46 protein-coding genes and 1 pseudogene (1 of these 47 only partly in view) are annotated in these 57,671 nt (G+C 61.4%); 20 read left to right on the forward strand and 27 right to left on the reverse strand.

Annotated features, from left to right (window positions below; all coding sequences use genetic code 11):
• Positions 1 to 38 precede the first annotated feature (38 nt).
• From BT204_RS08190 to BT204_RS08220, 7 genes are all read right to left on the reverse strand, one after another.
• Positions 39 to 1,679: a BatD family protein gene (locus BT204_RS08190; protein ID WP_072446308.1), complete on the reverse strand. Its 1,641-nt coding sequence runs from the start codon at positions 1,677 to 1,679 to the stop codon at positions 39 to 41.
• A complete protein-coding gene (locus tag BT204_RS08195; RefSeq protein ID WP_072446310.1) occupies positions 1,676 to 3,415 on the reverse strand; it encodes a tetratricopeptide repeat protein in 1,740 nt (579 codons plus the stop codon). Before BT204_RS08195 ends, BT204_RS08190 begins: the two co-directional genes overlap by 4 nt.
• Complete coding sequence (locus BT204_RS08200) at positions 3,412 to 4,500, reverse strand: vWA domain-containing protein (RefSeq protein ID WP_072446312.1); 1,089 nt, start codon at positions 4,498 to 4,500, stop codon at positions 3,412 to 3,414. Before BT204_RS08200 ends, BT204_RS08195 begins: the two co-directional genes overlap by 4 nt.
• Positions 4,493 to 4,987: a DUF4381 domain-containing protein gene (locus BT204_RS08205; protein WP_003190798.1), complete on the reverse strand. Its 495-nt coding sequence runs from the start codon at positions 4,985 to 4,987 to the stop codon at positions 4,493 to 4,495. The genes BT204_RS08200 and BT204_RS08205 overlap by 8 nt, the downstream gene beginning before the upstream one ends.
• Complete coding sequence (locus BT204_RS08210) at positions 4,984 to 5,916, reverse strand: DUF58 domain-containing protein (protein WP_044273431.1); 933 nt, start codon at positions 5,914 to 5,916, stop codon at positions 4,984 to 4,986. Before BT204_RS08210 ends, BT204_RS08205 begins: the two co-directional genes overlap by 4 nt.
• A 5-nt stretch (positions 5,917 to 5,921) precedes the next feature.
• Entirely contained in the window at positions 5,922 to 6,881 is a 960-nt protein-coding gene (locus BT204_RS08215; protein WP_020301524.1) for an AAA family ATPase, read from the reverse strand.
• 766 nt (positions 6,882 to 7,647) lie between these two features.
• Positions 7,648 to 8,001, reverse strand: a complete 354-nt coding sequence (locus BT204_RS08220; RefSeq protein ID WP_054897966.1) for a hypothetical protein — start codon at positions 7,999 to 8,001, stop codon at positions 7,648 to 7,650.
• Positions 8,002 to 8,483: 482 nt separating this feature from the next.
• Here BT204_RS08220 and BT204_RS08225 point away from each other — a divergent pair, with 482 nt between their 5' ends.
• A complete protein-coding gene (locus tag BT204_RS08225; RefSeq protein ID WP_072446314.1) occupies positions 8,484 to 13,352 on the forward strand; it encodes an NAD-glutamate dehydrogenase in 4,869 nt (1,622 codons plus the stop codon).
• 247 nt (positions 13,353 to 13,599) lie between these two features.
• Here the strand turns inward: BT204_RS08225 and BT204_RS08235 are convergent, their stop codons facing one another.
• Positions 13,600 to 14,286: a GntR family transcriptional regulator gene (locus tag BT204_RS08235; protein ID WP_072446316.1), complete on the reverse strand. Its 687-nt coding sequence runs from the start codon at positions 14,284 to 14,286 to the stop codon at positions 13,600 to 13,602.
• Between the two features lie 16 nt (positions 14,287 to 14,302).
• Positions 14,303 to 15,004, reverse strand: a complete 702-nt coding sequence (locus BT204_RS08240; RefSeq protein WP_014718317.1) for a FadR/GntR family transcriptional regulator — start codon at positions 15,002 to 15,004, stop codon at positions 14,303 to 14,305.
• 25 nt (positions 15,005 to 15,029) lie between these two features.
• Here BT204_RS08240 and BT204_RS28085 point away from each other — a divergent pair.
• Positions 15,030 to 15,140, forward strand: a pseudogene (locus BT204_RS28085) (outer membrane lipoprotein carrier protein LolA); the annotation flags it as partial.
• Positions 15,141 to 15,159: 19 nt separating this feature from the next.
• Here the strand turns inward: BT204_RS28085 and BT204_RS08245 are convergent.
• The gene (locus tag BT204_RS08245) at positions 15,160 to 16,485 is read right to left on the reverse strand and encodes a C4-dicarboxylate transporter DctA (RefSeq protein WP_169855370.1); all 1,326 of its coding nucleotides are present in this window, start codon (positions 16,483 to 16,485) and stop codon (positions 15,160 to 15,162) included.
• Positions 16,486 to 16,700: 215 nt separating this feature from the next.
• Between BT204_RS08245 and BT204_RS08250 the strand changes: the two genes are divergently transcribed.
• Positions 16,701 to 17,330: a DNA-3-methyladenine glycosylase I gene (locus tag BT204_RS08250; RefSeq protein WP_072446318.1), complete on the forward strand. Its 630-nt coding sequence runs from the start codon at positions 16,701 to 16,703 to the stop codon at positions 17,328 to 17,330.
• A 66-nt stretch (positions 17,331 to 17,396) separates the two neighbouring features.
• Here BT204_RS08250 and BT204_RS08255 read toward each other — a convergent pair whose 3' ends face one another.
• Positions 17,397 to 17,798 (reverse strand): cupin domain-containing protein, encoded by a 402-nt coding sequence (locus BT204_RS08255; RefSeq protein ID WP_019820196.1) that lies wholly within the window; start codon positions 17,796 to 17,798, stop codon positions 17,397 to 17,399.
• Positions 17,799 to 17,882: 84 nt separating this feature from the next.
• The gene (locus tag BT204_RS08260; RefSeq protein ID WP_072446320.1) at positions 17,883 to 19,316 is read right to left on the reverse strand and encodes a MocR-like pyridoxine biosynthesis transcription factor PdxR; all 1,434 of its coding nucleotides are present in this window, start codon (positions 19,314 to 19,316) and stop codon (positions 17,883 to 17,885) included.
• 197 nt (positions 19,317 to 19,513) lie between these two features.
• Between BT204_RS08260 and BT204_RS08265 the strand changes: the two genes are divergently transcribed.
• Both BT204_RS08265 and BT204_RS08270 read left to right on the forward strand, forming a co-directional pair.
• Complete coding sequence (locus BT204_RS08265) at positions 19,514 to 22,882, forward strand: ABC transporter ATP-binding protein (RefSeq protein ID WP_072446322.1); 3,369 nt, start codon at positions 19,514 to 19,516, stop codon at positions 22,880 to 22,882.
• Between the two features lie 291 nt (positions 22,883 to 23,173).
• Positions 23,174 to 24,655, forward strand: a complete 1,482-nt coding sequence (locus tag BT204_RS08270) for a hypothetical protein (protein ID WP_239695910.1) — start codon at positions 23,174 to 23,176, stop codon at positions 24,653 to 24,655.
• 41 nt (positions 24,656 to 24,696) lie between these two features.
• Here BT204_RS08270 and BT204_RS08275 read toward each other — a convergent pair whose 3' ends face one another.
• The 5 genes from BT204_RS08275 to BT204_RS08295 all read right to left on the reverse strand — a co-directional run bounded on the left by BT204_RS08275 (position 24,697) and on the right by BT204_RS08295 (position 28,769).
• Complete coding sequence (locus BT204_RS08275; protein ID WP_072446323.1) at positions 24,697 to 25,464, reverse strand: SDR family oxidoreductase; 768 nt, start codon at positions 25,462 to 25,464, stop codon at positions 24,697 to 24,699.
• 21 nt (positions 25,465 to 25,485) lie between these two features.
• Positions 25,486 to 26,553 carry a phosphotransferase family protein gene (locus tag BT204_RS08280; RefSeq protein WP_034126012.1) on the reverse strand — a complete coding sequence of 356 codons (1,068 nt, stop codon included), beginning with the start codon at positions 26,551 to 26,553 and terminating at the stop codon, positions 25,486 to 25,488.
• Positions 26,554 to 26,682: 129 nt separating this feature from the next.
• Complete coding sequence (locus tag BT204_RS08285) at positions 26,683 to 27,636, reverse strand: 2-hydroxyacid dehydrogenase (protein WP_034126011.1); 954 nt, start codon at positions 27,634 to 27,636, stop codon at positions 26,683 to 26,685.
• A gap of 144 nt (positions 27,637 to 27,780) precedes the next feature.
• Entirely contained in the window at positions 27,781 to 28,215 is a 435-nt protein-coding gene (locus tag BT204_RS08290) for a hypothetical protein (RefSeq protein ID WP_054921314.1), read from the reverse strand.
• 53 nt (positions 28,216 to 28,268) lie between these two features.
• A complete protein-coding gene (locus BT204_RS08295; protein ID WP_034126009.1) occupies positions 28,269 to 28,769 on the reverse strand; it encodes a DUF4822 domain-containing protein in 501 nt (166 codons plus the stop codon).
• A 550-nt stretch (positions 28,770 to 29,319) separates the two neighbouring features.
• Here BT204_RS08295 and BT204_RS08300 point away from each other — a divergent pair.
• Complete coding sequence (locus BT204_RS08300) at positions 29,320 to 30,597, forward strand: serine/threonine transporter (protein WP_057975748.1); 1,278 nt, start codon at positions 29,320 to 29,322, stop codon at positions 30,595 to 30,597.
• A 212-nt stretch (positions 30,598 to 30,809) separates the two neighbouring features.
• On the opposite strand, the gene acnB is transcribed toward BT204_RS08300, so the two are convergent.
• Positions 30,810 to 33,419, reverse strand: a complete 2,610-nt coding sequence (acnB, locus tag BT204_RS08305; protein ID WP_003190828.1) for a bifunctional aconitate hydratase 2/2-methylisocitrate dehydratase — start codon at positions 33,417 to 33,419, stop codon at positions 30,810 to 30,812.
• 395 nt (positions 33,420 to 33,814) lie between these two features.
• Here acnB and BT204_RS08310 point away from each other — a divergent pair, with 395 nt between their 5' ends.
• Entirely contained in the window at positions 33,815 to 34,285 is a 471-nt protein-coding gene (locus BT204_RS08310; protein ID WP_032892118.1) for a DUF1289 domain-containing protein, read from the forward strand.
• A 130-nt stretch (positions 34,286 to 34,415) separates the two neighbouring features.
• Here the strand turns inward: BT204_RS08310 and BT204_RS08315 are convergent, their stop codons facing one another.
• The gene (locus BT204_RS08315) at positions 34,416 to 35,279 is read right to left on the reverse strand and encodes a universal stress protein (protein WP_034126007.1); all 864 of its coding nucleotides are present in this window, start codon (positions 35,277 to 35,279) and stop codon (positions 34,416 to 34,418) included.
• 149 nt (positions 35,280 to 35,428) lie between these two features.
• Here BT204_RS08315 and miaE point away from each other — a divergent pair, with 149 nt between their 5' ends.
• Positions 35,429 to 36,031, forward strand: coding sequence for a MiaE family protein (gene miaE, locus BT204_RS08320; protein WP_032892116.1), 603 nt, complete (start codon positions 35,429 to 35,431; stop codon positions 36,029 to 36,031).
• Here the strand turns inward: miaE and BT204_RS08325 are convergent.
• On the reverse strand, positions 35,987 to 37,186 hold the full coding sequence (locus BT204_RS08325) for an MFS transporter (RefSeq protein ID WP_034126006.1): 1,200 nt from the start codon (positions 37,184 to 37,186) through the stop codon (positions 35,987 to 35,989). The two genes, miaE and BT204_RS08325, sit on opposite strands and share 45 nt — an antisense overlap.
• Positions 37,187 to 37,343: 157 nt before the next feature.
• Here BT204_RS08325 and BT204_RS08330 point away from each other — a divergent pair, with 157 nt between their 5' ends.
• On the forward strand, positions 37,344 to 38,051 hold the full coding sequence (locus BT204_RS08330; RefSeq protein WP_014718339.1) for a response regulator: 708 nt from the start codon (positions 37,344 to 37,346) through the stop codon (positions 38,049 to 38,051).
• Positions 38,052 to 39,329, forward strand: coding sequence for an ATP-binding protein (locus BT204_RS08335; RefSeq protein WP_034126004.1), 1,278 nt, complete (start codon positions 38,052 to 38,054; stop codon positions 39,327 to 39,329).
• A gap of 137 nt (positions 39,330 to 39,466) precedes the next feature.
• Here the strand turns inward: BT204_RS08335 and BT204_RS08340 are convergent, their stop codons facing one another.
• The 3 genes from BT204_RS08340 to BT204_RS08350 form a co-directional block, all read right to left on the reverse strand.
• A complete protein-coding gene (locus BT204_RS08340; RefSeq protein WP_072446325.1) occupies positions 39,467 to 40,258 on the reverse strand; it encodes a MipA/OmpV family protein in 792 nt (263 codons plus the stop codon).
• 16 nt (positions 40,259 to 40,274) lie between these two features.
• Complete coding sequence (locus BT204_RS08345) at positions 40,275 to 42,098, reverse strand: serine hydrolase domain-containing protein (protein ID WP_072446327.1); 1,824 nt, start codon at positions 42,096 to 42,098, stop codon at positions 40,275 to 40,277.
• 116 nt (positions 42,099 to 42,214) lie between these two features.
• Positions 42,215 to 43,114, reverse strand: coding sequence for a LysR family transcriptional regulator (locus tag BT204_RS08350; RefSeq protein WP_034126002.1), 900 nt, complete (start codon positions 43,112 to 43,114; stop codon positions 42,215 to 42,217).
• Positions 43,115 to 43,359: 245 nt separating this feature from the next.
• Here BT204_RS08350 and BT204_RS08355 point away from each other — a divergent pair, with 245 nt between their 5' ends.
• The 8 genes from BT204_RS08355 to dctM all read left to right on the forward strand — a co-directional run bounded on the left by BT204_RS08355 (position 43,360) and on the right by dctM (position 52,080).
• On the forward strand, positions 43,360 to 44,178 hold the full coding sequence (locus tag BT204_RS08355) for an HTD2 family dehydratase (protein WP_072446329.1): 819 nt from the start codon (positions 43,360 to 43,362) through the stop codon (positions 44,176 to 44,178).
• A gap of 28 nt (positions 44,179 to 44,206) precedes the next feature.
• On the forward strand, positions 44,207 to 45,370 hold the full coding sequence (locus BT204_RS08360; protein ID WP_072446330.1) for an acyl-CoA dehydrogenase family protein: 1,164 nt from the start codon (positions 44,207 to 44,209) through the stop codon (positions 45,368 to 45,370).
• 11 nt (positions 45,371 to 45,381) lie between these two features.
• The gene (locus BT204_RS08365) at positions 45,382 to 46,731 is read left to right on the forward strand and encodes an MmgE/PrpD family protein (RefSeq protein ID WP_072446332.1); all 1,350 of its coding nucleotides are present in this window, start codon (positions 45,382 to 45,384) and stop codon (positions 46,729 to 46,731) included.
• A gap of 10 nt (positions 46,732 to 46,741) precedes the next feature.
• A complete protein-coding gene (locus BT204_RS08370; RefSeq protein ID WP_072446334.1) occupies positions 46,742 to 47,935 on the forward strand; it encodes a CaiB/BaiF CoA transferase family protein in 1,194 nt (397 codons plus the stop codon).
• A 14-nt stretch (positions 47,936 to 47,949) separates the two neighbouring features.
• On the forward strand, positions 47,950 to 48,768 hold the full coding sequence (locus BT204_RS08375; protein WP_072446336.1) for an HpcH/HpaI aldolase/citrate lyase family protein: 819 nt from the start codon (positions 47,950 to 47,952) through the stop codon (positions 48,766 to 48,768).
• 214 nt (positions 48,769 to 48,982) lie between these two features.
• Positions 48,983 to 49,966, forward strand: a complete 984-nt coding sequence (locus BT204_RS08380; RefSeq protein ID WP_034125997.1) for a TRAP transporter substrate-binding protein — start codon at positions 48,983 to 48,985, stop codon at positions 49,964 to 49,966.
• Positions 49,967 to 50,167: 201 nt separating this feature from the next.
• Complete coding sequence (locus BT204_RS08385; protein WP_060764246.1) at positions 50,168 to 50,800, forward strand: TRAP transporter small permease; 633 nt, start codon at positions 50,168 to 50,170, stop codon at positions 50,798 to 50,800.
• Positions 50,800 to 52,080 carry a C4-dicarboxylate TRAP transporter large permease protein DctM gene (gene dctM, locus BT204_RS08390; RefSeq protein ID WP_014718351.1) on the forward strand — a complete coding sequence of 427 codons (1,281 nt, stop codon included), beginning with the start codon at positions 50,800 to 50,802 and terminating at the stop codon, positions 52,078 to 52,080. Before BT204_RS08385 ends, dctM begins: the two co-directional genes overlap by 1 nt.
• 193 nt (positions 52,081 to 52,273) lie before the next feature.
• On the opposite strand, the gene ampC is transcribed toward dctM, so the two are convergent.
• The gene (ampC, locus tag BT204_RS08395; protein WP_072446339.1) at positions 52,274 to 53,416 is read right to left on the reverse strand and encodes a class C beta-lactamase; all 1,143 of its coding nucleotides are present in this window, start codon (positions 53,414 to 53,416) and stop codon (positions 52,274 to 52,276) included.
• A gap of 129 nt (positions 53,417 to 53,545) precedes the next feature.
• On the opposite strand from ampC, the gene BT204_RS08400 reads away from it, so the two are divergent.
• A complete protein-coding gene (locus BT204_RS08400) occupies positions 53,546 to 54,418 on the forward strand; it encodes a LysR family transcriptional regulator (protein ID WP_072446341.1) in 873 nt (290 codons plus the stop codon).
• A gap of 153 nt (positions 54,419 to 54,571) precedes the next feature.
• Here BT204_RS08400 and yghX read toward each other — a convergent pair whose 3' ends face one another.
• Genes yghX through BT204_RS08415 form a run of 3 tightly spaced genes read right to left on the reverse strand, consistent with a single transcriptional unit; the run spans position 54,572 to position 56,940 of the window.
• Positions 54,572 to 55,459 carry a YghX family hydrolase gene (gene yghX / locus BT204_RS08405; RefSeq protein WP_072446343.1) on the reverse strand — a complete coding sequence of 296 codons (888 nt, stop codon included), beginning with the start codon at positions 55,457 to 55,459 and terminating at the stop codon, positions 54,572 to 54,574.
• A gap of 44 nt (positions 55,460 to 55,503) precedes the next feature.
• Positions 55,504 to 55,998 carry a PaaI family thioesterase gene (locus BT204_RS08410; protein ID WP_054897340.1) on the reverse strand — a complete coding sequence of 165 codons (495 nt, stop codon included), beginning with the start codon at positions 55,996 to 55,998 and terminating at the stop codon, positions 55,504 to 55,506.
• Positions 55,999 to 56,049: 51 nt separating this feature from the next.
• Positions 56,050 to 56,940: a DMT family transporter gene (locus BT204_RS08415; protein ID WP_072446345.1), complete on the reverse strand. Its 891-nt coding sequence runs from the start codon at positions 56,938 to 56,940 to the stop codon at positions 56,050 to 56,052.
• Between the two features lie 89 nt (positions 56,941 to 57,029).
• On the opposite strand from BT204_RS08415, the gene BT204_RS08420 reads away from it, so the two are divergent.
• Positions 57,030 to 57,671, forward strand: partial view of an aminotransferase-like domain-containing protein gene (locus BT204_RS08420; RefSeq protein WP_072446347.1) — the 5' end (the start) only. Its footprint extends 684 nt past the window's final position; only the first 642 of its 1,326 coding nucleotides appear in the window; it begins with the start codon at positions 57,030 to 57,032; its stop codon lies beyond the right edge, outside the window.

Consider the following 57,671-nt stretch of genomic DNA (forward strand, 5'->3'; position numbering starts at 1 on the left):
ATTCCCACGCAGAGCGTGGGAACGAGCAGGCTCGGGGGTTACTTGGGGTAGAGCGGCGGCAAGCTGGTGGTGTCGGTGGCCGGGTCTTGCTCGCGCTCGGCCACGGGGATCGCCTTGATGGCACGCCACAGGTCGTCACCCAGCCAGTACTGGCCGCTTTCGCTATACAACGCGCCATTCAACCCATCCAGGGCATCGGACAGCGGCACAAACCGCGCGGCCATGTCGGCCAGCGTTTCCGGCTGTTGCCGTGCCCAGGCGTCGAGGGCCTGGCGGGTAGCATGAGGGTCGTTGGCCTGGGTGGCGCGCTTGAGGTCGTCGAGCAGCGTGCGTGGGCTGGGACCGGTTTGCGCGGCGCGTTGTACCGCCGGTTGCCGGCGTGCGCGCCACCACAGGCCAAAGCCCAGCAGGGTGGTGCAGGCCAGTATCAGTGTGCTCAGTTGCCACAGCCACAGGCGGTCATCATCGGGGGCGGTGATGATGGTCGGTGTCGCCGGGGTGTCCACCACCAGGCTGGGGTTCACCGCCACGTGCACGGTGCGCGCCGGCAGGCTGGTGCGTTCCAGATGATCTTCGTGGGTGTTCCACCACACCACTTCCACGGCGGGCAGTTCCAGCTCGCCGGCGCGGGTCGGCACCAGGGCTTCGCGGTCTTCACGGCTGCCGGTCAGGCCGCGGTCGCTGGTACGGTTAGCCATCACTGGTTGGTCGGGGTAGCGGCGCAGGCCGTTGACCTCGGTGCCGGGCAGCGCCGGCAGCTGTGCGCTGGACAGGCCTTCGGCCTCCACGGTAAGGCTGCGGGTCAGGGAGTCGCCGACTTGCACGTGGTCCGGCGTGGGGTTCCAGCCTTCGCTCAAGGTCAGGCTGCGCGCGGGCAGCCAGGGGGCGTCGGCGGGGTAGGCGTCCGGTTTGGGTTTGACCGTCAAGGGCAGGGGCGCAGAGCTGACATGAATCATCTTGCCCGGCTTGGTGCCCTGCAGGGTGTTTTCCTGGGGCGGTCGCGATTCCACCAGGGTAGCGCTGAAGGTCTGCGCCGGAATCACCACGGCGCCACTGTGTTGCGGGTAGAGGGCGTAGCGGGTTTCGATCACGCCATGGCGGATGCTGTTGATGACCTTTTCATAGGTGCGTGATTCGCCCAGTTGTTCGACACGTGCATCCGGTATCTGCAAGGGCGTGAGGCTGCTGTCGTCATACAGCGACACCGAGTGGTACACGCGTACGGTCAACAGGGCCTGGGCCTGCACGTACACGCTGGTCTGGTCGAGGCTGGCTTCGATGAACACCGGGGCCAGTTCGGCGCTGGTGTTCTGGCTGGCACTTTCCACCACTTGCAGGGTGATCGGCTGGGTCTTGAGCGCGCCCACCTGCAGCGGCGGGATCACCACGTTGCCGTTCACCTTGGGCAGCAGGGTGATGATCCAGCGGGTGGTGGCGTGGTTGTCGCCGTCCAGCGTGGTGAGTTGGTTGATCTGGCGGGTGCCGCTGACTTCGAACTGCGCGTCCAGGGGTGACAGGTCCGGTTTGCCAAACTGGGTCACATCACTGGATTGCACCGTCAGCTCCACCGTTTCCCCGGAGTTGAGGCGGCTGCGGTCTACGCTGGCGACCAGGTCCGCCGCCTGGGCGTGGCCTGCCGACAACGCGAGCAGGAGCAAAAGGGTGGTGCGGCGGCTCATCGAGTGGTGTCCTGATGTTGTTGCTGTTCGTACCAGAATTTGCGGCGCAACAGCTCGCCGGGGTTGTCCGGGATCTCCTGCAACCATTGCTCCAGTGCTTGGCGGCGCTCGCCTTCCAGGCGTGTGTCGGCGGGGCGCAGTGGCGGCGTGGTGGTCTGCTCGTCACCCAGTTCGCTGCCTGGCACTTCATTACCGCCTGGCTGTGGCGCGGCGCCTGTCTGAGTCTCAGCGGTACCGGCTTCGCCCTGGCCGTGGGACGATTGCTCGCCGCCCTGGGCCGTTTGTGCGCTGGTGCCCGGTTGCGCAGTTTGGCCGGGTTGGGCGGTTTCGTCATCTGCGTTTTTTGCAGGCGGGTCCGGCTCGGGCTGCGTTTGCTCCTGCATCAGCGCTTCAACCAAGGCTTTGTTTTTCAGCGCGGGCTGCAAATCGGGCTGGGCTTCCAGGGCTTGTTCATACGCATCAAGGGCCGCTTCAAATTCACCGGCCTTGGCCAGGGCATTGCCGCGGTTGTAGTGGGAATAGGCGTCGCTGCCTTGGGCAAACCGCTTGATGGCCTCGGCGTAATTGCCGGCTTCATACAGCGCCACGCCTTGCCATTGCGGGTCCTGGAAGTGTTCGGCGGCTTCGGCCGGGCGTTTGTGCTTGAGCAGGTACTGGCCTTGTTGGTCGGGGCGCAGCCACAGGTCCTGCAGCCCAAAGGCATAGCTGGGTTGCGGCGCGCCCATCAACAGCAAGGGCAGGCAGAACAGCCAGCCGCGACGCCCGGCGCACGCGGCCAGCAGCAACAACGGCAAGAGCAGCCAGTAACCCTGGTCGGCCCACGTGTCCAGGCGCAGCCGTTGGCCGTCGTCGCGCAGGGCTTGGGCGCTGTCGAGCATGCCGAGTTGGCGCAGGTCCTTGTCATCCAGGCGCGCCGCACGGTAGCGGCCGCCCATTTCGCTGGCGAACGCCTTGAGGGTCGGGCTGTCGAGACGCGGCACCAAGATCGCGCCCTGGTCGTCCTTGAGGAATTCGCCGCTCTCCTGAGTCACCGGCGTACCTTCGCGACTGCCGATGCCGAGGATCGACAACGTTGGAGCCTGGGCACTTTGCAGTTGCAGGCGGATGCCTTGGCGCTCTTGTTTGGACAATGAGGAACCGATCAGCAGCAGGCGCCCCTGGCCGAGACCGCCTTGCTTGAGCAGGCCCAGGGCTTTTTCCACGGCAAGATCGGCACGATGGCCGGGCTCGGGCATGATCGACGGGCGCAGGGCTTCCAACAGGTTGCGGCTGGTGGCCAGGTCATCGGACAGCGGCACCAGGGTATGGGCGCTGCCGGCATACACGATGATGGCTGTTTGCGCATCAGTGCGCGCTTGCAGTAAGTCATACAGCTTGCGCCGTGCCTGTTCCAGGCGGTTGGGCGGGCTGTCGGTGGCGAGCATTTCCGGGGTCAGTTCCAGCAGCACCACCAAGGGGTCGGAAGGTTTCTGGCTGGCCTGTTCAACCCGTTGCCAACTGGGGCCCAATAACGCGAGCACGGCCAACAGCCAGGCGATGCCGAGCACCACCCACGGCGATTTACTCTCGCGGCCATTGCCACCACTGAGCAACTCGGCATGGAACGCCGGCGGCAGGATCATCTGCCAGCGCCCGGCGCGCTTTTGCCGGTGCCACAACTGCCACAGCAACCAGCCAAGCAGGGGCAGCAACAACAGCCACCAGGGGTGCAACCAGTGCGGCCACAGCGCGATCATCGACGCCTCCGCAAACGCAGGCGCTGCAGACGCTGGCGCCATTCAGGGTGTTGCTGCAAAAAAATGCCCCTGCTCGATAGCCTATTGAAGCCGCGTTGCAAAGCGTTGTTCGGCCAGCGTTCCTGGATCACCAGCAACAGGCTCAACACCAACGCCAAGGCCAATGGGCCGCTGTACAGCGCCTGGGCCGGGCGGGCCTGGGTGGGTTGTTGTTCCACGGGCTCGAGGGTGTCGAGGGTGTCCTTGATCTTCAGCAGTTCCTCGCCGTCTCGGGCGCGGAAATACTGGCCGCCGGTGGTCTCGGCCAGTGCCTTGAGCGCCGGTTCGTCGAGGTCCAGGCTCGGGTTTACGCCTAGGATGCCCAGGGAGCCGGTTTGCTCGGGGTCGGCGCCGATGCCGATGGGGTAGATTTTCACGCCTTCCTCGGCCGCCAGGCGCGCGGCGGTCAACGGGTCGATCTGCCCGGCATTGTTGGCGCCGTCGGTGACCAGGATCAGCACACGGCTTTGCGCCGGGCGCTGGCGCAGGCGTTTTATGGCCAGGCCGATGGCGTCGCCGATGGCGGTGTTCTTGCCAGCAATGCCGATGCGCGCTTCATCCAGCCAGGTGCGCACGGTGCGGCGGTCAAAGGTCAGAGGCGCTTGCAGGTAGGCTTGGCTACCGAACAGGATCAGGCCCACGCGATCACCTTCACGCTCCTCCAGAAAGTCTCCCAGCAGGTGCTTGACCAGGGCCAGGCGGCTGACGTCTTCGTCCTGCCAATGCATATCGGGAAAATCCATGGAGCCGGACACATCCACCGCCACCAGCAAATCCCGACCGCTGGCAGCAATCGGCAAGGGTTCGCCCAGCCATTGCGGGCGGGCGGCGGCGGTCAACAGCAGCAACCACAGCACCACGAATGGGGCTTGCTGGCGCCAGCCGGGCAGGTTGACGCGGGCACGGCGGCGGGCCAGGCCTTCGAGGTCGCTGAGGTAGCTGACTTTCAGCGCCGGTTCGCCGCTGTCGGCCACGGGCAGCACCAGGCGCATGACCCAGGGCAGTGGCAACAAGGCAAAGATCCACGGCCAGGCGAACTCAAACATGTTTGCGAATCCAGGTGTCGACGGCTTGGGTGAGGCCGGCGATGGCTTTGTCGTCGAGCTTGCATTCGGGTTTGTAGGCGCCCTCCACCAACACCATCCAGCGCGTCAGGCCGGCGGCAGGGCAGCGGTTGTCCAGGAAGGCCAGCCATTTGCGCCCGTTGAGGGTATGGCTCTGGCTATAAGGGTAGTCGTTACGGCACAGGCGCTTGAGCAGGCCGTTGAGTTGCTGCAGCCAGGCGCCCGCAGGCGCACCGTCGTAGGGCTTGGGCATCAAAGCCAGCTCGGCCAGGGCGGCGATACGCAACGGGTCTAGCGGTTGTTCGGCGCGGGCCACAGGGCGGCGGGCCGGCAGGAAACGGCGCAGCCACCACAAGCCCCAACCGAGCAGTGGGATCACCAGCAGCAACAGCCACCAGCCCGGTGCCGGTGGCCAGAAGCCAATGGCGGGCGGGGCGATCAGCGGTTGCAGTTGGTCCAGGCTGCTCATGGTTTTTTAACCGGGCGTTGCGGGTTGAGGTATTCGCGCAGTTGCTCGACCATTTCACTCTGGGTGCTCAAGGGCATCAACAACAGCCGCAGCTTCTGCGCGAGCAGTTCCCAGCGGGCGATACGCGCTTCGGCCTGAGCCTTGTAGGCCTGGCGCAGGTCGATGTTCAGTGTGTCCAGTTCCAGTTGCGCACCTCTTTGTGCGAAACGCAGCAGCCCGGCGGCGGGCAGGGCGTGGTCCAGCGGGTCGGAGATCGGTAATAACAGCAGGTCGCAATGGCGCGCCAACAGGCTCAGCTGTTGCTCGGCGCCTTCGGTGAGGGCGCGCTCATCACAGATCACCACCACCAGGCTGCCGGGGCGCAGCACCTCGCGGCCACGGCGCAAGGCCATGCCCAGGGCATCCGCTTCCGGTTGACGCTCGGTGTTCAGGCTCTGGTTGACCCGCACCAGCCGGTTGAGCAGTTGCAACAGGCTCTGCTTGCTGCGCCGTGGCTTGATCTCGTAGTGCTCGCTGTCGCCGAACACCAGCCCGCCCACCCGGTCGTTATGGCCCAGGGCGGCCCAACCGATCAGGCTGGCGGCCTGGGCGGCAAGCACCGACTTGAACATTTGCCCCGAGCCGAAAAACAGCCGGCAACTTTGCTCGACCATGATGAAAATCGGTCGCTCGCGCTCTTCGTGGAACAGCTTGGTGTGCGGCTCCTGGGTACGCGCCGTCACGCGCCAGTCGATGGTGCGCACATCGTCGCCGGCCTGGTACACGCGCACCTGGTCGAAATCGACGCCACGCCCGCGCAGCTTGGAGTGATGCAGGCCCACCAGCGGGCTACGCTGGCCGGGCGTGGAGAACAACTGCACCTCACGCACGCGGTGGCGCATCTCAATCAATTCACTGAGGGTTACGCGGATGCCATCGCTTGCGTTCATCGACTTCAAGCGACGGCAACGACGTCGAGAATGCGTTGCACCACGCGGTCCTGATCGACACCGGCGGCCTCGGCCTCGAACGACAGGATGATGCGGTGACGCAGCACGTCGAACAAGACCGCCTGGATATCTTCCGGGCTGACAAAATCGCGACCGGCCAGCCAGGCATGGGCGCGGGCGCAGCGGTCCAGGGCGATGGAACCACGCGGGCTGGCGCCATAGGCGATCCACTCGGCCATTTCCGGGTCGAACTTCGCAGGGGTGCGCGTGGCCATCACCAGTTGCACCAGGTATTCCTCCACGGCATCGGCCATGTACAGGCCGAGGATTTCCTTGCGGGCGGCAAAGATCGCCTGTTGGCTGACGCGCCGCTCGGGCTTGGTTTCGCCATTCAATGCTTCGCCACGAGCTTGCTGCAGGATGCGGCGCTCGACGGCGGCGTCCGGGAAGCCGATCTTGACGTGCATCAGGAACCGGTCGAGTTGGGCTTCGGGCAGCGGGTAGGTGCCTTCCTGCTCGATGGGGTTTTGCGTGGCCATCACCAGGAACAGCGGCGACAGCTCGTAGGTGCTGCGGCCCACGCTGACCTGGCGCTCGGCCATGGCTTCGAGCAAGGCCGACTGCACCTTGGCCGGGGCACGGTTGATTTCGTCTGCGAGCACCAGGTTATGGAAGATCGGCCCCTGCTGGAATACGAAGCTGCCGGTTTCCGGACGATAGATCTCGGTGCCGGTGATATCGGCGGGCAACAGGTCGGGGGTGAACTGGATACGATGGAACTGCGCTTCGATCCCTTCGGCCAACTCCTTGATCGCCTTGGTCTTGGCCAGCCCCGGTGCGCCTTCGACCAGCATATGGCCGTCAGCGAGCAGGGCGATCAACAGGCGATCGATGAGTTTTTCCTGGCCGAGAATCTGCGTAGAAAGAAAGGTTCGCAGCGCAAGCAGCGCTTCACGATGTTCCATCGATGACGGTTCCTGGAAAGATGAGCCTGGGTGTCGTGACAGAACACCGGGCCTGGGGCGTTTACTTTAATGCATCGCGGGGTGCGGCGACTAACGGCTTGATGGGTATTTTTGGCGAAACTTACAGGATTGCGGTGTGAGAGGCATAACAGCTGGGTAAGTAGAGCACGGTCACTGTGGGAGCTGGCTTGCCTGCGATCCAGTCAACTCGGTGATTCAGGCACACCGAGTCGATACCTTCGCAGGCAAGCCAGCTCCCACAGTTGATCGCGCCCGGCCACACACTCCACGATGCGAAGCGAGCCGCTCTTGCTCTTGATCTGCTTTTGATCTTGATCTTAAGCGCCCCGTCAAACCACGCTGGCCGGAATTCGACAGGGATTTGGGGGGTAAACCGGCAGGGATGCCGGTTTAGCCGCCCCGCGCCATGGATGGCGCGTGGCGGCGGCCCCCCAAATCACTGGCGGATTACGGGCACACCGAGCCTAGGCGAGTTGCCGAGTGGTGGGGCAAGAGCGTTTTGCTTACTTTTGCGCTTTTCAAAAGTGAGCCGCTGTCAGAGCGGAACCCTAGGTGGCCGTTACCTAAATAACGGATATGTACCCGGTTCAACTGTGTTGACTGTTAGGCCGTCTTCGCAGGCAAGCCAGCTCCCACATTTGGATCGCCGTGCCTCAGCCAGATCAGCGTCGGCTGTCAGGCCGTCACGGGAGCAAGCTCCCTCGCCACAGATTTAGCGTCGTGCCGAAGTTTCAAGTGACCGGTTTCAAGTCCGAATGAACGTGCCGGTGCCTGTGAGGATGTTCTGCAGGGTTTCCTGCACTTCGGCCATGTCTGACGCGGCGGTGCCGTGGGTGATCTCCAGCTGGTCCTTGCCGCCCAGGGCATCGGCATCGCCGGCCGCCAGTTCGATCAATAAGGTGGTCTCGCCCAACGTCACTTTCAGCCCATCCAGGGTCGAAGGTTCGTAGTCCCAGGTCAGCTCCACTTCGTCTTCATCCGGGTAACGGGTGAGCATGAACATTTCGCCGTTCTTGCCGTGACAGCAAAGCATGGCCATGTTGTCTTCTTCGTCGTCGCACGGGGTGGCCATCAGGGCGTCGGTTTTCAGCTGCAGCATGGGGCAATCCTGTGTAGGGGAGGGTAATTGTGCCACTGCGGCGAATTTTGTGCTTCATCCTGTGTCGGAAGTCAGGCATGACCTGACGGGCCGGATCGGTCATTTCTGGTACTGATAGTGTGCAAAGTAGCAAGATTTTCTACCGAAAATCCTGGGTTGCCCAAGTTGCAACCGACACCCTGCTTACCGATGACCGAATATGTCGCAGCGTTGCAAGCAGCGTTCTTCCTACACTCGTTAAGCTGCGCAACGGATGTGCCCTGTGCCAGGCGCCTGACCTGCCCGTCGTATCGTCATCTGGCCAACGGCATGCCGTATGGAAGTTGTATGTGACCTGACTGTCCTGTCCAGCTTCACCCACCTGTCACCCTGATTCGTTTATGGTGCTTGTCAGCACACCAGCGAACAGAGCTGACGGTCTCCCCGCAAGGGGATAACACGCGACGCTTTCATCAATAACAAGCCCAAGCGGAGTACCACAGATGGCGTTCTTCACCGCAGCCAGCAAGGCCGACTTCCAGCATCAACTGCAAGCGGCACTGGCGCAGCACCTCAGTGAACAGGCACTGCCACAAGTGGCGCTGTTCGCTGAACAATTCTTCGGCATCATTTCTCTGGACGAACTGACCCAGCGTCGCCTTTCCGACCTGGCCGGTTGCACCCTGTCTGCCTGGCGCCTGCTTGAGCGCTTTGATCACACCCAACCGCAAGTGCGGGTCTACAACCCCGATTACGAACGTCATGGCTGGCAATCGACCCACACTGCGGTCGAAGTGCTGCACCATGACCTGCCGTTTCTGGTCGACTCGGTACGCACCGAGCTGAATCGCCGCGGCTACAGCATCCATACCCTGCAAACCACCGTGCTCAGCGTGCGTCGTGGCAACAAGGGCGAGCTGCTGGAAATCCTGCCCAAAGGCACCCAGGGCGAAGGCATCCTGCAAGAATCGCTGATGTACCTGGAGATCGACCGCTGCGCCAACGCCGCCGAACTGAACGTGCTGAGCAAAGAGCTTGAGCAGGTGCTGGGTGAAGTACGCGTGGCTGTGGCCGATTTCGAACCGATGAAAGCCAAGGTCCAGGACCTGCTGGCCGGTATCGACGCCAGCGCGTTCGCCATCGACGGCGAAGAAAAAGCCGAAATCAAGAACTTCCTCGAATGGCTGGTGGGCAACCATTTCACCTTCCTGGGCTACGAAGAGTTCGTGGTACGTGACGAGGCGGACGGCGGTCATATCGAATATGACGCAAGCTCTTTCCTCGGTCTGACCAAGCTGCTGCGCGCCGGCCTTACCGCCGAAGACCTGCGCATCGAAGACTACGCCGTGGCCTACCTGCGCGAGCCGACCGTACTGTCGTTCGCCAAGGCCGCCCACCCAAGCCGCGTGCACCGCCCGGCCTACCCGGACTACGTGTCGATCCGCGAGATCAGCGCCGACGGCAAGGTCATCAAGGAGCACCGTTTCATGGGCCTGTACACCTCCTCGGTGTACGGCGAAAGCGTGCGGGTGATCCCTTACATCCGCCGCAAGGTTGCGGAAATCGAACGTCGTTCGGGTTTCCAGGCCAAGGCGCACCTGGGTAAAGAGCTTGCCCAGGTGGTGGAAGTACTGCCCCGTGACGACCTGTTCCAGACTCCGGTCGACGAGCTGTTCAGCACCGTGATGTCGATCGTGCAGATCCAGGAGCGCAACAAGATCCGCGTGTTCCTGCGCAAAGACCCCTACGGTCGTTTCTGCTACTGCCTGGCGTACGTGCCACGCGACATCTACTCCACCGAAGTGCGCCAGAAGATCCAGCAAGTGCTGATGGACCGTCTGAAGGCCTCGGACTGCGAGTTCTGGACCTTCTTCTCCGAGTCCGTGCTTGCCCGTGTACAACTGATTCTGCGGGTTGACCCGAAGAACCGCCTGGACATCGACCCGCTGCAACTGGAAAAAGAAGTGGTGCAGGCCTGCCGCAGCTGGCAGGACGACTACGCCAGCCTGGTAGTGGAAAGCTTCGGCGAAGCCCAGGGCACCAACGTGCTGGCGGATTTCCCCAAAGGCTTCCCGGCCGGCTACCGCGAGCGTTTCGCCGCGCATTCGGCTGTGGTCGACATGCAGCACCTCAACAGCCTGACCGAAGCCAACCCGCTGGTAATGAGCTTCTATCAGCCGCTGGGCCAGGTCTCCGGCCAGCGCGAGCTGCATTGCAAGCTGTATCACGCCGATACGCCGCTGGCGTTGTCCGACGTGCTGCCGATTCTGGAAAACCTCGGCCTGCGTGTGCTGGGCGAGTTCCCGTATCGCCTGCGCCATGCCAATGGCCGTGAGTTCTGGATCCATGACTTTGCGTTCATCGCCGCCGAAGGCGTGAACCTGGATATCCAGCAGCTCAACGACACCCTGCAGGATGCATTCGTGCACATCGTGCATGGCGATGCCGAGAACGATGCGTTCAACCGCCTGGTCCTCACTGCCGGCCTGCCATGGCGCGACGTGGCGCTGCTGCGTGCCTATGCCCGTTACCTGAAGCAGATTCGCCTGGGCTTCGACCTGGGTTACATCGCCAGCACCCTGAACAACCACACCGACATCGCCCGCGAGTTGACCCGGTTGTTCAAGACCCGCTTCTACTTGGCGCGCAAACTCACTGCCGACGACCTGGAAGACAAGCAGCAACGCCTGGAGCAAGCGATCCTCAGCGCCCTGGACGACGTTCAGGTGCTCAACGAAGACCGCATCCTGCGTCGCTACCTGGACCTGATCAAGGCCACCCTGCGTACCAACTTCTACCAGACCGATGCCAACGGCCAGAACAAGTCGTACTTCAGCTTCAAGTTCGACCCGCGTGCTATCCCCGAGCTGCCCAAGCCAGTGCCGAAGTTTGAAATCTTCGTGTACTCGCCACGGGTCGAAGGCGTGCACCTGCGCTTTGGCAACGTGGCCCGTGGCGGCCTGCGCTGGTCTGACCGTGAAGAAGACTTCCGCACCGAAGTGCTTGGCCTGGTAAAAGCCCAGCAAGTGAAGAACTCGGTAATCGTGCCGGTGGGCGCCAAGGGCGGCTTCCTGCCGCGTCGCCTGCCATTGGGCGGCAGCCGGGACGAGATCGCGGCCGAAGGCATCGCCTGCTACCGCATCTTCATTTCCGGCCTGCTGGACATCACCGACAACCTGAAAGACGGCGCGCTGGTGCCGCCGGCCAACGTCGTGCGTCATGACGACGATGACCCGTACCTGGTGGTAGCGGCGGACAAGGGCACTGCGACCTTCTCCGACATCGCCAACGGCATTGCCATCGACTACGGCTTCTGGCTGGGCGATGCGTTCGCCTCCGGTGGTTCGGCTGGTTACGACCACAAGAAAATGGGCATCACCGCCAAGGGCGCGTGGGTAGGTGTACAGCGTCACTTCCGTGAGCGCGGCATCAACGTGCAGGAAGACAGCATCACAGTGGTAGGCGTCGGCGATATGGCCGGTGACGTGTTCGGTAACGGCTTGTTGATGTCGGACAAACTGCAACTGGTCGCAGCCTTCAACCACCTGCATATCTTCGTCGACCCGAACCCGAACCCGGCCACCAGCTTCGTCGAGCGCAAGCGTTTGTTCGAACTGCCGCGTTCGGCCTGGACCGACTACGACACCAGCATCATGTCTGAAGGTGGCGGTATCTTCTCGCGCAGCGCGAAAAGCATTGCCATCTCGCCACAGATGAAAGAACGCTTCGACATCCAGGCCGACAAGCTGACCCCGACCGAACTGCTCAACGCCTTGCTCAAGGCGCCGGTGGACCTGTTGTGGAACGGCGGTATCGGTACCTACGTCAAGGCCAGCACCGAGAGCCATGCCGATGTGGGCGACAAGGCCAACGACGCACTGCGCGTCAACGGCAACGAGCTGCGCTGCAAGGTAGTGGGCGAGGGCGGTAACCTCGGCATGACCCAGCTGGGGCGTGTGGAATTCGGCCTCAATGGCGGCGGTTCCAACACCGACTTCATCGACAACGCCGGTGGCGTGGATTGCTCCGACCACGAAGTGAACATCAAGATCCTGCTCAACGAAGTGGTGCAGGCCGGTGACATGACCGACAAGCAGCGCAACCAACTGCTGGCGAGCATGACCGACGAAGTCGGCAACCTGGTGTTGGGCAACAACTACAAGCAGACCCAGGCCCTGTCCCTGGCCGCGCGCAAGGCTTACGAGCGTGCTGCCGAGTACAAGCGCCTGATGAGCGACCTGGAAGGCCGTGGCAAGCTGGACCGCGCCATCGAGTACCTGCCGACCGAGGAGCAGCTCACCGAGCGCGCCTCCAGCGGCAAGGGCCTGACCCGTCCGGAACTGTCGGTGCTGATCTCGTACAGCAAGATCGACCTCAAGGAAGCATTGCTCAAGTCGCTGGTACCGGATGACGAGTACCTGACCCGTGACATGGAGACCGCGTTCCCACCGAGCCTGGTGGCCAAGTTCGGCGAAGCCATGCGTCGCCATCGTCTGAAGCGCGAGATCGTCAGCACCCAGATCGCCAACGATCTGGTCAACCACATGGGCATCACCTTCGTTCAGCGACTCAAAGAGTCGACCGGCATGAGCCCGGCGAACGTGGCGGGCGCTTATGTGATCGTGCGGGACATCTTCCATCTCCCGCACTGGTTCCGTCAGATCGAAGCCCTGGACCACCAGGTTTCCGCTGACGTGCAACTGGAGCTGATGGACGAGTTGATGCGCCTGGGCCGTCGCGCTACGCGCTGGTTCCTGCGCAGCCGTCGCAACGAGCAAGACGCCGGGCGCGACACCGCGCACTTCGGTCCGCACCTGGCGGCGCTGGGCCTCAAGCTCGACGAACTGCTGGAAGGCCCGACCCGCGAAGGCTGGCAGAACCGCTACCAGGCCTACACCCAGGCCGGCGTACCGGAGTTGTTGGCGCGCATGGTTGCGGGTACTACCCACCTGTACACCTTGCTGCCGATCATCGAAGCCGCCGACGTGACCGGGCATGACGCCGCCGAAGTGGCCAAGGCCTACTTCGCCGTCGGCAGCGCCCTGGACCTGCCGTGGTACCTGCAGCAGATCAGTGATCTGCCAGTGGCCAACAACTGGCAGGCCCAGGCCCGCGAAGCCTTCCGCGATGACGTGGACTGGCAGCAACGGGCGATCACCATCTCGGTCCTGCAAATGGCCGATGCACCACAAGACATGGAAGCCCGCGTGGCCCTGTGGCTTGAGCAGCATCAAGACATGGCGGATCGCTGGCGCGCCATGATGGTGGAAATTCGTGCCGCAGTGGGCACGGACTACGCCATGTACGCGGTGGCCAACCGTGAGTTGCTGGACCTGGCGCTGAGTGGCCAGTCGGTGTTGCAACCGGCTTGATGCCTCGCTAAACAAAAAGCCCCCGCATCGTGAGATGCGGGGGCTTTTTGTTTGATCTGGAATGCGATCAATGTGGGAGCTGGCTTGCCACCTTACTGTAGGAGCGAGCTTGCTCGCGAAAAACGTCAACGATAACGCGTGCTTGCTGAATGAATGCGGCGCCTGTGAGTTTTTCGCGAGCAAGCTCGCTCCTACAATGGCATTAAGGCAAGCCAGCTCCCACAGGTTGATCTTCATTCACTGGGGATCAGTGATGTTTCAGTAGTCGGGTTTCCAGGTGATCCAGGTGCTGGGTCATCAGGGCGACAGCCGTGTGGGCGTCGCGCTGTTCCACGGCATCCACAATCGCCACATGCTCCTGCCATGCGCAATAGGTGCAGGCCTTTGTTTCAAATTGCGCAATGATCAACGACGTCAACGGCACCAGGCTGTTGAGAAACTGTGCCAGCGGCGCATTGCCTGCCATGTGCGCCAGTTGCAGATGAAACTCTCCCGAAAACCGGATCGCCGGCCCCCGCTGGTCACGCTCAATGGCGTTGCGCTCCTGTGCAATCAGATCGCGCAGTTGGCGAACTTGCATCGCTGTGGCCTGGGCGCAGGCCAGTTGTACCACGGTCATTTCGGTGAGGCGCCGTGCTTCCAGAATCTGCCGTGTGTGCTGGGCATCCGGCGCGGCGACCTGGGCGCGCTGGTTGGGGCGCAGGATGACCACTTGCTGATGGGACAGCTTGGCGAGCACCCGGCGAATCACGCTGCGGCTCACGCCAAAGAGTTCGCCCAGGCCTTCTTCGGTGAAGCGGCTGGCGGGCGCAATGCGTTGCTCAAGAATGGCGTCGAACAAGCGTGGGTAGATATCGTCCACCGAGGGCTTTTTTTCGGGCGTCCAGCGTAGGGAGGTGAGGGTGGAATCGCGTTGCAGGGCGTGAGCGTTCATGGCCGGTCTCCGAAAATCAACTGCCCAGATGGTCGTCCGGGATATTCAAGCGAATGCCCATGCGCAGGCCTTCCTGCAGGATGTGCCGACGCATTTCGGCACTGGCCAGGGCGCTGTTCTTGTTGCGGATGGCGCGTACCACGGCTTCGTTCTCTTGCAAGCGTTCGGCCAGGTGTTCAGGGGAGTTGCGCAGTACCTGGGCGCTTTGTTTGAGCGCGGTGCTGGTTTGCTGCACCACGTTTTGGAAGATCGGGTTGGAGGTCAGGGCGAAGAGTTCTTCATGGAAGTCGATATAGGCGTTCATGCCGGCTTCGGCATCGCCGGCATCCAGGGCTTCGCGCATGTCCATCAGGGTCAGGCGCAGTTGGCCGATTTCCTTGCTGCTGATCGACTGGGCCACCAGGCCGACGATGAAAGGTTCGAGGGTGTAGCGCAGTTGCAGGATGTCCTCGAGGCTGGCGTCGGCCACGGCGTCGCTCGATTGCGGCTCGCTGACGCTGGTTTCCAGCACGACCACGCCTTTGCCCGGCATGGAGCGCACCAGGCCGAGGGTCTCCAGCACGATCACAGCCTCACGCAGGCTCGGGCGGCTGATGCCCAGCTGTTCGGCCAGTTCGCGTTGACCGGGCAGCATTTCACCGCGGCGCCACTGGCCTCGCGCCAAGGCGGCGCGCAGTTTTTCTACCACTGAATTGACGACGGTTGAGGTGCTGATCACGTCGTGCGCTCCTTGATAATGAATAATCCCGCCATCTGTAGGAGCGAGCTTGCTCGCGAAGATCGTCAACGATAGCGCGGGCAGCCTGGATGCTCGCGGTGTCTTGAAGTTTTTCGCGAGCAAGCTCGCTCCTACAGGGGGCAACGGTAACGTTGTTAGAACTCCTGATGTGCCGGTAATACCGGCTTCTTGGCCTGAAAGGCATAGCCTTGCTGGCCGTCGAGCACTTTGTTGGCGCGCTGGATATCAATGTCTTTTTCCCAACGGGCAATCGCCACAGTCGCGACGCAGTTGCCGATCAGGTTGGTCAGCGCACGGCCGATGCCCATGAACCAGTCCACCGCCAGCACCAACACCAGGCCGACCACCGGAATCGCCGGGATTGCCGTGAGCGTTGCCGCCAGGATCACCAGCGCCGAGCCTGGAATGCCATGGGCGCCCTTGGAGGTGATCAACGATACCAGGAGGATGGTCAGCAAGTCGGTCATCGACAGCGGTGTGCCGGTGGCGTTGGCGATAAACACGATAGCCAGGGTCAGGTAGATCGAGAAACCGTCGAGGTTGAACGAGTATCCGGTGGGGATTACCAAACCCACGGTGGAGCTGCCAATGCCCAAATGTTCCAGCTTGCGCATGATCTGCGGCAGCACAGCGTCGGACGAAGCGGTGCCCATCACGATCAGCAGTTCTTCGCGCAGGTACTTGAGCAGCGGCAACATGCGCAGGCCCGACAGGCGCATCACCAGCCCGAGGATCACCGCCACGAAGGCAAAGCAGGTCAGGTAGAAAAGCCCCACCAGGCTGCCCAGGTGTTGCAGTGAGTCCAGGCCATAGGTGCTGGTGGTGAAGGCGATGGCACCGAATACGCCAATCGGCGCCAGGCGCACGATCATGCCCATGATGCGGAAGATCACATGGCTCAATTCGTTGATCAGTCGCGAAATCCCGCTGGCCGCTTCGCCCACCAGGTTCAGCGCGCTGCCGAACAGCACCGAAAACAACAGCACTTGCAGCACGTTATTATCGGCAAAGGCGCCGACTACCGAGTTGGGGATCAACTCCATCAGAAACTGGCTGGTGCCGCGGATGTGCTGGCCCTTGTCGGCCAGTTCATTCAAACCGGCGGAAGAGAGTTGCTCCAGGTGAATATTGGCGCCGCTGCCGATGCCGGTGCTGAAGGCCATGATCAGGCCGAGCACCAGGGCGACGGTGGTCAGCATCTCAAAATAGATCACCGACTTGAGGCCGATGCGTCCGACCTTCTTCAAGTCGCCCGCGCCGGAAATACCGCTGACCACCACGCAGAACACGATCAGGCCGATCAGCATTTTGATCAGCTTGATAAAGCCGTCACCCAAGGGTTTGAGTTGCGAGGAGAATTCGGGAAGGGCCAGGCCGCAGGCGATGCCGAGCATCAGGCCAATCACGACTTGCAGGAAAATCGAACGCGAGCACCATCTGAGCATGGGAGGGATCTCTATTCGGTGCCCTGGTGGTTCCAGGGCTTAATTGTTGTGGTCTTACCGGTAAGTCCAGTGCGGGGCCAGTCTACGCTCGGTTTTTTTCAAATCACAAGTAAATATTTGGCGGTTGGCAGGTCCCGGTCTGACCAGTTGGTCGGTAAGTACGATGCTTGAGCGGTTGGCGGAGATTAATTTTTTTTGCGTATCATCTTCCTCGGCATACGAGGTGATGGATGGACCAATCAGGGCTGACAATCGACGAAGCAGGGCGCATGTACTGCGCCTGGCGCACTGCAGCGCCTGCTTACCTGCATTACCACGACCACGAATGGGGCGTGCCGGTGGCGGATGACATCGCGTTGTACGAGAAGATCTGCCTGGAGGGCTTTCAGGCGGGGATGGCGTGGATCACCATCTTGCGCAAGCGCGAAAACTTTCGACAGGCGTTCGAGGGGTTTGATTTTCGCCGGGTGGCGCACTACGGCGAGGCGGACATCGAGCGGTTGATGAGCGACCCGGGCATCGTGCGCAATCGCGCGAAGATCGTCTCGGCCATCAACAACGCGCGCCGGGCCTGTGAACTGGTGGAGGAAACCGGCTCGCTGGCGCGCTGGCTGTGGGCGTTCGAACCCGACGCGCAAGAGCGGCCGGCAGTGGTGGACATGGCTTACTGGACGGCCAATCCGACCTCAGCGGCTTCGGTGCGCTTGTCCAAAGCCCTGAAGAAACGCGGCTGGACCTTTGTCGGCCCGACCACGATGTATGCGTTGATGCAGGCGATGGGAATGGTCAATGATCATCTGGAGGGTTGTGAGTGCCGCCCGCGCATTGAACACCAGCGCAACCTGTTCAAACGTCCCTGAATCACTGGCAGAGCAGGTTAAAAACTGTGGGAGCCAGCTCCCACATGGGTTTTGTGGTGTTGCTGATTACTTGGGAAGTGGGGTAAGTACCTCAGCCTTGTCATCCAGCACCATCACCACCAGCAGCTTGGCCGGTTGGGTCTGGCTGGCATTGCTTGACTCAAAATGCCGCGAGCCGGCCGGTTCGTAGAACGATTGCCCGGCTTTGTAGGTGATCGCCTTTTCATCATTGACCCGCGAGGTGATCTCGCCTTCGAGCACATAAGCCACGGCGGTGCCGGTGTGGCTGTGGGGCACGGTGGCCTGGCCGGGGGCGTAGTCCACGGTGAGCATGATGGTTTTCTTGCCCGGCACGTTGGTCAAGGCGTGTTCTTGCAGCACCTTGAGCGTTTCCTTGTTGTAGACCGGGTCGTGGGCAAATGCACTGAGGGAGGCGAGCATCAGGGTAGCAGCGAACAAGCGTTTCATGATGAGGGTTCCATCGGGTGAAAGACCGCTTCACCCTACGCCGCCGAGGGCTTGCCACCAATGACCAATGCGCCGGAAAACCGCCTAGCCAATCTGCAGGAGGATATCCCGCACCTTGTCCAGCGCCGGGTCGATATCCAGAGTCTCGATGGCGCCGAACCCCAGAATCAGCCCCGAGCGCACCGGGAGGTCGTGAAAAAACACGTCCAAGGGATATAAACCCACCTCGACCTGACGCGCCCGTTCCATCAGCAATGGAATATTCACCGGCACCTTGCACAGGGCCGCCAGGTGAAAGCCCGCCACCGTCGGTACTGCCTCGAACCACGGCGACAGATCGCCCGCCAGACGCTGCAGGATGCGTTCGCGACGCCCCGCGTAGACCCCGTGACAGCGGCGAATATGCTTGAGCAGGTAGCCTTCGCTGATGAACTTGGCCAGTGCCCACTGCGGCAAGGTAGCGCTGTGCTGGTCGGTCAATTGCTTGGCCTTGAGCACCGCACCATAAATGGCCGGCGGCAGCACCGCGTAGCCCAGGCGCAACTCCGGCGACAGGGTTTTGGAAAAGGTGCCGACGTAGGTGACCACGCCTCGGGTATCCATGCTTTGCAGGGAGTCGGTGGGGCGGCCTTCGTAGCGGAATTCGCTGTCGTAATCGTCTTCGATGATGATCGCGCCGAGCGCAATGGCGCGGTCCAGCAGGGCTTCGCGCCGCGCCTGGCTCATGGGCATGCCGAGGGGGAACTGGTGGGACGGCGTCACATAGATCAGACGGGTGCCATCCGGGATCTGGTCGACCTGCAGGCCCTGTTCGTCGACGGCAACACTGGCGACGCGGGCGCCCATCGCGACGAACAATTGGCGTGCGGGGCTGTAGCCGGGGTCTTCCATCGCGACCAGGCTGCCGGGTTCAAGCACCACGCGGGCAAGCAGGTCCAGCGCCTGCTGTGCCCCATTGGTGACCACGATATTGCTGGCGCGGCATTTGACCCCGCGGGAAAACGCGATATGCCCGGCGATGGCTTCGCGCAGGGCGGGCACGCCTTCTGGCTGGCTGTAAAAGCCACTGTTCTGGGCGATGCGACGCAACGCATCCTGGGTGCAACGCCGCCATTCATCCTGGGGGAATTGGTGGCGTGTCGTCGCGCCGCCGATAAATTCGTAGCGCAGGATCTCCTCGCGGGCGGGGTGGCCCATGGGTGAGGGCAGTGCGGCCCATCTGCCCAGGTTGGCGGCACACGCCAGGTCGGTGGCGGTTTGCACGCGGTCGGGCTGTGGCGCCCACGCATTGACGAAAGTACCGCGGCCGATCTTGCCAACCAGCAGGCCATCGTAGGTCAAGGTGGCGTAGGTGTCCGACACCGTCTTGCGCGAGATGCCCAGTTGTTCGGCGAGCAGTCGGCTGGGGGGCAGTTGTGCGCCTGCCGACAGCCGCCCGGTGGCGATGGCTTCGCGCAACTGCTGGTAGAGCTGTTCGGCCAGGTCCTTGCGGCCATTGATTACCACGTGCAGTTCCATGTTTCATCCCAAGGCTTCACTCCGCGCCAAGATTACTCGCTTGCGGTGCGGGCTCAAAATATCTATGAGTCAGTCGCCCCTGCGTATAAGCATCTACCGTCGCCTGGCTATTACCGGCCGCCATGATTTCCCCTATTGCAGGCACCGATTGCCTGCCGCCCGCGTTATTCAACGTGATGGCATAGGGAGCAGGACTCATGACGACATCGAAAACACATACTAAAAAGAGGCTTGAGACCTTGCTCGCCCTGGACCAGAGCCTGGGACCGCTGGTGGTTGGCGAGTTGACTGTCTCGCGTACAGACCTGGCCGCCATGGGTGCCCAGGTGGCGGGAAAACCGGTCAAGACCCATCGTCTGGCGGTACGCGAGGCAGATCAGACGCTGCTGGATTCAATCCGGTTCTCGGCGTCCAGACTGCAGCGTTATCTTCGTGGGAGTAGTTCTGTCAGCGACAGCAGCGCCGCTGTGCTATTTGAGTTCGCGGCGTTGCGCTCTACACAAGCTGCGCCTTTACTGGCGGTCAAGCCGGGAGACGAAAATCCCGGTGCAGTGGGCAAGCTCGATAGGCTGTTACGTTCAGTGCAGAAAACCAATCTCAACCAAGCGGCGCAGTTGGAGGGAATGCCTGGTTGGGTCGAGCCGAAGAAAAGCCGAAGCTTGGCGGTAATGGGCGCGGGGCTGGAGGTTTACGGGTACTACAGTGCGATCAACGCGTTGGCCGAAGCGATCAAGACCGGCGATATCAATGAGGCGGTAGTCACAGGCGCAGAGTTGTTTGCCAACCTCACGGGCACGGCACTGGAGTTGGCGCTGGAGCACTTGGGCAGACGACTGCTGGAAAACGGGCATAAGGTGTTAGCAGGTTTCAGCGCCAGTTCTCTTGGCCAGACCCTGCGACGGGGCGCCGGCCTGTTCGCTCTGGTGCTGACGTTGCCGTTTGACTATCACAATGCCAAGCAATCGCTGCATAAGGCGGCGAACAGCACTGGCAAGGAAGCGCTTGATCATTACGTCAACGCCGGCTTCAGTATCGTGAGCGCCAGCGTCAGTGTGGCCCTGGGGGTTGCAGCGTTGGCTGGATTCGGCGTGGCCGGCCCGCTGGGTATTGCCGCCGCCGCCGTATTGATGTTTGGCGCGCAACTCTATGCGGCGGTTCGTCAGGTGGATGAAATTGATGACTATATCGAGCTGAGTGTTTTCGAGCGGCTGCACACGGGCTGGTTGGCATTTCAGGGCAAGGAACCGGAGAAAGAAATACGTGAGCGGTTCGCCCTGGCCAGGATGGAAAATTGGTATGCGCAGCACCTGACCAATCAGGCCCAGACCTGGCTCAGGGGGGCGCTCAGAGGCACCGTACAGGCGGTAGTCAATGGTGGGTTTGAGGTGCGGCTGAGCCCGGTCCGGCATTGGAAGCATCGATGGAACGAAGCCGAGGGTGAGGATCCCTACATCGACACCACCGAGCCGATGGTCGTCGACCAGAATGATCAAATAGATGCTTCCAGCGCCTCGGTTGGCCGTCTGCCGGGTGTGGTGCTTGGTCAGGGTGATGCGAATTCCGCGGTGCTTTGGCGGTTGGGGGGCGGCAATGACGATGTCAAAGGCTTCGCTAAGATCCCCAATATTTTTCAGTTCGGTGAAGGCCAAAAGCAGCTGACCGGTGGCGCCAGGGACGACGTATTCAGCTATGACATGCCGACGGGCACACTGGACGAGGCCGACGCACATCGCCCGGCCAGTCAGCTGCGTGGCGAGGCAGGCAGCGATACGCTCTACCTGTCCAACTCGGCAATCTATGAGCACAACACGCAGGGCTATGCCATCGACCTGCAGGCGGGCACCGTCGTGCGGCGCAAAGATATCGACAAACCGTTGCCTCATCACTCGATCAGCCTCGACTCGATAGAAAATATCGCCACGCCAGCCGGGGTTGCCAGCCAAGTCAAGGGTTCGGAACAGGCCAATACGATAATCGCAAACGGCGATGGCGATCGGATCGAGGCCGCGCAGGGCAATGATACGGTGATCGTGCTGGGTTCCAACGCCTGGGTGGACGGCGGAGCGGGCAAGGACCGTTATGTTCTGGCCACCAACCGCGGCACGGTCTCGCTATACGAGCAGGACTGGGCCGAGGGTGCCGTGATCGAGATGCGCTGGCCTCTCTCGGCTATCGCCCATTGGGGCATCCAGGGGTGTGCGTTGGTCATTGTGGTCTGGCGGGGCGTTAATGGCGAACTGCCGCAGCACGTGATCAAGCTTGAGCAGCTGTATACGCAAGGTGATGACCGGCGCTGGTTGAACAAGCACAGCCTGCTGTTTCTCACGGAGGACGGCTACATGCTTGAGCCGATTCTCGAACCGACATTGGTTGGCAACGAGGACGCCGACGTGACCGTCGCCGTGAGAGCAGGTGGCCAGGACGTCAGCCTGGACAGGGTGTTGAACGCCGGAACGTTCGTGGTGCCCCATGGGCGTTCGACCCGCTGTTTCATCGAACGTGGGCCACACAGAAAGGTGGTCGAAGTTCGTCTTAAAAGCGACGCGACTGCTTGCGTGTTGTACGTGGATTATTCGTCGCAGGAGATTCTCCAGGTATTGGCCGGTTACCGTGTGACCCTACGCAGGTTGGTTCACTTCGATTCGCTGACCTATAGCGACGTGAAATTAACCATCAGTTTCACCGACGGCAGTCAGTTGGTGCTCTGCGAATATGCCAGTGATCGATCCTCGATACGCACCAACGTGACGTCAAACATCATCGCGGTCAGCCTCAAACTGGACTGCCAGTTTGTACTGGTCATGAATGATGGCGTCTCATACCGGATACAGGCGGCCCAGCAAACCTATAGCCAGGACCGCGCCTCACCAGGTTTCAACACCTTCGATGGCAGCTCGGCATTGGTAAAAAAGCCAGGGATACACGGTTTTTTTCGACCGCACAGTGCCAAGGGGGTCTGGTTGCAATCGTCGCCGCAGAAAGTCGTTATTCCTGCCCCACCGCATTATCAAAAGTCTTACTCGTTGATGGGGCGGGCGTCGACCTATGAAGTGGTGCCCAGTACCGGCTCAACGATCTACCTGTCCACGCCGGGCGCGCTGGCCAAAAAGTCGGACGCATCGTTCTGGCGGATCAACACGGCCAAGCTTGGTGAGCTGATTGAGCGGGCGCACATCGTCTTGATCGAAAACACGCTGACCCTCGGCAGCGTGAAGGTGCTGCTGCCACCCGTGACAGACCCTTCGGTTCCGCTGGAACAAGTCAGCGTACTCACCAAGCAGGGCGAGCAATACGACATCCGCCAGGACCTGGGGGGCATCTATCTCGCGCAACTGGATGCCTCCCCTTATCAGACTGTAGCCGAGGTCTGGGAAGCGTTGCGGCGTTCTCGCCAGTGGTCAACCTTGATGGCGCGTCAGCTGCGCGTTATCGGCTTGGAGCTGAGCGACGGCACGGTGTCAGGCGTTCATTACGATTCAGGCCGCGATTGCTGGGGGGCGGATGTTGATCCGCTGCGTACCGTAACGTCTGCGGACTTGCGGTTCAGCGGTGTTGACCCAGTCTGATTGATCATTAAAAGGGATTTTTTATTTATGCAGCAAAAACCGCAATCGCCCAGAACTGCCGGCCGACCCTCTGGGCGTGCCGGTGACGGTGCTGACACTGTCATGGTCAGGGACTATGGCCGCCCGACCAGTACCACTCAACCGGCGTATCAAGGCGCGCAGCGCACGCGATACCGCAATGGTGGTTTGCTTGGGGTCCCGCAAATAAGTGCTTTGGATCTGCCTGGGCCGCCACCGCCAACGGCTGTATGGGTGACAGGCGATACGCTTGGAGCCGTCAATGCCGAGGGTATGCATGATGTGAACGGCCGCAGTTACGTCAATCTGGATACCGGGCAAACGGTGCAAGTGGTCCATCAGCCGGCCAGTGGTACTTATCACCCGCGCTTGGCGCATCAACTGGCTGCCGGCTCCGCTGTGGTACAGAGGGTTGGGAATACTTCAACCTGGACAAACGTGACGACCGCAGCGCATTCCAGTGTTCCGATAGCCACGCCAGTGACGATGCCAGCACCCGGGCCGCGAGATCCGCAGTGGGATCTGCAGCTCTACGATGCGCGAGGTGCTGGTGCAGCGACGGGGACTCCTATCCCGGGGAAAAAACAGTACGTCATTGGCGGGCAAAACTACTACGGTGATGAACTGTTTTCGTTGGACCACTACAAGGCAGGCGATAACAGGCTCTACATGCAGAATGCGAATGGTGTGTTGCAGCCTCGCGGCTCCATCAGCGAAGACGGGATGATTCAGCTCTCTGGTGACCCGGCCGTCGCCTATTTGGAGGTGGGGAGCGTGCTGGTTCGCGTCGAGCTTGATAGCACGAGAAATAAATACCAACTGATCCCGAATGGTTCCAACAGCGCGCCGGGTATTTACCTGGATACTGGCGGCAGCCGGGCATCGTGGGTGCCCGAAATGCGCCTGGACAGCATCGGCGCAATCATTAACGCCGCCCGCAAATCGCTGGGCTACACCGGTGTTACCAGTGATATGAGCCAGGGCTTGATGTCGACGGTGGACAAGCAGACGTACTGCTATATGCGCCAATATGCGCGGCAGATGATTGCATTCGATAACCCGCGTATCCGCAACGCGCCCGTGCAGCAGCGAGATCGCATGATTGATGCACACATCTGGACCCATGGCTACCCGTATGAGCGCCTGTTGCTCGGGATGCACGCCAGGGCTGAGGGCGTCGCACTACCACCGGGTGTTGTGCAGTTTGATGCGTTTCAAGGCATGGCCACCGTGGCGGCCCGTCGTGAGGGAACGTTCAATCTAGAGGCCGTTGCCGTCAATGATCAGCTTCATTATCCCTATCGCGGCAGGCGCGGGGATGAACAGGATTTTTTTGATCAATGGAGCGCGTTGGACATTAAGCAGACCAGGCAGCGTGGGGCGGCCAATGAGCAAATGTACCGTGAGTTACTTAAAAATGATGGCTATCGAATCATTCCCGGTGGGACCTACGGCGGCAGCCAGAATGGCTTCGATCTGGTATTCATGGGGCCGGCGGGCGATGTCTATGTGCTTGAAGTCAAACATGCCAAATCCGGCCACGTCAGCATGGCCAGGGTCAATCAGCACTTCCAGATGGAGGATGGCTGGGTCACACGGGTCCTGAGCAAACTGGACAGTCACGATCCGGGTGCCGGGCAGCAGGTTGCGGATGCACTGGCACGTCAACGGCTTTTCAAGGTCATTGGTGCGACCCTGCCAGATGGCAAACTGGTGCTATTTAAGATCGACATGAGCGCTGTACGTGCGCGGTGACAAACAGGCGAGCCCGTTCGCCACCGACAGTGCCGGCGGCTTCAGGACAAGAAGCCACCGTCCACGTTGAGCGAAACGCCCGTGGTGTAGCTCGATGCGTTACTGGCCAGGTACAACACCGCGCCAGCCATTTCGCTGGGGTCGGCCACGCGCTTGAGCGGGATCTGCGCCAGGGCAACTTTCAGGATCGAATCGTTCTTGACCAGTGCCGAGGCGAACTTGGTATCGGTCAGGCCCGGCAGCAGCGCGTTGCAACGGATACCGAACGCCGCGCACTCCTTGGCGAATACCTTGGTCATGTTGATCACGGCGGCCTTGGTCACCGAGTAGATGCCCTGGAACACGCCCGGCGAGATGCCGTTGATCGAGGCCACGTTGATGATGCTGCCGCCGCCGTTCTCGCGCATCAGCTTGCCGGCTTCCACCGACATGAAGAAGTAACCACGGATATTCACGTCAACGGTCTTCTGGAATGCGCCCAGGTCCGTGTCCAGTACGTTGCAGAACTGCGGGTTGGTAGCGGCGTTGTTGACCAGGATATCCAGGCGGCCGAACTGTTCACGAATGCCGGCGAACACCTGGGTGATCTGCTCCATTTCACCAATATGGCAGGCAATGGCCGTGGCTTTGCCGCCCTCGGCGATGATCGCATCGGCCACGTGCTGGCAACCCTCCAGCTTGCGGCTGGAGACGATCACATGGGCGCCTTGCTGGGCCAGCAACTTGGCGATGGCTTCACCGATGCCACGGCTGGCGCCGGAAACAAACGCAATCTTGCCATCGAGGTCGAACAGGTTGGTCTTGGACATGAGGGTTCCTTGTAGTTGCACTCAGAGCGCTGATTTGCCGATGACATTCAGGCTCATCTGCTCCAGCAGTTTGTTCATGTGGATGAACTGCGCGAAGCGTTTGTCCTGGGTCTGGCCATGGAAGAAACGGTAGTAGATCTGCTGCACAATCCCGGCCAGACGGAACAGGCCGTAGGTGTAATAGAAATCGAAATTGTCGATCTGGATGCCGGAACGCTCGGCGTAGTAGTCGACAAACTGGCGGCGGGTGAGCATGCCGGGGGCGTTGCTCGGCTGGCGGCGCATCAATTGCACCGGCGCCGGGTCTGCGGCCTCGATCCAGTAGGCGAGGGTGTTGCCCAGGTCCATCAGCGGGTCGCCCAGGGTGGTCAGCTCCCAGTCCAGCACGCCGATGATCTGCATCGGGTTGTGCGGGTCGAGGATCACGTTGTCGAAGCGGTAGTCGTTGTGCACGATGCTGGAGGTGGGGTGGTCGGCAGGCATCTTGTCGTTGAGCCAGGCGCGTACCGCCTCCCATTTTGGCGCGTCGGGCGTCAGGGCTTTTTCATAGCGCTCGCCCCAGCCGCGAATCTGCCGCGCCACGTAGCCTTCAGGCTTGCCCAAGTCGGCCAGGCCGCAGGCGTGGTAGTCGACCTGGTGCAGTTCGACGAACTTGTCGATAAAGCTCTTGCACAAGGCTTCGGTGCGGGTAGCGTCCAGGCCCAGCTCAGCCGGCAGGTCGGAACGCAGGATGATGCCGTTGACGCGCTCCATCACATAGAACTCGGCGCCGATCACCGATTCATCGGTGCAGTGCACATACGCCTTGGGGCAGTACGGGAAGCCATCTTTGAGCTGGTTGAGAATGCGGTATTCGCGGCCCATGTCGTGGGCAGACTTGGCCTTGTGACCAAACGGCGGGCGACGCAGCACGAATTCCTGGTCGGGGTATTCCAGCAGGTAAGTCAGGTTCGACGCGCCACCAGGGAACTGGCTGATTTTGACGGTACCGCTCAGGCCCGGAATATGAGCTTTGAGGTAGGGATCGATCAGGCTGGCATCAAGTTCTTCGCCTGGGCGAATCTGGGTCGATTGGTCGTTCAGCGCCATGCTTATCCCTTCTGCTTATTCTAAAGGCCTTGGACTATTTCCTAATCTAATGCGCATAGCCGCCCAGCGACAAGGTCGGGGCGGTTTAATAGGTTAGCGTGTTGAAGGGTGATCAGCGTGCCTGATTGGTCATTTTGCGGGCGCTGGCAAGGCCACCGGTGTAAGCACGGGGCGGCCGGCAAAGTATTCCACCAGGTTATCAGCGACGCGCTGCACCGTGTCATGGGCCGCTTCCGGGGACAGGCCGGCCACGTGGGACGTCAGCACGGTATTGCTCAGGCGCTTGAGGGCATCGGGCACTGCAGGCTCATCGTCAAACACGTCCAGCGCGGCACCGCCGATGCGGCGCTGCTCCAGCGCGGCGACCAGGTCGGCGGTCACCACTACGCTGCCGCGCCCGATGTTGACCAGAAAGCCGTGCGGCCCCAGGGCGTCCAGGGCGTGACGGTCGATCAGGTGACGGGTGCTGGCACCGCCGGGCGTAGCCAGCACCAGGAAATCCGAGGTACGCGCCAGCTCGACAGCCGTCGCACAGTAGGTGTAATCCACGTCATCGCGGGGTTGGCGGTTGTGATAACTCACCTCCATGCCGAACCCCAGGGCGGCGCGCCGGGCAATCTCCATCCCCACCGCACCCAGCCCGAGAATCCCCAGGTGTTTACCGCTCAGGGAAGGGCGCATCACTTTCGGCCATTCGCCACGCCGCACCGCTGCATCCGTCTGGGGAACGCCACGCACCAGCGACAGCAGCAGCGCCATGGCATGGTCGGCCACTGACGGCGCATTTACCCCTGCACCGTTGGTCACCACGATCCCACGATTGCTCGCGGCCTGCAGGTCCACGTGTTCGTAGCCGGCACCGATCACGCAGATGATTTCCAACAACGGCAGTGCCGCGATTTCATCGGCGTACAACCCCAGCGGGCCACGGGTCAGCACGGCCTTGATCTGCCCACCGTGCAACTTGATCGCCTGAGCGCGTTCGACGGGCGTCGGCGCCAGAATCACATGAAAGTCATTGCTCTCGATGATTTGCAGGTACTCGTTGATGGTTTCAACCAGGACCAGAACGGTGGTGGGCATGGGGCAGCTCTCCGGTGAGTTCGATGCTCTGAGTATGCTGCATTTTTGTTGCGCGAAATGCCGAGGGCCCGAGAAAGCGCGACTGATTTTGCGAAAGGTGCCAGCGTCTCGGCGAGCGGGAGACGCTGTTTGCACGCGGGCGAATTATTTAGCGGGTGCAGGCTTGCGCACCTTGCTCTGTTCGGCCGCTACGATGTCCATGTAATCGTAGGTAGGAAAGAACTCTGTCCTGAAGGGTCCCCATGCAGAGCGTTCGATGGCGAGATTGACCTCCCGCAGGCGCGAGGCGGGGAAGCGTAGAACGATGACGTGGCCGATCCCCATGGCGATGGTCCAACTGACGATCTCTACCCCTTCAGGAGGGAATACTTTAAAGAGTTCCTGTTCGGTGAGTTTTGTTCTTATTTCGTTCAAGTTGCGAGATTGGTCATGTTTGAGGAAAACGGTCAGCAGCACCGCATTGTCAGCGCTGATGGCGACAGGTTTTCCTGATGTGGAAGCCTGCGCATGAAGGCCGCCTGAAACAAGGGTAGAGAACAATAAAACAGACGCCAATAAAGGCTTTAATAGCGTTTTCATTGAGTGAGGCCTTTTATGAGTATTGTCGCTACTCGTGGGGTGAGTGTTGAGGGTTAGTGGGTGGGGGTGGTTTTTACTGATCCGGTATAGGGCGCATGAACCACATGTATTCGAACAAGAGGGTTGGCGTCGATCATGTCGCGCGGCACTTCACGAGAATAAGTGAATTCCTGATTGTTCAACGTCTCAAGTTTTCTGACGATGGTTCTCGTTGCACCTTTATCGGGTATCAGGATATGGTTTTTCCTGTCCCCTGTTACCATGAAGTAACCGCCGCCGCCGTTGTCATATTTTGATAGCCCGGTATCGGTGTAGAAAAATTCGTAGCGATTACGCTCAGGGTCCCACGCTGATATTCCAACGACACCTGGGTACTTGTCCTTTACATCGATCTCTGGGGCGCCCTCTATATAAACTTTTGTCGTCAGCCAGCGGGGGGATGTGCCCAGGGCACTTGCGTCGGAGTTTTCTACTGCCGGTTGTGCTTGGCTGGCCAATGGGCTGAGCATTCCGGTGGCAAGTATCAGGGAGAAAATAAGGTTGTGTTTTTTCATCAAGTCGCTCCTGGCGAGTGAGGTTTTTAATTCTGCTGTCGTGGGTTTAGAGGACTTTGTTTTTTGAGCTGAGCTGGAATATAGACGTGATAGGAGGGGCTCTCAATGCTGGGGAAAACCCTTGCAACAAAACCCGCAATAATTAGAGTTTCAGTCCAGATGCGCTGATTAACTGTCTGTAAGAACTTTCTTATATGTGAGGGTGCGTAACTTTAACTAATGTTGGATTTCTGTCAGCTGCTTGCCACTGGAGAACTTTGAATGACTGGATTTGTTTAAACATAGCTTCGCCGGCCTTGCGTGATCGACCCTCCCAATGCCACCCGGCAGGGGCACTCGTGAGGTGGGTAAAGGCGGTGCGCATCTAGCGTTGACTCAACTGAGCTGCCCATGGACCGCCTTCCAGGCTTTGCACTGCATTGCCGTTCCTCAGCTAAGTCTTTGCTTATTCACAAGAATCCCGGACAATCGCGCCCCTGTTAAGGTCAGGGCGCTGCCTGTCAGGTTTTTCTGACTCGTCCTGGCCGTGTGAATGCGGAGATCCGACCGGATGAATGATCAGGCCAATAGCGTCGACGAACGCTATGCAACGACACCTGCAACGCTCACAAGCTGGAGCCGCCAGGACACCACCTGGATGCTCGGGCTGTTCGGTACCGCCATTGGCGCCGGTACTTTGTTCTTGCCGATCAACGCGGGCCTGGGGGGCTTCTGGCCGCTGGTGATCCTGGCGTTGCTGGCCTTCCCGATGACGTTCTTTGCCCACCGTGGGCTGACCCGTTTCGTGCTGTCCGGCCGCGAAGGTTCCGACATCACCGACGTGGTGGAAGAGCATTTCGGTATCAAGGCCGGTGCACTGATCACCTTGCTGTACTTCTTTGCGATCTTCCCGATCCTGCTGATCTACAGCGTGGCGCTGACCAATACCGTCAGCAGCTTCATGGAGCACCAACTGCACATCCTGCCGCCGCCCCGGGCGATCCTGTCGTTTGTATTGATCCTCGGCCTGCTCGCCGTTGTGCGCTGCGGTGAACAGGTGATCGTCAAGGCCATGAGCCTGATGGTGTACCCGTTTATTGTGGCCTTGCTGTTCCTGGCGGTGTACCTGGTGCCGCACTGGACCGGCGGCATTCTCAGTACCGCCAGCGAAGTGCCGGCACCGTCGGCGTTGCTCAACACGCTGTGGCTGGCGATTCCGGTGATGGTGTTTTCGTTCAACCATTCGCCGATCATCTCGGCCTTTGCGGTGGACCAGAAGCGCCAGTATGGCGCTCACGCCGAGGAGCGCAGTTCGCAGATCCTGTCCCGCGCGCACTTGCTGATGGTGGCGATGGTGCTGTTCTTCGTGTTCAGTTGCGTGCTGACCCTGTCGCCCGCGCAGTTGGCGGAAGCGAAAGCGCAAAACCTGTCGATCCTGTCGTACCTGGCCAACCACTTCGATAACCCGACGATTGCCTTTGCCGCACCGTTGATTGCGTTCGTGGCGATTGCCAAGTCGTTCCTGGGCCACTACATCGGTGCAAGCGAGGGCCTCAAGGGCCTGGTGGTCAAGACTGGCCGCCGTCCGGCACCCAAGACTCTGGACCGCATGACCGCCGCCTTCATGCTGGTGGTGTGCTGGATCGTCGCCACGCTTAACCCGAGCATCCTTGGCATGATCGAGACCCTGGGTGGGCCGGTGATTGCGTCGATTCTGTTCCTGATGCCGATGTACGCCATCCGCAAGGTGCCGGCCATGGCCAAGTACCGTGGGCAGGCGTCGAATGTGTTTGTGACTGCAGTTGGCTTGGTTGCCATTACGGCGTTGGTGTATTCGCTGGTTGCGTAGGAGCGAGCTTGCTCGCGAAGAACGTCAACGATAACGCGTGCTTCCTGGATGAACGCGGCGCCGGTGAGTTTTTCGCGAGCAAGCTCGCTCCTACACTGGATTAGGGCAGCCAGCTCCCACATTTGTTTTGTGTTGGCAGTAAAGGTTAATTCCAGGCATAAAAAAACGCCGCGTACCTTGCGATACGCGGCGTTCTTCACATCAACACACCGTTAAGCTTGAATCACCGGGATGTTGGCGCTTGCTGCGATCTTGCGGAACTCGGCGATCTGGTCGAAGTTCAGGTAGCGGTAGACGTCACTGGCCATGGTGTCCAGTTTCGCTGCGTAGCCCATGTACTCTTCGACTGTCGGCAGGCGACCCAGAGTGGAGGCGACGGCCGCCAGCTCAGCCGATGCCAGGTAGACGTTTGCACCATCACCCAGGCGGTTCGGGAAGTTACGGGTCGAGGTAGACACGACGGTGGAGTTCGGCTCAACGCGTGCCTGGTTACCCATGCACAGCGAGCAGCCTGGCATTTCCATGCGTGCGCCAGCCTTGCCGTAGATGCCGTAGTAGCCTTCTTCGGTCAGTTGGTGAGCGTCCATCTTGGTCGGCGGCGACAGCCACAGACGGGTTGGCAGCTGGCCCTTGACCTGCTCCAGCAGCTTGCCGGCAGCGCGGAAGTGACCGATGTTGGTCATGCACGAACCGATGAACACTTCGTCGATCTTCTCGCCAGCGACGCTGGACAGCAGACGGGCGTCGTCCGGGTCGTTTGGCGCGCAGAGGATCGGCTCGTTGATTTCCGACAGGTCGATCTCGATGATTTCGGCGTATTCGGCGTCGGCATCGGCTTCCATCAGCTCCGGGTTGGCAACCCAGGCTTCCATCGCTTGGGCGCGACGTTCCAGGGTGCGTGCATCGCCGTAGCCTTCGCCGATCATCCAGCGCAGCAGGGTGATGTTGGAGTTCAGGTACTCGGTGACGGACTCTTTGGACAGCTTGATGGTGCAACCGGCAGCCGAACGTTCAGCCGAGGCGTCGGACAGCTCGAAAGCCTGTTCCAGCGTCAGATCGTTCAGGCCTTCGATTTCCAGGATGCGGCCAGAGAAGGCGTTCTTCTTGCCTTTCTTTTCTACGGTCAGCAGGCCAGCCTGGATCGCGTAGTAAGGAATGGCATGAACCAGGTCACGCAGGGTGATGCCAGGCTTCATCTTGCCTTTGAAGCGCACCAGAATCGATTCCGGCATGTCCAGTGGCATTACGCCAGTGGCTGCGGCGAACGCGACCAGGCCAGAACCGGCCGGGAACGAGATGCCCATCGGGAAACGGGTGTGGGAGTCGCCACCGGTACCGACGGTGTCCGGCAGCAGCATGCGGTTCAGCCAGCTGTGGATGATGCCGTCGCCTGGACGCAGCGATACACCGCCACGGGTCATGATGAAGTCAGGCAGGGTGTGGTGGGTGGTCACGTCGATCGGCTTCGGGTAAGCCGCGGTGTGGCAGAAGGACTGCATCACCAGGTCGGTCGAGAAGCCCAGGCACGCCAAGTCTTTGAGTTCATCACGGGTCATTGGGCCGGTGGTGTCCTGGGACCCCACGGTGGTCATCTTCGGCTCGCAGTAGGTGCCTGGACGAACGCCTTTGCCTTCTGGCAGGCCACAGGCCTTGCCGACCATTTTCTGCGCCAGGGTGAAGCCTTTGCCGGTGTCGACAGGCGCTTCAGGCAGCTTGAACAGGTCAGTCGGGCCCAGGCCCAGCTCAGCGCGTGCCTTGTCGGTCAGGCCGCGGCCGATGATCAGCGGGATACGGCCGCCGGCGCGAACTTCGTCCAACAGCACCGGGGTCTTCATTTCGAAGGTGGTCAGGACTTCGTCGGTGCCGTGCTTGCAGACTTTGCCAGCATGCGGGTACAGGTCGATCACGTCGCCCATGTTCATGTTGGTGACGTCGAATTCGATTGGCAGTGCGCCGGCATCTTCCATGGTGTTGTAGAAGATCGGAGCGATCTTGCTGCCGAAGCAGAAACCGCCGGCACGCTTGTTCGGCACGTAAGGCACGTCGTCACCGAAGAACCACAGTACCGAGTTGGTCGCCGACTTACGCGACGAACCGGTACCGACCACGTCACCCACGTAGGCGATCGGGAAGCCTTGGCCGCGCATTTCTTCGATCTGCTTCATCGGGCCGGTCTTGCCTTGCTCGTCCGGCACGATGCCTTCGCGAGCCATTTTCAGCATGGCCAGGGCGTGAAGCGGGATGTCAGGGCGGGACCAGGCGTCAGGCGCAGGCGACAGGTCGTCGGTGTTGGTTTCGCCGGTGACCTTGAAGACGCGCAGGCTGATTTTGTCGGCCAGGGTAGGGCGGTTGCGGAACCACTCGCCGTCAGCCCAGGACTGGATCACGCCTTTGGCGTGCTCGTTGCCGTTGCGGGCTTTTTCGGCGACGTCGTGGAACGCATCGAACATCAGCAGGGTGTGCTTGAGTTGGGCGGCCGCGACGGGCGCCAGTTCGGCGTCGTCCAGCAGCTCGACCAACGTCACGATGTTGTAGCCGCCCTGCATGGTGCCGAGCAGTTCAACAGCGCGTTTCTTGTCGATCAGGGGGGAAGTGGCTTCGCCCTTGGCCAGGGCAGACAGGAAACCGGCCTTGACGTAAGCGGCTTCGTCAACGCCTGGTGGAATACGGTTGGTGATCAGGTCAACGAGGAATTCTTCTTCGCCAGCCGGAGGATTTTTCAGCAGCTCGACCAGGCCTGCGGTTTGTTCGGCGTTAAGCGGCTGGGGAACGATACCCAGTGCTGCACGCTCTTCGATATGTTTGCGGTAGGCTTCAAGCACAGTTATTACCCTCATCAGTGGTCCCACGGGACGCTCATCCAGAAATGAACGGCACGCATGCGCTCGGGGGCTTTTTGGGCCGCAAAGCCAGCGCTGCCGGCATTCCTTACAGAAGCTGCTTTCAAAGTTTTACGCCTGCAGAACGGAGCTGATGAGGGTTGGCGCGGGCTCTGACCTACCGGGTCGAACCTGCGCCAACACCGTTCTGAAGGAACGACTGTGCTCGTGACGCTTTGAAAACAGCTTCCAGCGGATTATTGGCGCCTTACAAGGCCGGGTGATTCTACGGCAAAAAAAATCTAAAGGTAAGTTGCCTGCTCAAGTTTGCTGGGTGATCAACCTTAGACAAAGGGCTAACATGGCACACTGTTTCGCTGATTTGCGTGTTGCTGCTTATGCCCAACCAAACCATCAAGACCCCCTGCGTCGGCCTGTGCTCCACGGTCTACGGCGATCTCGTGTGCCGTGGATGCAAGCGCTTCCACCATGAAGTGATCCAGTGGAACGGCTATAACGAAGAAGAAAAACGCGCGGTCTGGCTCAGGCTTGAGCAGCTGTTGGTGCAGGTCATGGCCGGTAAAGTGGAGGTTTTCGACCCCAAGACCCTGCGCGGGCAGTTGGAGCAACGCAAGATTCGCTTTGTGCCACACCAGTCCGAGTATTGCTGGGCCTACCAGTTGATCGCCCGTGGGGCCCGGGTGATCAATAACCTGGAGGCCTATGGCATGGTGCTGTTGCCGGAGTTTCGCGACTGGGCGCTGCCTGAACTGCGCGATGCCATTGATCGCGAGTTCTTTATCTTGTCCGAGGCGCATTACCAGCGCTATATCGCGCCGGGGTTCTTGAAAGATGCGCTGGGTAACTGACTGGCGAGGTCAATGTGGGAGCTGGCTTGCCTGCGATAGCGGTGTGTCAGGAGCAAATGCGCCCGCTTACCCACCGCAATCGCAGGCAAGCCAGCTCCCACATTTGGTCCACATTGCCTGAAGGTCGGTGTCAGGGCTTGGTCGCCAGCTCTTCCAGATGGTCCATGAGCGTCTGCGGTTTGAGCACCAGCACATCGCTTTGCACCGCATCCAGCACCACTTCTGCGGTATTGCCGATCAACGCCCCGGAAATCCCCGTGCGCGCCACCGTGCCGATAATGGTCACCGCCGCCTGCAACCGATGGGCGATATGTGGGATCAGCACATCGGCCGGGCCTTCCTCGATATGCAGGTGCCTGTCGTCCACGTCGAACTCGGCCTGGAAGGCCTTGCATTGCTCGCGGTAGCGCGCCTCAATGGTTTCCTTGAGCTGAAAGGTCGGGTCTGCCGCCGACAGCATGGGCGAGGGGTGAGCGCTGATCACATGCAACTGCGCTTTGGCGAGGCTGGCGATATCAAAGCCATGGTCGATGATCGAATTGTGCAGCGAGCGGTGTTCGCCGTCGGCGTTGCCCACGTCGATGGCCGCCAGGATCACGCCGCCCGCCCAGGGGGTGGCGGTCTTGACCAGCAACACCGGCGTTGGGCAGTAGCGCAGCAACTTCCAGTCCGCCGGGGTCAGCAGGGCTTTTTTCAGAGGGTTGTCGGGGAAGTGCTGTTTGATCACCAGGCCACAGCCTTCGGCTTGCTGCACATCGATGATGGTTTCATGCAGGCTGTCGTTCCAGGCCTGCTCGGTGGTGACGCTGTAGCCGTCTTCTTTCAAGCCTTCCTTGAGCAGGCTCAGTAGCGCCGAATGCTCGTGCTTCTTGTCACAGACCAGCAAGTGCAGGTGCGCGTCGGTGACTTTGGCAATCAGCTTGGCACGCTTGAGGGCCAGGCTTTCCGAATGCTCGGGCTCGATGACCACCAGGATGCTGCGGATGGCTTGCATGGTCGGGATCTCCAAAAGGGCAGGCGTTGGATAACTATAGTTGCTGCTACGCAGCCGTCATGTTGATACACATCAAGGCCGGTGGCTGGTGGTCTGCGACGGGGTCGGTATAATCGGCGCCCTTTTGTGATCCTTTGCCCGTGAGCCCGATGAACCTGCCCGAAATCCATGAATTCCTCGGCTGCCGCACCCCCGATGCCTGGGTCCAGGCCGCGTTGGCCGATCAGGAAACCCTGCTGATCGACCACAAGAACTGCGAATTCAAAGCCGCCAGCACCGCCTTGAGCCTGATGGCCAAGTACTACGGCCACGTTGACCTGATCAACATGATGTCGCGCCTGGCCCGCGAAGAGTTGGTGCACCACGAGCAGGTCATGCGCCTGATGAAAAAGCGCAAGGTCGAACTGCGTCAACTGCACGCCGGCCGTTACGCCTCGGGTTTGCGCAAGGTGGTGCGCAGCCATGAGCCGGTCAAGCTGGTGGATACCCTGGTGGTGGGGGCCTTTATCGAAGCGCGCAGTTGCGAGCGGTTCGAAGCGCTGGTGCCGCATTTGGACGAAGAACTCGGCAAGTTCTATTTCGGCTTGCTCAAAAGCGAGGCGCGGCACTTCCAGGGCTACTTGAAGCTGGCATACCAGTACGGCGACGCCAAGGATATCGCCCAGGTGATCGAGCGGGTACGGGCCACCGAGCAGGACCTGATCGAATCACCCGACGTCGAGTTCCGCTTTCACAGTGGCGTGCCAGCCTGAGGCCACGGCCACACCGATCAAGGCGGTGATCCCGGTCAGCAGCAGGATCACCGTTGGCGTGCCCAAAGGCGCTGCCAACACGGCAATCATCAAGCCCGCCAAGGGCTGGGCCAGGTTGTTGAGCAAGGTCATCACGCCAACGGTCTTGCCGAAGTCCTGCACCGGAATCACCCGTTGGCGGGTGCTGCGCAGGTACACGTTGAACATCTTGTCGAAGCCGGTCAGCAGCAGGAACCCCACCGTGTAGGCCCACACGCCGGGGCTGAGCGCGGTGATCAGCGCGCCGACGGTGATCATCGAGTACGACAACCCGCCCAGTACCTTCAGCTTCAGTGATGAATGCGCCAGGTAGAACAGAATCGCGATTGTCACCAGCGCCCCGGCGGCTTGCAGCAGGGCATAGGCGTCTTTGCCCGCTGCGTAGTGGCCGGTGACCATGGCAGCCGAGGTAGCCAGCGTCACGCCGACCATCAGGTTCACACCGACCGCCAGGACGATGATGCGTTTCAACTCCACCCGGTTGAGGATGTGGCCAAAAGCGGTGCGCAGGGGTTGCAGCCAGTTACCCGGCTGTTGTTCATGGATGTGCAGGTCCACCGTGGTGTTGCGCTGCCAGATCAGCATCGCCAGGTCTGCCAGCACAAACAGCGCGGCGACGCCCAGCACTACCCATGGCCACGCCCAGACTTCCAGCATCAGCGCCGCCACCAATGGCCCGAGCACCAGTCCGCCCTGGTCGGCGATCTGCGAATAGGACAAGGTCTTGGCGTAGGTGTACTGCCCGAAGATATGCGGCATCACCACTTCCCGCGCCATGATGCCCTGGGTGGTCAACACGCCGCACAGCGCGGACAGCATCACCAGCCAATGGATACCGTCGAACAGCCCATACAGCGCCATCGCCACCACGCAGGCCAAGGCCCGATACACCTGGCTGATATGCAGGATACGCACCGGTGAAAACCTGTCGCACAACGCGCCGCACACCGGAAACGCCAGGTAGCGCGGCAGTGACTCGATAAAAAACGCCAACCCCGCCCACGACACGCTTTGCGTGGTCTGGAACACGATCAGTGGCACGATAAACAGCAGAACCTGGTCGGCCAGCCGTGAAAGGAACAGCGAAATGAAGAACGCCAGGTAATCCTTGCGCATGGAACTCCCTGTCAATGGCGTTAAAAACTGCAGGCTATTTGTTAAAAACTCTTAAAAGCATGAAGCTTCTTCGCTGGGGACTGTTCAGCCACCTCTGTCGGCCAGCTTGCCACCTATAATGGCCCCATTTCAATCCGCGCATCCACACTGAGAACTTATGGAAAACCTGGGTCTGGGCAAGGTCCTGCTCGTTGAGGACGATGAAAAGCTGGCAGGGCTGGTCTCGCATTTTCTGTCGCAGCATGGTTTCGAGGTACGGGTGGTGTACCGGGGCGATGAAGCCCTGGCGGCGTTCCTGGATTTCAAGCCGAAGATCGTCGTGCTCGATCTGATGCTGCCGGGTCAGAGCGGGCTGCATGTCTGCCGCGAGATTCGCAACGTGTCGGACACGCCCATCGTGATCCTCACCGCCAAGGAAGATGACCTGGACCATATCCTTGGCCTTGAGTCCGGTGCTGACGACTACGTGATCAAGCCGATCAAACCGCCGGTGTTGTTGGCGCGCCTGCGTGCGCTGCAGCGCCGCCAGGTGCCCGAGCCCACCGTGCGCGGTGCCCTGGAATTTGGCCGCTTGTCGATTGATCGCAGTTGCCGGGTGGTCCGCCTGGGCGGCGAGACCATTGACCTCACAACCATGGAGTTCGAGTTGCTGTGGTTGCTGGCCAGCAGCGCGGGCAAGATCCTCTCTCGCGACGACATCCTCAATCGCATGCGCGGCATTGCCTTTGACGGGCTGAACCGCAGCGTAGACGTGTACATCAGCAAACTGCGCGGCAAGCTCAATGACAACCCCCGCGAGCCGGTGTGCATCAAGACCATCTGGGGCAAGGGCTACCTGTTCAATCCGTTCGCGTGGGAGGTGTAGATGCTGCGCTTGTACCTGCGCCTCTATTTGATTCTCGCGCTCGGTCTGGCCGGGTCGATCTGGTTGGTCAACTTCGGCCTGGACGCTTACATGCCCGAGTCCAACGAAACCTATAACCGTGAAGCCCTGCGCGGCCCGGCCTGGGCCCTGGTGGAACAGTTGCGCCCCGTGCAGGCAGAGGCGCGCCAGGCACGCCTGGACGAACTGCAACCGCATTACGGCTTGCGGCTCGAACTGGTGCAGCGCGACACCCAGGATTTGAGCGAACGGGAACAGAAACTCCTGGCGGCTGGCCAGGTGGTGGTGCGCGAGGACTTCATGAAATTTCTTGCGCCTATCGACGACGGCCCGCAACTGCTCGAAATCAGATTGCCGGAGGAACCCAAGTGGTTGTACCTCTGGGCCTACGCTTTCCTGGGCGTGAGCCTGGCCATCGTCCTGTATTTCTGGGTGCGTCCACACTGGCGCGACCTGGAGCACATCCGCCTGGCAGCGCAACGTTTCGGTGACAATGACCTGGGCTCGCGCATCTTGTTGCCGACTCGCTCCACCGTGCGTTCACTGGCCGGGCACTTCAACCAGATGGCCGAGCGCATCGAAGGTTTGATCGCCAACCAGCGCGAACTCACCAACGCGGTCTCCCACGAATTGCGTACGCCGATTGCGCGGCTGTCATTCGAGCTGGACCAGCTCAGGCAGCAGAGCGACCCACGGCAAAGCCGAGCATTGATCAACGACATGTACGCCGACCTCGGTGAGCTGGAAGAAATGGTCTCCGAGCTGTTGACCTATGCCAGCCTTGAGCCAGGCGCGACCCAGGTCACTCGCGAGCAAATCGAGGCCCACAGTTGGCTCGACAGTGTGATCGGCAGCGTGGCCCTGGAGGCCGAAGCGGAAGGGGTGCAGTTGTCGTTGCGCACCTGCGAGGTGGACGTTATCCAGATCGAGCCACGCTTTATGGCGCGGGCCGTGATCAACCTGCTGCGCAACGCGATTCGTTATGCTGATCGTCGCGTGGAAGTGTCGCTGGTCAAGTTTGGCAGCGGTTACGAAGTGCGGGTCAACGACGATGGGCCGGGAGTACCGCTGGAGGGTCGCACCAAGATATTCGAACCCTTCCTGCGCCTTGACGCCAGCCGCGACCGCCGCACAGGCGGATTTGGTCTGGGCCTGGCGCTGGTCAAGCGTGTCAGCCAGTGGCATGGCGGGCAGGTGGAAGTGCAGGATTCGGAGTGGGGCGGGGCGTCGTTTCGAATGACGTGGGCCTATGCAGAGTAAGGGGGCTTGCCCCAATGCCATCCTGTAGGAGCGAGCTTGCTCGCGAAAAGCCTCAACGATAACGCGTGTTCTCTGGATAAACGCGGCGCCTGCGAGTTTTTCGCGAGCAAGCTCGCTCCTACAGAGGGCAAGTCAGATCAGAAGGTGTACTGCAGCTCCCCCAACACCGATGCCTGCAGCCGCTGCTCCACGATCGGGCTCTTGCCTGCTTCATCCGCCAGGTATTGCACATCCAGCAAGGTCGAGAACTGCGTGTGTTCGTTGATCGGCACGCTCCATGAGAGGTTCATGCCATTGCTGATATTGCCGGCCCTTGCCTTGTATTCCTTGAAGCGGCTGCGGGTGGCCTGGTCGGCAGTCACGCCGTACCAGGTTTGCAGGTAGTTGCGGTCACCGAAGTGGCTGTTGATGGCGGCATCGACGGAGCCGTAGCGGCCTTCATAGAGATTGGTACCCAGGCTCAACTCCAGGTGGGTAAAAGCTTTGCCGGTTTCCTTGTGTTTATCTTCTTCAAGCGCATGTTCCAGGGTGGCGCCGATGATCACACCTCCGAGGTTGTAGGCGGCACTCACCCCCAATTGCGGACGTGACTTGATCTCGCCCATGCCTTTGAGGCGTTTGGAGCCGGCATGCATGCTTTCATTTTTATCCTTGCGCGAATCGCTTGCGCCAACGTATGCGCTGAAGCTCAGGGCATTGCCTTCGTAACCCCAGCCCAAGCCCGTATCAGTGTCGAGGAAGACGCCCCAGGGGCTGATGATTCTGCCGCCGAGCACAGGCGCCGTCATACGTTCGTCGCTGCCACTGTAGCGGGGGGCGTTGGCCATGCCGGCCTCGAGACTGTATTGCCAGTCTTCGGCAAGCGCCGTATCGGCGGCGGCGAGCAGGCACAGTGAGGTCAATGACAGGCACAGGTTTTTTGAGTGCATCAGGGTGTTTTCCTGGTTAGAGGTTCAAGGGTGTGTGGGGTGAATGGGTGCGTTTGAACGAGTAGCCCGAAGCACTCAGGCCGTTGACCTGGCGGCTGACGGTATCGCCCAGGCCGTAGCCGTTGCCGGCCAGCACCGCATGGGCGTTGTCGATGGGCAGCAGGATGTAGTCGGTCAGCGGCTCGCCGTGCAATTGGCCGCGAATCACCAGGAAACCGTCCTCCTGGCGCACGCTGATGCCACTCAATGGCGCGTCGGGTTCATGGCTGCTGAGCACCTGGTAGGTGCCGACCGTGTTGGCCCACGCGGCGGACAAGGGCGGCGGCTCGATGCGCTCGCCGATGGCAATGCGTTGGCCGTGGCTGCGGGCGGTGAGCATTTGGCGGCCTTGTACCGTGAGCACATCCAGCTGCACGCGGCCCAACTCGCCGAGGTCCTTGCGCCAGAACCCCAGTATCTTTTTCTGCGCCCGCAGCCAGCCTTGCTCATCACGCAATAGCTGGAAATTGTAGCCGGCCAGTTCACCGCTCAAGCGCGCATGCTCATCCCTGATGCGGAACACGCCCCAGGCGGTGGCGTAGAAGCCTGCCAGACGCTTGCGATCCACCGCCGCCGGTACATGGCGCAGCTTGAGGCCGTGGCTGGGGGCCTGGCAGTCATCGGCGCATACGGGCTTGCCGGTCTGAGCCTGGAGCATCAGGCGCAGGCTGTCGGTGGTCAGCGACACCACCATGTCTTCGGCGTTGCTGTCGTTGGCCATGATGACCACGGCCAGTTGCTGATCCGGCAGCAGGGTCAACTGGGCCACGAAGTCGTCGCCGCCACCGCTGTGCTGGTAGGTGCGCACACCGGGGCCGATGGGCTCGTCACCACAGGGCGCCAAGAACCAGCCCAAGCCCATCTGGCAGTCGAAATCCAAGGCATTGCCGGTGTTTTGCTGGGTAAACATGGCGTCGATAGACGTGCTACCGAGGATCTGGCTGCCCTTGTAGGTGCCCTTGGCAAACAGCATGCGTACGTAGCGGCTGAGGTCTTTGGGGCTGGTCCACAGGCCGCCGGCGGCGAGGTCACGCACCTGTGGGTCGGTGCTGGCCTTGCCATCCTCGTAGCCGTGGGCGCGATAGCTCATTTGCGCACCGGTGCCCAGGAAACTGGACTGGTTCATTCTCAAGGGTGTGAGCAGGCTGCTTTGTAACTGGGCTTCGAAGCTTTTGCCGCTGCTGCGCTCAATGGCGGCGCCCACCAAGGCATAGCCAAGGTTGGAATACGCCACCTGGGAACCCGGCAGGCTGCTCAGCCACACACCCGACACACGCATCGGCATCTGCCCCATGGCATAGGTGCTGCGCAGGTCGCGCAGGTGCTCGCTGGGCAAGCCGGATTGATGGCTGAGCAAGCGCCGCAAGGTGATCGCTCGATCCGCCTCGGCCTGGTCGCTGTGAAAGCGGGAGCGTACGTAGAACTCACGCAGGGTCTGCTGGATCGGCGCATCCAGCGCCAGGTGTTGCTGCTCCACCAGTTGCAGCGCTGCCGTGGCGCTCAGCAGCTTGGAGATGCCACCTGCGCGAAACGCGGTATTGGGCGTGACCGGCACCCCCAGGTCTTTGTCAGCCAGGCCAAAGCCGCGGGCCCAGATCAGCTCCTGGCCATTGACCAGGGCAATCGACAATCCCGCCACATTGTCCCGCGCCATCTCCTGGGGAATGCGGGTTTGCAGGTAGCGGATGATTGCGCCGTAATCACCTTTTTGAATCGGCGGCGGGGCAGGCGGTTGCGAGTGGCAACCGATACTGCCCAACAGGCAACCCAATAGCGGAATACCGCGCAGTCTGCGAAACATCAAGAGCACCCGAATGATGATTTGGATGCTGGAATGCTAGGGCGGCGGGTACTGAGAATCTTTGAGTGCTTTGTCGGGAAACTGTCAAAGACTGTTAACGGCCGCTTATAAAAACATCAGGATTTGCCCAGGGGGGCAGGCATCAACGTGGCGATCAGGGCGCGTATGGTCCCCGGCAGCGCTTCCAGCTCGCGTACCAGGATGCTGCGCTCGCGAATCGCCCAGGGCTCGTCCAGTTTTACCGTCACCAGCTGCATGGTGCGGCTGTGACGCAGGGCGGCGGACTCTGGAATGATGCCAATGCCCACGCCGGCCTCGACCATCCGGCAGATCGCCTCGAAGCTCGAGACCTGGATACGCAGCGACAATTGCTTGCCCAGACGCTCGACGTGTTCGCGCAGGAAACTCAACAGCGTGCTGCCTTCATGCAGGCCGATATGCTGATACGCCAGGGTCTGCTCAAGGGTCACCGAAGGCTGGTCGGCCAACGGATGCCCGACGGGTACCATCAGCACCAGTTCGTCGGTGCTGAAATGCAACACTTGCAGGCCGGAGGCTTCCACGGGGCCGGCGATGATGCCCATGTCACTGGTGCCATCGAGCACCCCACGCACGATGTCCCGCGACAGGCGCTCCTGCAGGTCGACGGTGACGCCCGGGCGCTGTGACAGAAAGCCTGCCAAGACCTCCGGCAAAAACTCGGTGACCGCCGTGGTGTTGGCGAAGATACGGATATGCCCGGCCGAATCCACGCCGTATTGGGTGAACTCGCTTTTGAGGTAATCCACCTGGCGCATGATCAACCGCGCATGGTGTAACAGGCGCTCGCCTGCCGGGGTGATCTCCACGCCTCGGCTGTCGCGGTACAACAGGCGCGTGTCGAGCTGACCTTCCAGGGCCTTGATCCGCGCACTGGCGGCAGCCGGCGACAGGAAGGCGCGCTTGGCACCCTGGGTGAGGCTGGGGGATTCGGCGATATGGATAAACAGGCGCAGGTCGGCGAGATCGAAGTGCATGCAAAACTCCAGGCTTGTGATCACCCGTGGCGAGGGAGCTTGCTCCCGCTGGACTGCGAAGCAGACCTGTTTTTTGGGGCCGCTTCGCGCCCCAACGGGAGCAAGCTCCCTCGCCACAAGAGGTACGCATAGGAATGGTGCGTTCAGCTTAACCGAACGCTGGTTTATTGAAATGCAAATTCTCAGAACGGGCAGGCCCTTGCATGATCCACGGCAGACACCCACTGCCTGAGGACCTGCACCCGATGAGCGCCACTGATTGGATCGGCCGAAGTGAGACCGCCCACGACCACCTGAGTCATAACCTGCTCAAGCGCATCGCCGCGACGTTAGGTGAAGAGGTGCCTGCCGACGGCGACGCTGTGCCTGCGTTGTGGCAATGGTGCTTTTTCCAGGACCCGCTGCCGGAGGTGGCGTTGGGCAGCGACGGCCACCCGGCACGCGGCGGGTTCCTGCCGCCGGCCGATAACCGCAATCGCATGTGGGCCGGTGGGCGTCTTGAATTTCTGCAGCCACTGCGGGCTGGCGAGGCGGCTACGCGCGTGTCGACCATCACCCAGGTCGAAGAAAAGACCGGGCGCACCGGCTCACTGCTATTTGTCACTGTGCGCCATGACTACTCCCAGGAAGGGCGGCTGGCCATCCGCGAGGAACAGGACATCGTCTACCGCGAACCCACGCCACCCAAGCCTGGCAGCGGCGACGCGCTGGCCCGGGGCGAATGGACAGAGGCCGTCGAGCCGACGCCGACCCTGTTGTTCCGCTACAGCGCCGTCACGTTCAACGGCCACCGCATCCACTACGACTACCCCTATGTCACCGGCACCGAAGGCTATGCCGGCCTGGTGGTGCATGGCCCGCTGATCGCCACTTTGAACCTGCGTGCGTTCTGCCGGGCGCACCCTGAGGCGACCCTGCGCCGCTTTGCCTATCGCGGCGTGCGCCCACTGATTGCGCCACAGCCTTTTGAGGTCGGCGGGCGCATCACCGCAACCGGCGTCGCAGAACTCTGGGCTGGCAACACTGAAGGCCTGGCACAGACCGCCCAAGTGCATTTCGAATAACCCGATAACAACAGGCGGAGAGCCGTTAATGAATGCCCATGACAACGAAGAACTCAAGGCCATCCGCGAAGGCGTGCGCGCCTTGTGCGCCGAGTTCGATGCCGCTTACTGGCGCAAGATCGATGAAAAAAAAGGCTTCCCTGAAGCCTTCGTCAAGGCCCTGACCGACGCCGGTTGGCTGTCGGCCATGATCCCCGAGGAATACGGCGGTTCCGGCCTGGGCCTGGCCGAAGCCTCGGTGATCCTTGAGGAAGTCAACCGCTGCGGCGGCAACTCGGGCACCGTACACGGCCAGATGTACAACATGTTCACCCTGCTGCGTCACGGCAGCGAGGCGCAAAAACGCTACTACCTGCCCAAGCTGGCCAGCGGTGAATTGCGCCTGCAGTCGATGGCCGTCACCGAGCCCACTACCGGCACCGACACCACCAAGATCAAGACCACGGCGATCAAGCGCGGCGACAAGTACGTGATCAACGGCCAGAAAGTCTGGATCTCTCGGGTACAGCATTCCGACCTGATGATCCTGCTGGCGCGCACCACGCCTTTGGCCGACGTAAAGAAAAAGTCCGAAGGCATGTCGATCTTCCTAGTGGACCTGCGCCAGGCCATCGGCAACGGCCTCACCGTGCAGCCCATCGCCAATATGGTCAACCACGAGACCAACGAGCTGTTCTTCGACAACCTGGAGCTGCCCCTGGACAGCCTGATTGGCGAGGAGGGCAAGGGCTTCAAATACATCCTCGATGGCCTGAATGCCGAGCGTACGCTGATTGCCGCCGAGTGCATCGGTGACGGCCGCTGGTTCATCGAAAAGGCCAGCGCCTATGCCCGCGACCGTGTGGTGTTTGGCCGGCCAATCGGGCAGAACCAGGGCGTGCAGTTCCCGATTGCCGAGGCGCATATCGAGATCGAAGCGGCCGACCTGATGCGCTGGCGTGCCTGCGAGGAATACGACAGCGGCAAGAACGCCGGGGCCAGTGCCAACATGGCCAAGTACCTGGCGGCCAAGGCGTCCTGGGAAGCGGCCAACGCCTGCCTGCAAACCCACGGCGGCTTCGGCTTTGCCTGCGAGTACGACGTGGAGCGCAAGTTCCGCGAAACCCGCCTGTACCAGGTGGCGCCGATCTCCACCAACCTGATCCTGTCCTACGTGGCCGAGCATTTGCTCGAATTGCCACGCAGCTTCTGAGGGCCTTGAGCATGCATCATACCCAAGCCCTGTGCCGGTTCCTGGCCGAGCTGACGTACTCACAATTGCCCGAGCCCGTGCTGGCGCGCACCGAAGAGCTGTACCTGGATTGGCTCGCATCAGCCTTGGCCAGCCAAGGCGCGCACCCGATCCCCTTGTTTGAACGCTACGCGCAGAAGATGGGCCCGAGCAGCGGCCCGGCCCAGATGATCGTCAACGGCACCGGCACCAGCGCGTATTTCGCCGCACTGGTCAACGCCGCCTCCTCACACCTGGTGGAGCAGGATGACCTGCACAACAGTTCCGTGCTGCACCCGGCCACCGTGGTGTTTCCCGCCGCGTTGGCGGCTGCCCAGGACCTCGGCAAGTCTGGCCGTGAACTGTTGCTGGCCTCGGTGGCCGGCTACGAGGCGGGGATTCGCATCGGTGAGTTCATGGGCCGCTCGCACTACCGCATCTTCCACACCACGGCCACGGTCGGCACCCTGGCGGCGGCGGTCGCGGTGGGCAAGTTGCTCGATTTCAACGAAGAACAATTCATCAACCTGCTCGGCAGCGCCGGCACCCAGGCTGCCGGGCTGTGGGAGTTTCTGCGCGATGCCGCCGACTCCAAGCAACTGCACACGGCCAAGGCGGCGGCGGACGGCTTGCTGGCGGCTTACCTTACGGCCGATGGGCTGACCGGCGCGCGCAATATCCTTGAAGGTGAGCAAGGTTTGGCGGCCGGTATGTCCAGTGATGCCCAACCGGGCAAATTGTCTTCCGAGCTGGGCAGCCGTTGGGCGCTGGTGGAAACCTCGTTCAAATTCCACGCCTCCTGTCGCCACACCCATCCTGCTGCCGATGCGCTGCTGGACGTGATGCAGCGTGAAGGCCTGAGCGCTGCGCAGATCTCCCAGGTGCAAACCCACGTGCACCAAGGCGCCATTGACGTACTCGGCCGAGTGACGGTGCCGGCCACCGTGCACCAGGCCAAATTTTCCATGGGCACGGTGCTTGGGCTGATCGCTGTGCATGGCAAAGCCGGTTTGCCTGAATTCCATGAGCTGGCGTTGACCGATCCTGCGGTCGCGGCGTTTCGCGACAAGGTCTGCATGACCCTGGACGCGGAAGTCGACAACGCCTACCCGCAACGCTGGCTGGGCCGCGTCACGGTCACCACCACCGATGGCCGCACGCTGCGCGGTGCCATTGATGAACCCAAGGGCGACCCGGGCAACACCCTGAGTCGGGCCGAACTGGCGGATAAATTCCAGCGCCTGGCCCAATTCAGCGGCGCCCGCACCCCGGCCCAGGCCAGAGGCCTGATCGAGCAGGTGTGGAACCTGCGCACTACCGCGTCCATGGCCCATTGGCTTTGAGGGATTTGTCATGACTGAACAACGACCGCTGGACGGCATCACCGTCGTCAGCCTGGAACACGCGATTGCCGCGCCATTTTGCACGCGCCAGCTGGCCGATCTCGGTGCCCGGGTCATCAAGGTAGAGCGCCCCGGCACCGGCGACTTCGCCCGTGGCTATGACGAGCGGGTGCGTGGCCTGGCGTCGCATTTCGTCTGGACCAACCGCTCCAAGGAAAGCCTGACCCTGGACCTCAAGCAGGACGAGGCGGGCGCTATTCTGGATGCGCTTTTGGCCGATGCCGATGTGTTGGTGCAGAACCTTGCCCCCGGCGCGGCAGCGCGCATGGGCTTATCGTTCGAGGCGCTGCACGTGCGCTTTCCACGCCTGATCGTCTGCGATATTTCCGGCTACGGCGAAGGCGGGCCCTACGAGAAAAAGAAAGCCTACGACCTGCTGATCCAGAGCGAGGGCGGCTTCCTCTCGGTGACCGGAGGCCCAGAAGAAGAACAGATGGCCAAGGCCGGTTGCTCCATCGCGGATATCTCCGCCGGGATGTACGCCTACAGCGGCATTCTGTCGGCGCTGCTGCTACGCGGCAAAACCGGCCAGGGCAGTCGCATCGATGTGAGCATGCTCGAAAGCCTGGTGGAGTGGATGGGCTACCCGATGTATTACGCCTTCGACGGCGCGCCGCCGCCACCGCGTGCGGGTGCCGCGCATTCGACGATTTACCCCTACGGGCCGTTTCCCACCGGGGGCGGCGGCACGGTGATGCTCGGCTTGCAGAACGAGCGCGAATGGGCGGCGTTCTGCGACAAAGTGCTGCTCACCCCGGCATTGGCGACGGACGAGCGCTTCAGCGCCAATTTCAAGCGCTCGGCCAACCGCGAGGTGCTGCGCCAGATCATTGTGGAGCGCTTTGCCCCACTGGACGTCGAGGCGGTGATCCAGCGCCTGGAGCACGCGCAAATTGCCAGTGCCCGGGTCAACGACATGCAAGGCGTGTGGGACCACCCGCAACTCAAGGCCCGCGACAGCTGGCGTGACGTCGACAGCCCGGCGGGGCCGTTGCCCTCGCTGCTGCCACCGGCCCGTAACGCCGCGTTTACCCCGCGCATGGACGGCGTTCCAGCGCTGGGGCAACACAGCCAAGGCATCCTCGACCAGTTGGGTTACTCCATTGAGGCCATTAACAGTCTGCGCGAGCGCGGCGTTATCTAATCAGGAATCACGTGATGCCAAAGCCATTAGTACGTTCTGCGCTGTTTGTGCCGGGCAGCCGCCCGGAGCGGTTTGCCAAGGCCCTGGCCAGCGGCGCCGACGCAGTGATTGTGGATTTTGAAGACGCGGTGGAAGAGCCGCTCAAACGTCAGGCCCGGGATAATCTGGGCGCGTTCCTGCACGCCCATCCTGAGGCCCAGGTGTGGGTGCGCATCAACGCGCCGCAACATGCCGAGCATTTTGAGGACGTGGCGTTCTGCAAGGCCCATGCAAATGTCGCCGGGGTATTGCTGCCCAAGGTCGAAAGCGCGGCCCAGGTGGCTGTGGTGGCCGCGACCGGCAAGGCTATCTGGCCGATTATCGAAAGCGCACGCGGTTTGCTGGCACTGGCGCAGATTGCCCAGGCGCCCCAGGTGGAGCGCCTGTCGTTCGGTGGCTTGGACCTGGCGCTGGACCTGAACCTGAGCAGTCACTCCCGTGCCGCCGAATTGGCCCTCGACCAGGCGCGCCTGGCGTTGATCGTGCATTCGCGCGCCGCGGGCCTGGCGGCGCCGCTGGACGGCGTGCACCCGGCCATCGACGACCCCGAAAGCCTGCACCGTTCGATCCGGCACGCCTATGAGATGGGTTTTGCCGGGGCGTTGTGCATTCATCCCAAGCAAGTGGCGGTGATCCATGCCGCGCTAGCGCCGAGCGCCCAAGAGCTGGCCTGGGCCAGGCGGGTGGTGGAGGCGGGCGCCCATGGGACAGGGGCTTATCAGATTGATGGGCAGATGGTGGATGCGCCGGTGTTGCTGCGCGCGCAACGGCTGCTCACTGCCAGCTCTGACTGACGGAACCTGGAGCCAAATGTGGGAGCTGGCTTGCCTGCGATAGCGGCAGAACAGTCAATGTCTGTGTTGCCTGACACACCGCTATCGCAGGCAAGCCAGCTCCCACACTGGACGCATTCGGCCAGGCCGAACGCAGGTATCTAAAATTCGAAATTCACGACACGCGTAACATCAGGCACCTTGCCTTAAACACAACAATAAGAAGGTGATTCCCATGCTCAAGCTTTCCCGGGCGCTGCTGTGCGCCGCCACCTTGTTTACCGCTGGCCTGGCCCAGGCGGCAGACCCGATTGTGATCAAGTTCGCCCACGTGGTTGCTGAAAACACCCCTAAAGGCCAAGGCGCGCTGCTGTTCAAAAAGCTTGCTGAAGAGCGCCTGCCCGGCAAGGTCAAGGTCGAGGTGTACCCGAATTCGTCGCTGTTTGGCGATGGCAAGGAAATGGAAGCATTGCTGCTGGGTGATGTGCAGATGCTGGCCCCGTCCCTGGCCAAATTCGAGCACTACACCAAGCAAGTGCAGATCTACGACTTGCCGTTCCTGTTCAACGACCTGGCCGCCGTCGACCGTTTCCAGGCGGCCCAGGGCAAGCAACTGCTGACCTCGATGCAGGATAAAAACATCCTCGGCCTGGCCTATTGGCACAACGGCCTCAAACAACTCTCTGCCAACAAGGCCCTGCATGAACCCAAGGACGCCCGTGGCCTGAAGTTCCGCGTGCAGGCTTCCAGTGTGCTCGAAGAACAGTTCAAGGCGATCCGCGCCAACCCGCGCAAGATGAGCTTTGCCGAGGTTTACCAGGGCCTGCAGACCGGTACCGTGAATGGCACCGAGAACACTTGGTCGAACTATGAAAGCCAGAAGGTCAACGAAGTGCAGAAGTACTTCACCGAGTCCAACCACGGCCTGATCGACTACATGGTGATCACTAACGCGACATTCTGGAACGGCCTGGCGCCGGATGTGCGCAGCACCCTGGAGCAGATCATGGCCGAGGTCACCGTAGAGGTGAACAAGCAGGCCGAAGCGCTGAACCAGTCGGCCAAGCAGAAGATCATCGACGCCAAGACCAGCGAAATCATCGAACTGACCCCCGAGCAACGTGCGCTGTGGCGCGAAGCCATGCGCCCGGTGTGGCAGAAGTTCGAAGGCGAGATTGGGGCCGGCCTGATCAAGGCGGCGGACCAGTCCAATCAGTAATCCCCTGTGGGAGCGGGCTTGCCCGCGACTGATCGTTCCCACGCTCCGCGTGGTAATGCATCCCGTGACGCTCCGCGTCGCCTTACGCACGGCGTGATACAGGACGTGGAACGTCCGGGGCGGCATTACCACGCGGAGCGTGGGAACGATCTAGCAGGTTGACCTGGCTTTTTACCTATCTCTGCCTCGCGAGGTTTTGCCATGCAAACGCTAAGACGCGTCTGGGAGCACCTGGAGGAAGGCTTTATCGCTTTCCTGCTGGCCGCCATGACCCTGGTGACGTTCGTCTACGTCATGCTCAACAACGTCTACACCCTGTTCTTTGCCCTGGCCGACAAATGGGCCTGGAGCAGCCCCTTCTTCAATGCCCTGGGCGACGGCACCATGACCTGGGCCCAAGAGATGACCTGGAGTGTGGCGCTGACCAAGGCCATGTTCGGCTGGTTGATTTTCTTCGGCATTTCCTACGGTGTGCGCACCGCTGGCCACCTGGGTGTGGACGCGCTGGTGCGGCTGACCCGGCGCCCGGTGCAGCGTCTGCTCGGCATGCTCGCCTGCCTGTGCTGCCTGGCCTATGCCGGGCTGTTCATGGTGGCCAGCTACAAGTGGGTAAGTGCGGTGATGACCGCGCATATCGGCGCCGAAGACCTCGACCAGTTCGGCATCGATGTCGGCGACATCGTGGTGATCGTGCCCATTGGCTTTGCGTTGGTATTGATCCGCTACCTGGAAATTTTCTACCGCATCTTTACCCACCGCCAGGTCGGGTTGGGGTTGGCCGACGAGGCCGGTGAGGCCAGCAAGTTGGCCGGCAGCCATGAGGAGCGTCACTGATGGCCGTGCTCTGTCTGTTTTTGCTGTTGTTCGTGTTCATGTTCCTGGGCGTGCCGATTGCGATTGCCCTGGGGCTGTCCGGTGCGGTGTCGATTTTGATGTTCAGCCAGGACTCGGTGAGTTCCCTGGCGATCAAGCTGTTTGAAACCAGCGATGCTTACACCTTCCTGGCGATTCCGTTTTTCCTGTTGTCCGGTGCCTTCATGACCACCGGCGGCGTGGCCCAGCGGCTGATCGACTTTGCCAACGCCTGTGTCGGGCATATCCGCGGTGGCCTGGCGATTGCGGCGGTGCTGGCGTGCATGCTGTTTGCAGCGCTGTCCGGGTCGTCACCGGCCACGGTGGCAGCAGTGGGTTCGATTGCCGTGGCGGGCATGGTGCGTTCCGGTTATCCGAAAGAATTTGGTGCGGGCATCATCTGCAATGCCGGGACCTTGGGCATTCTGATCCCGCCGTCGATTGTGATGGTGGTGTATTCGGCGGCGACCGAAACCTCGGTGGGCAAGTTGTTCATGGCCGGGGTGATTCCGGGCTTGCTGCTGGGCCTGATGTTGATGGTCGCGATCTACATCGTCGCCCGCATCAAGAAGCTGCCGGCGCAACCCCGGGCGACATTCCGTGAATGGCTGAGCTGTGCACGCCGAGCGTTCTGGGGCCTGTTGCTACTGGTGATCATCCTCGGCGGCATTTACAGCGGCATGTTCACCCCGACCGAAGCGGCGGCAGTGGCGGCCGTGTATTCAGCATTCGTCGCGCTGTTCGTCTACAAGGACATGAAGCTGCGCGACTGCCCCAAGGTGCTGCTGGAGTCGGGGCGCTTGTCGATCATGCTGATGTTCATCATCGCCAACGCCATGCTGTTTGCCCACGTGCTGACCACCGAACAGATCCCCCAGCAAATCACCGCGTGGGTAATCTCGGAAGGGCTGACGCCGATTGGCTTTTTGATCATGGTCAACGTGGTGCTGCTGATTGCCGGCAGCTTTATGGAGCCTTCGGCCATTGTGCTGATCCTGGCGCCGATCTTTTTTCCGATTGCGATGAAGCTGGGCATTGACCCGATTCACCTGGGGATTGTGATGGTGGTGAACATGGAAATCGGCCTGGTGCACCCGCCGGTGGGGCTGAACCTGTTCGTGACTTCGGCGGTGACCGGGCTGACATTGGGGCAGACTATTCGCGCGGCGATGCCGTGGCTGATGATTTTGCTGGTGTTCCTGATCATGGTGACGTACTTGCCGTTCATTTCCCTGGCGCTGCCGCAGTGGCTCGGAATGTAGGGTGGGAGGGGGCTTGCCCCGATGGCGATGAGTCAGACACTCCCTCATCGGGGCATAGGTATCTACATAACTCAGGGACGACGCAGGCCCTGTGGCGAGGGCGCTTGCTCCCGTGACTACCCAACGGCGGACGCTGATCTAACTGACGCGCCGCGATCCAAATGTGGGAGCAGGCTTGCCTGCGATGGCGGCCTTATTGGTCCATCGCACTCAAGATCGCGTGCGCTACTTTCACCCTTTCGGCATTCGGGTAGTTCCGGTTCGCCAGGATCACCACCCCCATGTCCTTGCTTGGCACGTACGCCACGTACGCACCAAAGCCGCCAGTGGACCCGGTTTTGTTGTACAGCACGTTGGCCGGCTCGGCCTGGGCGGGTGTCAGCCAGGTGACCTTGTGCGGCTCCATCGCCATCGGTGTGGAGTTGCCGTCCAGCAACGCTTGCAGGCTGATGGGGTAGGGGTAGCGTTCCCAGCCCAGCCCCTGGGTCATGCCGTTGACGGTGTAGTAGCCGGCGTGAGTGGTGGCAATGGCCTGTTGCACCGGTTGTTCCAGGGTTTGCGGGTGCATGTTCGCGATCACGTAGCGGGCCAGGTCCTGGCTGCTGCTCTTGATGCCGTAGGCTTCGAAGTCCAGGGCGCCGGGGTTGACGCGTACCGGTTTCTGCTGGCTGTCATAGCCCTGGGCGTACTGGCCGGCCTTGTCGGCGGGGACGCGGGTATAGGTATTGGTCAAGCCCAGCTTGGGCAGCAGGGTTTTTTCCATGGCGACGGTGAAAGGCTGGCCCAGGCTTTTTGCGGTCACATAACCGAACAGGCCAATGCTGGGGTTGGAGTAAAGGCGTTGTTCCCCCGGCGCATAAGTGGGTTTCCAATGCTGGAAGTAATCCATCATGGTGGTTGCACTGTCGGCGGCATCCGGAAACTGCAGCGTCAGGCCGCCGGCGGTGTAAGTGGCCAGTTGCAGCAGGCTGATGCGATCGAACGCGCTGCCAGCCAGGACGGGCAGATGTTGGCTGGTCATGTCCGACAGCTTGAGCTTGCCGATGGCCTGGGCATACCCGCCGAGGGTGGCGTTGAAGGTTTTGCTCACTGAGCCGATTTCGAACAGGGTGTTTTCGGTGACGGGTGCCTGGGTGTCTTTGGCGGCGACGCCGTAGTTAAAGTATTGCACCTTGCCGTGTTGGACGACCGCGACCGTCAGGCCCGGGATGCCTTGCTGTTTCATCAGAGGGGTGACGTGGCTGTCCACGACCTGGCGCATGTCGGTGGCGGCCATGCAGCTGCCGGCGCCGAGCAACAAGGCTGAAACCGCATATTTTTTCAGGGTATGTTTCATGGTTCGCTTCCATGTAAATAAGGCAATGACGATCGGAACCTGCGCAGGCGTGGCAAATGTAGGTGGATTTCCGGGTGTCGGCAAACGATGATATCTCGCACCTGCCATTAGAAAAATTTGGGTCAAGCCATGTTGCGTTCCCACCTGCCGCTCAATGCGTTGCGCGCTTTCGAAGCGTCGGCGCGCCATTTGAGCTTTACCCGTGCGGCCATTGAGCTGTGCGTGACCCAGGCGGCGGTCAGTCATCAGGTCAAAAGTCTCGAAGCGCAACTCAACGTCACGCTGTTCAAGCGCCTGCCACGGGGCTTGATGCTCACCAGCGAAGGCGAATCCCTGCTGCCCGTGCTGCGTGACGCCTTCGACCGTATTGCCCTGACCTTGGATCAGTTTGAAGGCGGCCATTACCGTGAAGTCCTGACGGTGGGGGCGGTCGGTACCTTTGCGGTGGGCTGGTTGTTGCCACGCCTGGCGGATTTTCACAGCCGCTACCCGTTGATCGACTTGCGCTTGTCCACCCACAACAATCGCGTGGATGTCGCCGCCGAGGGCCTGGATTATGCCATCCGCTTTGGCGCCGGCGCGTGGCACGGCACCGACGCCTGCTCCTTGCTTGAGGCACCGCTGACGGTGTTGTGCGTGCCGCAGATTGCCGAACAACTGCACAGCCCGGCTGACGTGCTGAAGCACACCTTGCTGCGTTCCTACCGTGCCGATGAGTGGAACCTGTGGTTCCAGGCCGCTGGTTTGCCCAGCGATACACGGATGCCGCGCAGCGTGGTGTTCGACTCTTCGCTGGCGATGATGGAGGCCGCGCTGCAAGGGACTGGCGTAGCACTGGCGCCAGCCCTGATGTTTTCACGGCAATTGGAGAACGATGTGATCCGCCAGCCGTTCGAGGTGGGGATCACCACCGGCAGCTATTGGTTGACGCGCTTGCAGTCGCGGGCTGAGACACCCGCGATGTTGGCGTTCAAAGGGTGGTTGCAGGCAAGTGTTGCCTGAGGTGACGCCGATCAGTCTAGCGAACGCAATGCCCAAAGCAACGAAGATCAAAGGTGGGAGCTGGCTTGCCTGCGATAGCGGTCGTGCAGTAACAGGTGCAGCGACTGACATACCGCATTCGCGGGCAAGCCCGCTCCCACAGTCAGCGCTTGGCTAGGCGAGGTATTGGCGGAACCATCCCAGGGTGCGTTCCCAGGCAAGGTTCGCCGCTGCTTCGTCATAGCGCGGTGTCGAATCATTATGGAACCCGTGATTGGCGCCCTTGTAGATAAACGCCTCATACCTCGTCCCCGCGGCCTTCAATGCCTGTTCATACGCCGGCCAGCCTTCATTGATGCGCGTATCCAGCTCACCGAAATGCAACATGACCGGCGCCTTGATGCGCGGCACGTCCTTGGCGTCGGGTTGGCGCCCGTAGAACGACACTGCCGCGCCCAGTTCCGGGTAGGCCACCGCCGCTGCATTGGTCACGCCACCGCCGTAACAGAACCCGGTGATGCCGACTTTGCCCGTGCTGCTGTCGTGCTGCATCAGCCACTCGATGGCGGCAAAGAAGTCGTTCATCAGTTTGGTCGGGTCGACGGTCTGCTGCAGGGCGACGCCTTTTTCATCATTGCCAGGGTAGCCGCCCACCGAGGTCAGGCCGTCGGGGGCCAGGGCGATAAAGCCGGCCTTGGCCAGGCGTCGGGCGACGTCTTCGATATAGGGGTTCAGGCCCCGGTTTTCATGCACCACCACCACGGCTGGCAGCTTGCCTGCCGCCTTGGCTGGGCGCACCAGATAGCCGCGCACGGTGCCGTTGCCTTTGGGCGAGGGGTAGGTGATGTAGTCGGCGACGATATCCGGGTCGGTGAATTTCACCTGTTCGGCCAGGGCGTAATTGGGGCTCAGGGCCGCGAGCAATGCCGAAGCGGTGAGGCCACCGAGGGTGAACAGCGCGGCGCGGTCGAGAAATTCGCGGCGGTTGATCTTGCCGTGGGCATAGCCGTCGTAGAGTTCCAGCAGTTCGGGAGCAAAGTCTTTCGCGGTCAGACGAGTCATCGGTGCAGTCCTCGATTAGCGGTTGCCGTCACTGTAGACCAGGATCAAACCTCGCGGCCATGGGCGGCGGCGGCCAGTTGCCCGGTGTCGACGCGCACGAACACCGAGTCGCCGACGGCGGTGAGCACGCTGCCTGCATACACTTCGCAGACCACCCGGCTTTTGCGACCGATTTCGCCTTCGACCCGCGCCCGCAGGACCAGGGGCACACCCATGGGCGTGGGCTTGATGAATTTGATCCCCAGGTTACCGGTGACGCAGTCGATGCGCGGCAGGCTGCCGGGTTCACGCTGTTCGGCGCGGTAGTGGTAGGCCATGGCGGTCCAGTTGGAATGGCAGTCCACCAGCATGGCGATCAGGCCACCGTAGACCAGGTCTGGCCAGCCGCTGTATTTGGCCTCGGGTTGATGCTCGGCAATGACGTGTACGCCATCGTCATCCCAGCGGCTCTTGATGTGCAGGCCATGAGGGTTGCTGCTGCCGCAGCCGTAGCAGATGCCTTCCGGCGCCGTGGTGTCCTGGAGAGAAGCGCTGTGCATGCAGAGTCCTTGTTGTTGTTTGGGCGACGCTTCTATTTAGCAGGCCAGGGGTTAGCGAGCAAACTTCTTCGCCCCGGCCACGCAGCCGATCACCGCCACCGTCACCAGCACCATGCCCAGGCTGACCTGTTCATGCAGCAAACCCGCTGCCAGCGCCAGGCCGAAGAACGGTTGCAGCAACTGCAACTGGCCGACCGCGGCAATCCCGCCCTGGGCCAGGCCGCGGTACCAGAATACAAAGCCGATCAACATGCTGAACACCGCCACGTAGCCCAGGCTCAACCAGGCCGGCAAGCTGATACCGCTGAGGGTAGACGGCGCCAACAACAGGCTCAAGGGCGCCACCACCGGCAGCGACACCACCAGCGCCCAGCAGATCACCTGCCAGCCGCCCAGGCTGCGCGACAGCTTGGCGCCTTCGGCATACCCCAGGCCGCATGCCAGCACGGCCAACAGCATCAACACATCGCCCGCGGGTGCGGCGCTCAAGCCTTGGGTAACGGCATATCCCATCACCAATAGGCTGCCCAGGATCGAAAACAACCAGAACACCGGCCTCGGCCGTTCACCGCCGCGCAGCACACCGAACACCGCCGTAGCCAGTGGCAGCAGGCCGATAAAGACGATGGAGTGGGCCGAGGTCACGTACTGCAGGGCCAGGGCCGTCAGCAGTGGAAAGCCGATCACCACGCCAAGCGCGACGATAACCAGCGGTGCCCATTGCTGGCGCGTGGGGCGTTTTTCCTTGAATACCCCCAATAGGCACAACCCCAGTAGCGCCGCGAGGGTGGCGCGGATCATGGTCAGGAATACCGGATCGAATTCCATGACCGCCAGGCGCGTGGCTGGCAGCGAGCCGCTGAAAATCACCACACCGATAAAACCGTTGATCCAACCCTGGGTGCTGCTGTCCAGAGTGCCGAGAGGAGAAGTGCGTTCCATGGGGGACCTGTCCGAAAATGGCAGTTGCGTGCTGGGCATCCTAGGATTGAAGATTAAGACAATCAAAAAATTGTCATGGATACATCCCTATGCCCCGTGCTCGCTACAAGACGCTGGTCGATACCTTCGCCGAGGCCATCCGCAGCGGCCAATTGCAGCCCGGCACGCGGTTACCTACCCATCGGCGATTGGCCGCCGAGCATGGTCTGGCACTGGTCACCGCCAGCCGGGTGTACAGCGAGCTGGAAGCCATGGGCCTGGTCAGCGGCGAAACCGGGCGCGGCACCTTCGTGCGTGAGATTGCCTTGCCACCGGGGCAGGGCAGCGGGCAGATGACGGTTGCGGCGGGTTTGCTGGACCTGAATTTCAACTATCCGTCTTTGCCGGGTCAGGCCGAGCTGCTGCGCACGGCGTTGCGCCAACTCGCCCTGTCCGGCGATCTGGAGGCGTTGCTGCGTTACCAGCCCCATGCCGGACGTGTGCACGAGCGCGCCGCCGTGGCCCGGCACTTGTTGAACCGAGGGTTGACGGTGCAAGCCGAGCAGGTGCTGGTGGTCAGCGGCGCCCAGCATGGCCTGGCGGTGAGCATGATGACCTTGCTCAAGCCTGGGGATGTGGTCGCGGTGGATGCACTGACCTATTCGGGGTTCAAGGTGCTGGCCGAAACCCTGCACCTGGAACTGGTCGCCATCCCAGTCACAGCCAACGGCCCTGATCTTGACCACCTGCAC

The organism is Pseudomonas sp. NFPP02 (assembly GCF_900119355.1).
GTDB classification, from domain to species: Bacteria; Pseudomonadota; Gammaproteobacteria; order Pseudomonadales; family Pseudomonadaceae; genus Aquipseudomonas; species Aquipseudomonas paracarnis.

Bases quoted from the DNA above. Each gene is read 5' to 3' on its own strand.
- BT204_RS08190 (WP_072446308.1), bottom strand. From the start codon at position 1,679: ATGAGCCGCCGCACCACCCTTTTGCTCCTGCTCGCGTTGTCGGCAGGC.
- BT204_RS08195 (WP_072446310.1), bottom strand. From the start codon at position 3,415: ATGATCGCGCTGTGGCCGCACTGGTTGCACCCCTGGTGGCTGTTGTTG.
- BT204_RS08200 (WP_072446312.1), bottom strand. From the start codon at position 4,500: ATGTTTGAGTTCGCCTGGCCGTGGATCTTTGCCTTGTTGCCACTGCCC.
- BT204_RS08205 (WP_003190798.1), bottom strand. From the start codon at position 4,987: ATGAGCAGCCTGGACCAACTGCAACCGCTGATCGCCCCGCCCGCCATT.
- BT204_RS08210 (WP_044273431.1), bottom strand. From the start codon at position 5,916: ATGAACGCAAGCGATGGCATCCGCGTAACCCTCAGTGAATTGATTGAG.
- BT204_RS08215 (WP_020301524.1), bottom strand. From the start codon at position 6,881: ATGGAACATCGTGAAGCGCTGCTTGCGCTGCGAACCTTTCTTTCTACG.
- BT204_RS08220 (WP_054897966.1), bottom strand. From the start codon at position 8,001: ATGCTGCAGCTGAAAACCGACGCCCTGATGGCCACCCCGTGCGACGAC.
- BT204_RS08225 (WP_072446314.1), top strand. From the start codon at position 8,484: ATGGCGTTCTTCACCGCAGCCAGCAAGGCCGACTTCCAGCATCAACTG.
- BT204_RS08235 (WP_072446316.1), bottom strand. From the start codon at position 14,286: ATGAACGCTCACGCCCTGCAACGCGATTCCACCCTCACCTCCCTACGC.
- BT204_RS08250 (WP_072446318.1), top strand. From the start codon at position 16,701: ATGGACCAATCAGGGCTGACAATCGACGAAGCAGGGCGCATGTACTGC.
- BT204_RS08255 (WP_019820196.1), bottom strand. From the start codon at position 17,798: ATGAAACGCTTGTTCGCTGCTACCCTGATGCTCGCCTCCCTCAGTGCA.
- BT204_RS08260 (WP_072446320.1), bottom strand. From the start codon at position 19,316: ATGGAACTGCACGTGGTAATCAATGGCCGCAAGGACCTGGCCGAACAG.
- BT204_RS08265 (WP_072446322.1), top strand. From the start codon at position 19,514: ATGACGACATCGAAAACACATACTAAAAAGAGGCTTGAGACCTTGCTC.
- BT204_RS08270 (WP_239695910.1), top strand. From the start codon at position 23,174: ATGCATGATGTGAACGGCCGCAGTTACGTCAATCTGGATACCGGGCAA.
- BT204_RS08275 (WP_072446323.1), bottom strand. From the start codon at position 25,464: ATGTCCAAGACCAACCTGTTCGACCTCGATGGCAAGATTGCGTTTGTT.
- BT204_RS08280 (WP_034126012.1), bottom strand. From the start codon at position 26,553: ATGGCGCTGAACGACCAATCGACCCAGATTCGCCCAGGCGAAGAACTT.
- BT204_RS08285 (WP_034126011.1), bottom strand. From the start codon at position 27,636: ATGCCCACCACCGTTCTGGTCCTGGTTGAAACCATCAACGAGTACCTG.
- BT204_RS08290 (WP_054921314.1), bottom strand. From the start codon at position 28,215: ATGAAAACGCTATTAAAGCCTTTATTGGCGTCTGTTTTATTGTTCTCT.
- BT204_RS08295 (WP_034126009.1), bottom strand. From the start codon at position 28,769: ATGAAAAAACACAACCTTATTTTCTCCCTGATACTTGCCACCGGAATG.
- BT204_RS08300 (WP_057975748.1), top strand. From the start codon at position 29,320: ATGAATGATCAGGCCAATAGCGTCGACGAACGCTATGCAACGACACCT.
- BT204_RS08310 (WP_032892118.1), top strand. From the start codon at position 33,815: ATGCCCAACCAAACCATCAAGACCCCCTGCGTCGGCCTGTGCTCCACG.
- BT204_RS08315 (WP_034126007.1), bottom strand. From the start codon at position 35,279: ATGCAAGCCATCCGCAGCATCCTGGTGGTCATCGAGCCCGAGCATTCG.
- miaE (WP_032892116.1), top strand. From the start codon at position 35,429: ATGAACCTGCCCGAAATCCATGAATTCCTCGGCTGCCGCACCCCCGAT.
- BT204_RS08325 (WP_034126006.1), bottom strand. From the start codon at position 37,186: ATGCGCAAGGATTACCTGGCGTTCTTCATTTCGCTGTTCCTTTCACGG.
- BT204_RS08330 (WP_014718339.1), top strand. From the start codon at position 37,344: ATGGAAAACCTGGGTCTGGGCAAGGTCCTGCTCGTTGAGGACGATGAA.
- BT204_RS08335 (WP_034126004.1), top strand. From the start codon at position 38,052: ATGCTGCGCTTGTACCTGCGCCTCTATTTGATTCTCGCGCTCGGTCTG.
- BT204_RS08340 (WP_072446325.1), bottom strand. From the start codon at position 40,258: ATGCACTCAAAAAACCTGTGCCTGTCATTGACCTCACTGTGCCTGCTC.
- BT204_RS08345 (WP_072446327.1), bottom strand. From the start codon at position 42,098: ATGTTTCGCAGACTGCGCGGTATTCCGCTATTGGGTTGCCTGTTGGGC.
- BT204_RS08350 (WP_034126002.1), bottom strand. From the start codon at position 43,114: ATGCACTTCGATCTCGCCGACCTGCGCCTGTTTATCCATATCGCCGAA.
- BT204_RS08355 (WP_072446329.1), top strand. From the start codon at position 43,360: ATGAGCGCCACTGATTGGATCGGCCGAAGTGAGACCGCCCACGACCAC.
- BT204_RS08360 (WP_072446330.1), top strand. From the start codon at position 44,207: ATGAATGCCCATGACAACGAAGAACTCAAGGCCATCCGCGAAGGCGTG.
- BT204_RS08365 (WP_072446332.1), top strand. From the start codon at position 45,382: ATGCATCATACCCAAGCCCTGTGCCGGTTCCTGGCCGAGCTGACGTAC.
- BT204_RS08370 (WP_072446334.1), top strand. From the start codon at position 46,742: ATGACTGAACAACGACCGCTGGACGGCATCACCGTCGTCAGCCTGGAA.
- BT204_RS08375 (WP_072446336.1), top strand. From the start codon at position 47,950: ATGCCAAAGCCATTAGTACGTTCTGCGCTGTTTGTGCCGGGCAGCCGC.
- BT204_RS08380 (WP_034125997.1), top strand. From the start codon at position 48,983: ATGCTCAAGCTTTCCCGGGCGCTGCTGTGCGCCGCCACCTTGTTTACC.
- BT204_RS08385 (WP_060764246.1), top strand. From the start codon at position 50,168: ATGCAAACGCTAAGACGCGTCTGGGAGCACCTGGAGGAAGGCTTTATC.
- dctM (WP_014718351.1), top strand. From the start codon at position 50,800: ATGGCCGTGCTCTGTCTGTTTTTGCTGTTGTTCGTGTTCATGTTCCTG.
- ampC (WP_072446339.1), bottom strand. From the start codon at position 53,416: ATGAAACATACCCTGAAAAAATATGCGGTTTCAGCCTTGTTGCTCGGC.
- BT204_RS08400 (WP_072446341.1), top strand. From the start codon at position 53,546: ATGTTGCGTTCCCACCTGCCGCTCAATGCGTTGCGCGCTTTCGAAGCG.
- yghX (WP_072446343.1), bottom strand. From the start codon at position 55,459: ATGACTCGTCTGACCGCGAAAGACTTTGCTCCCGAACTGCTGGAACTC.
- BT204_RS08410 (WP_054897340.1), bottom strand. From the start codon at position 55,998: ATGCACAGCGCTTCTCTCCAGGACACCACGGCGCCGGAAGGCATCTGC.
- BT204_RS08415 (WP_072446345.1), bottom strand. From the start codon at position 56,940: ATGGAACGCACTTCTCCTCTCGGCACTCTGGACAGCAGCACCCAGGGT.